Source organism: Massilia sp. BSC265, from assembly GCF_000740675.1.
Lineage (GTDB): Bacteria > Pseudomonadota > Gammaproteobacteria > Burkholderiales > Burkholderiaceae_D > Telluria.
In genome coordinates, this window is sequence record NZ_JPXI01000031.1 from 169,298 (window position 1) to 226,968 (window position 57,671).

Annotated in this window: 49 protein-coding genes (2 of these 49 running past the window's edge); 32 read left to right on the forward strand and 17 right to left on the reverse strand. The window is 65.4% G+C overall.

Going from position 1 to position 57,671, the window contains the following annotated elements:
- Together MA09_RS11460 and MA09_RS11465 are read right to left on the reverse strand one after the other, a co-directional pair.
- Positions 1 to 455, reverse strand: the 5' portion of a protein-coding gene (locus tag MA09_RS11460) for an alpha/beta hydrolase (RefSeq protein WP_152594627.1). The gene continues 529 nt to the left of window position 1, outside the view; 455 of the gene's 984 nt are visible here — the first part of the coding sequence; the start codon lies at positions 453 to 455; the stop codon falls past the left edge of the window.
- A 143-nt stretch (positions 456 to 598) separates the two neighbouring features.
- Entirely contained in the window at positions 599 to 1,138 is a 540-nt protein-coding gene (locus MA09_RS11465; RefSeq protein ID WP_036248363.1) for a DUF2231 domain-containing protein, read from the reverse strand.
- Positions 1,139 to 1,274: 136 nt separating this feature from the next.
- Here MA09_RS11465 and MA09_RS11470 point away from each other — a divergent pair, with 136 nt between their 5' ends.
- The 4 genes from MA09_RS11470 (at position 1,275) to pcp (ending at position 3,955) form a co-directional block, all read left to right on the forward strand.
- The gene (locus tag MA09_RS11470; protein ID WP_036248364.1) at positions 1,275 to 1,577 is read left to right on the forward strand and encodes a YciI-like protein; all 303 of its coding nucleotides are present in this window, start codon (positions 1,275 to 1,277) and stop codon (positions 1,575 to 1,577) included.
- A 67-nt stretch (positions 1,578 to 1,644) separates the two neighbouring features.
- Positions 1,645 to 2,361 (forward strand): DUF969 domain-containing protein, encoded by a 717-nt coding sequence (locus tag MA09_RS11475; protein WP_036248598.1) that lies wholly within the window; start codon positions 1,645 to 1,647, stop codon positions 2,359 to 2,361.
- The gene (locus MA09_RS11480; RefSeq protein ID WP_036248365.1) at positions 2,358 to 3,311 is read left to right on the forward strand and encodes a DUF979 domain-containing protein; all 954 of its coding nucleotides are present in this window, start codon (positions 2,358 to 2,360) and stop codon (positions 3,309 to 3,311) included. The genes MA09_RS11475 and MA09_RS11480 overlap by 4 nt, the downstream gene beginning before the upstream one ends.
- Positions 3,311 to 3,955 carry a pyroglutamyl-peptidase I gene (gene pcp, locus MA09_RS11485; protein ID WP_036248601.1) on the forward strand — a complete coding sequence of 215 codons (645 nt, stop codon included), beginning with the start codon at positions 3,311 to 3,313 and terminating at the stop codon, positions 3,953 to 3,955. Before MA09_RS11480 ends, pcp begins: the two co-directional genes overlap by 1 nt.
- Before the next feature lie 61 nt (positions 3,956 to 4,016).
- Here pcp and MA09_RS11490 read toward each other — a convergent pair whose 3' ends face one another.
- Positions 4,017 to 4,421, reverse strand: a complete 405-nt coding sequence (locus MA09_RS11490; protein WP_229440672.1) for a hypothetical protein — start codon at positions 4,419 to 4,421, stop codon at positions 4,017 to 4,019.
- Between the two features lie 205 nt (positions 4,422 to 4,626).
- Between MA09_RS11490 and MA09_RS11495 the strand changes: the two genes are divergently transcribed.
- On the forward strand, positions 4,627 to 4,836 hold the full coding sequence (locus MA09_RS11495) for a hypothetical protein (protein WP_036248366.1): 210 nt from the start codon (positions 4,627 to 4,629) through the stop codon (positions 4,834 to 4,836).
- Between the two features lie 5 nt (positions 4,837 to 4,841).
- Here the strand turns inward: MA09_RS11495 and MA09_RS11500 are convergent, their stop codons facing one another.
- The 3 genes from MA09_RS11500 to MA09_RS11510 are packed head-to-tail and all read right to left on the reverse strand — an operon-like array spanning position 4,842 to position 7,826.
- On the reverse strand, positions 4,842 to 5,765 hold the full coding sequence (locus MA09_RS11500) for a LysR family transcriptional regulator (RefSeq protein WP_036248369.1): 924 nt from the start codon (positions 5,763 to 5,765) through the stop codon (positions 4,842 to 4,844).
- A gap of 13 nt (positions 5,766 to 5,778) precedes the next feature.
- Positions 5,779 to 6,699, reverse strand: coding sequence for a pseudouridine-5'-phosphate glycosidase (locus MA09_RS11505; RefSeq protein ID WP_036248370.1), 921 nt, complete (start codon positions 6,697 to 6,699; stop codon positions 5,779 to 5,781).
- 2 nt (positions 6,700 to 6,701) lie between these two features.
- Positions 6,702 to 7,826, reverse strand: coding sequence for a carbohydrate kinase (locus tag MA09_RS11510; RefSeq protein WP_051933382.1), 1,125 nt, complete (start codon positions 7,824 to 7,826; stop codon positions 6,702 to 6,704).
- 298 nt (positions 7,827 to 8,124) lie between these two features.
- On the opposite strand from MA09_RS11510, the gene xapA reads away from it, so the two are divergent.
- The 10 genes from xapA to MA09_RS11550 all read left to right on the forward strand — a co-directional run bounded on the left by xapA (position 8,125) and on the right by MA09_RS11550 (position 21,573).
- Positions 8,125 to 8,970 (forward strand): xanthosine phosphorylase, encoded by an 846-nt coding sequence (gene xapA, locus MA09_RS11515; protein WP_036248371.1) that lies wholly within the window; start codon positions 8,125 to 8,127, stop codon positions 8,968 to 8,970.
- Positions 8,971 to 8,988: 18 nt separating this feature from the next.
- Positions 8,989 to 10,182, forward strand: coding sequence for a phosphopentomutase (locus MA09_RS11520; protein ID WP_036248372.1), 1,194 nt, complete (start codon positions 8,989 to 8,991; stop codon positions 10,180 to 10,182).
- Positions 10,179 to 11,135 carry a deoxyribose-phosphate aldolase gene (gene deoC / locus MA09_RS11525; protein WP_036248374.1) on the forward strand — a complete coding sequence of 319 codons (957 nt, stop codon included), beginning with the start codon at positions 10,179 to 10,181 and terminating at the stop codon, positions 11,133 to 11,135. The genes MA09_RS11520 and deoC overlap by 4 nt, the downstream gene beginning before the upstream one ends.
- Before the next feature lie 18 nt (positions 11,136 to 11,153).
- On the forward strand, positions 11,154 to 13,532 hold the full coding sequence (locus MA09_RS11530) for an aldehyde dehydrogenase family protein (protein WP_373887843.1): 2,379 nt from the start codon (positions 11,154 to 11,156) through the stop codon (positions 13,530 to 13,532).
- A gap of 129 nt (positions 13,533 to 13,661) precedes the next feature.
- Positions 13,662 to 14,984 carry a thymidine phosphorylase gene (gene deoA / locus MA09_RS11535; protein WP_036248382.1) on the forward strand — a complete coding sequence of 441 codons (1,323 nt, stop codon included), beginning with the start codon at positions 13,662 to 13,664 and terminating at the stop codon, positions 14,982 to 14,984.
- A 10-nt stretch (positions 14,985 to 14,994) separates the two neighbouring features.
- Positions 14,995 to 15,399: a cytidine deaminase gene (locus MA09_RS11540; RefSeq protein ID WP_036248385.1), complete on the forward strand. Its 405-nt coding sequence runs from the start codon at positions 14,995 to 14,997 to the stop codon at positions 15,397 to 15,399.
- A 157-nt stretch (positions 15,400 to 15,556) separates the two neighbouring features.
- Positions 15,557 to 18,463, forward strand: a complete 2,907-nt coding sequence (locus MA09_RS11545) for a type VI secretion system Vgr family protein (protein ID WP_036248607.1) — start codon at positions 15,557 to 15,559, stop codon at positions 18,461 to 18,463.
- Positions 18,464 to 18,581: 118 nt separating this feature from the next.
- A complete protein-coding gene (locus MA09_RS24585; protein WP_152594628.1) occupies positions 18,582 to 19,964 on the forward strand; it encodes a hypothetical protein in 1,383 nt (460 codons plus the stop codon).
- Positions 19,942 to 20,751, forward strand: a complete 810-nt coding sequence (locus tag MA09_RS24590; protein WP_152594629.1) for a hypothetical protein — start codon at positions 19,942 to 19,944, stop codon at positions 20,749 to 20,751. Before MA09_RS24585 ends, MA09_RS24590 begins: the two co-directional genes overlap by 23 nt.
- Positions 20,752 to 20,880: 129 nt before the next feature.
- The gene (locus MA09_RS11550) at positions 20,881 to 21,573 is read left to right on the forward strand and encodes a DUF2076 family protein (RefSeq protein WP_036248388.1); all 693 of its coding nucleotides are present in this window, start codon (positions 20,881 to 20,883) and stop codon (positions 21,571 to 21,573) included.
- Between the two features lie 25 nt (positions 21,574 to 21,598).
- On the opposite strand, the gene MA09_RS11555 is transcribed toward MA09_RS11550, so the two are convergent.
- The 6 genes from MA09_RS11555 to MA09_RS11580 form a co-directional block, all read right to left on the reverse strand.
- The gene (locus MA09_RS11555) at positions 21,599 to 22,369 is read right to left on the reverse strand and encodes a LytTR family DNA-binding domain-containing protein (RefSeq protein ID WP_036248390.1); all 771 of its coding nucleotides are present in this window, start codon (positions 22,367 to 22,369) and stop codon (positions 21,599 to 21,601) included.
- On the reverse strand, positions 22,369 to 23,256 hold the full coding sequence (locus MA09_RS11560) for a sensor histidine kinase (protein ID WP_036248392.1): 888 nt from the start codon (positions 23,254 to 23,256) through the stop codon (positions 22,369 to 22,371). Before MA09_RS11560 ends, MA09_RS11555 begins: the two co-directional genes overlap by 1 nt.
- Positions 23,257 to 23,259: 3 nt before the next feature.
- The gene (locus MA09_RS11565; protein WP_229440674.1) at positions 23,260 to 23,511 is read right to left on the reverse strand and encodes a hypothetical protein; all 252 of its coding nucleotides are present in this window, start codon (positions 23,509 to 23,511) and stop codon (positions 23,260 to 23,262) included.
- A gap of 128 nt (positions 23,512 to 23,639) precedes the next feature.
- Complete coding sequence (locus tag MA09_RS11570) at positions 23,640 to 24,218, reverse strand: GNAT family N-acetyltransferase (protein ID WP_036248397.1); 579 nt, start codon at positions 24,216 to 24,218, stop codon at positions 23,640 to 23,642.
- Between the two features lie 39 nt (positions 24,219 to 24,257).
- Positions 24,258 to 24,902 (reverse strand): TetR/AcrR family transcriptional regulator, encoded by a 645-nt coding sequence (locus tag MA09_RS11575; RefSeq protein WP_036248399.1) that lies wholly within the window; start codon positions 24,900 to 24,902, stop codon positions 24,258 to 24,260.
- Between the two features lie 7 nt (positions 24,903 to 24,909).
- The gene (locus tag MA09_RS11580) at positions 24,910 to 26,361 is read right to left on the reverse strand and encodes a PLP-dependent aminotransferase family protein (RefSeq protein ID WP_051933383.1); all 1,452 of its coding nucleotides are present in this window, start codon (positions 26,359 to 26,361) and stop codon (positions 24,910 to 24,912) included.
- A gap of 231 nt (positions 26,362 to 26,592) precedes the next feature.
- Between MA09_RS11580 and MA09_RS11585 the strand changes: the two genes are divergently transcribed.
- The 8 genes from MA09_RS11585 to MA09_RS11620 all read left to right on the forward strand — a co-directional run bounded on the left by MA09_RS11585 (position 26,593) and on the right by MA09_RS11620 (position 37,049).
- Positions 26,593 to 27,909 (forward strand): aspartate aminotransferase family protein, encoded by a 1,317-nt coding sequence (locus MA09_RS11585; RefSeq protein WP_036248402.1) that lies wholly within the window; start codon positions 26,593 to 26,595, stop codon positions 27,907 to 27,909.
- A 4-nt stretch (positions 27,910 to 27,913) separates the two neighbouring features.
- Positions 27,914 to 29,407: a CoA-acylating methylmalonate-semialdehyde dehydrogenase gene (locus tag MA09_RS11590; protein WP_036248404.1), complete on the forward strand. Its 1,494-nt coding sequence runs from the start codon at positions 27,914 to 27,916 to the stop codon at positions 29,405 to 29,407.
- A gap of 78 nt (positions 29,408 to 29,485) precedes the next feature.
- The gene (locus MA09_RS11595; protein ID WP_036248613.1) at positions 29,486 to 30,874 is read left to right on the forward strand and encodes an NAD(P)-dependent oxidoreductase; all 1,389 of its coding nucleotides are present in this window, start codon (positions 29,486 to 29,488) and stop codon (positions 30,872 to 30,874) included.
- A complete protein-coding gene (gene preA / locus MA09_RS11600; RefSeq protein WP_036248405.1) occupies positions 30,862 to 32,139 on the forward strand; it encodes an NAD-dependent dihydropyrimidine dehydrogenase subunit PreA in 1,278 nt (425 codons plus the stop codon). The genes MA09_RS11595 and preA overlap by 13 nt, the downstream gene beginning before the upstream one ends.
- 180 nt (positions 32,140 to 32,319) lie before the next feature.
- On the forward strand, positions 32,320 to 33,834 hold the full coding sequence (locus MA09_RS11605; RefSeq protein ID WP_036248407.1) for an NCS1 family nucleobase:cation symporter-1: 1,515 nt from the start codon (positions 32,320 to 32,322) through the stop codon (positions 33,832 to 33,834).
- A 10-nt stretch (positions 33,835 to 33,844) separates the two neighbouring features.
- The gene (gene hydA, locus MA09_RS11610) at positions 33,845 to 35,236 is read left to right on the forward strand and encodes a dihydropyrimidinase (RefSeq protein ID WP_036248410.1); all 1,392 of its coding nucleotides are present in this window, start codon (positions 33,845 to 33,847) and stop codon (positions 35,234 to 35,236) included.
- A gap of 16 nt (positions 35,237 to 35,252) precedes the next feature.
- Positions 35,253 to 36,491, forward strand: a complete 1,239-nt coding sequence (locus MA09_RS11615) for a Zn-dependent hydrolase (protein ID WP_036248414.1) — start codon at positions 35,253 to 35,255, stop codon at positions 36,489 to 36,491.
- A 66-nt stretch (positions 36,492 to 36,557) separates the two neighbouring features.
- Positions 36,558 to 37,049 (forward strand): MgtC/SapB family protein, encoded by a 492-nt coding sequence (locus tag MA09_RS11620; protein WP_036248417.1) that lies wholly within the window; start codon positions 36,558 to 36,560, stop codon positions 37,047 to 37,049.
- 24 nt (positions 37,050 to 37,073) lie between these two features.
- Here MA09_RS11620 and MA09_RS11625 read toward each other — a convergent pair whose 3' ends face one another.
- Entirely contained in the window at positions 37,074 to 38,831 is a 1,758-nt protein-coding gene (locus MA09_RS11625) for an allantoate amidohydrolase (RefSeq protein WP_036248419.1), read from the reverse strand.
- A gap of 86 nt (positions 38,832 to 38,917) precedes the next feature.
- Complete coding sequence (locus MA09_RS11630; protein WP_036248422.1) at positions 38,918 to 39,856, reverse strand: LysR family transcriptional regulator; 939 nt, start codon at positions 39,854 to 39,856, stop codon at positions 38,918 to 38,920.
- A gap of 109 nt (positions 39,857 to 39,965) precedes the next feature.
- Here MA09_RS11630 and MA09_RS11635 point away from each other — a divergent pair, with 109 nt between their 5' ends.
- Entirely contained in the window at positions 39,966 to 41,201 is a 1,236-nt protein-coding gene (locus tag MA09_RS11635; protein WP_036248424.1) for a urate hydroxylase PuuD, read from the forward strand.
- On the forward strand, positions 41,201 to 42,436 hold the full coding sequence (locus MA09_RS11640) for a M20/M25/M40 family metallo-hydrolase (protein WP_036248427.1): 1,236 nt from the start codon (positions 41,201 to 41,203) through the stop codon (positions 42,434 to 42,436). The genes MA09_RS11635 and MA09_RS11640 overlap by 1 nt, the downstream gene beginning before the upstream one ends.
- A gap of 321 nt (positions 42,437 to 42,757) precedes the next feature.
- Here the strand turns inward: MA09_RS11640 and MA09_RS11645 are convergent, their stop codons facing one another.
- Positions 42,758 to 45,124: a prolyl oligopeptidase family serine peptidase gene (locus tag MA09_RS11645; protein ID WP_036248430.1), complete on the reverse strand. Its 2,367-nt coding sequence runs from the start codon at positions 45,122 to 45,124 to the stop codon at positions 42,758 to 42,760.
- Between the two features lie 629 nt (positions 45,125 to 45,753).
- On the opposite strand from MA09_RS11645, the gene MA09_RS11650 reads away from it, so the two are divergent.
- The 7 genes from MA09_RS11650 (at position 45,754) to MA09_RS11680 (ending at position 56,017) form a co-directional block, all read left to right on the forward strand.
- Entirely contained in the window at positions 45,754 to 46,410 is a 657-nt protein-coding gene (locus MA09_RS11650) for an ANTAR domain-containing response regulator (protein WP_051933384.1), read from the forward strand.
- Positions 46,411 to 46,435: 25 nt separating this feature from the next.
- Positions 46,436 to 47,623, forward strand: a complete 1,188-nt coding sequence (locus MA09_RS11655; RefSeq protein ID WP_036248433.1) for a CmpA/NrtA family ABC transporter substrate-binding protein — start codon at positions 46,436 to 46,438, stop codon at positions 47,621 to 47,623.
- 280 nt (positions 47,624 to 47,903) lie between these two features.
- Positions 47,904 to 49,217 (forward strand): MFS transporter, encoded by a 1,314-nt coding sequence (locus MA09_RS11660; protein ID WP_036248435.1) that lies wholly within the window; start codon positions 47,904 to 47,906, stop codon positions 49,215 to 49,217.
- A gap of 11 nt (positions 49,218 to 49,228) precedes the next feature.
- Entirely contained in the window at positions 49,229 to 51,763 is a 2,535-nt protein-coding gene (nirB, locus tag MA09_RS11665) for a nitrite reductase large subunit NirB (RefSeq protein WP_036248437.1), read from the forward strand.
- A gap of 20 nt (positions 51,764 to 51,783) precedes the next feature.
- Positions 51,784 to 52,131, forward strand: a complete 348-nt coding sequence (gene nirD / locus MA09_RS11670; protein ID WP_036248439.1) for a nitrite reductase small subunit NirD — start codon at positions 51,784 to 51,786, stop codon at positions 52,129 to 52,131.
- Positions 52,116 to 53,339, forward strand: coding sequence for an NAD(P)/FAD-dependent oxidoreductase (locus MA09_RS11675; RefSeq protein WP_051933385.1), 1,224 nt, complete (start codon positions 52,116 to 52,118; stop codon positions 53,337 to 53,339). Before nirD ends, MA09_RS11675 begins: the two co-directional genes overlap by 16 nt.
- The gene (locus tag MA09_RS11680; protein ID WP_036248442.1) at positions 53,339 to 56,017 is read left to right on the forward strand and encodes a nitrate reductase; all 2,679 of its coding nucleotides are present in this window, start codon (positions 53,339 to 53,341) and stop codon (positions 56,015 to 56,017) included. Before MA09_RS11675 ends, MA09_RS11680 begins: the two co-directional genes overlap by 1 nt.
- On the opposite strand, the gene MA09_RS11685 is transcribed toward MA09_RS11680, so the two are convergent.
- Positions 56,014 to 56,730: a dienelactone hydrolase family protein gene (locus MA09_RS11685; protein WP_036248445.1), complete on the reverse strand. Its 717-nt coding sequence runs from the start codon at positions 56,728 to 56,730 to the stop codon at positions 56,014 to 56,016. The two genes, MA09_RS11680 and MA09_RS11685, sit on opposite strands and share 4 nt — an antisense overlap.
- Before the next feature lie 138 nt (positions 56,731 to 56,868).
- Positions 56,869 to 57,671: the 3' portion of a methyl-accepting chemotaxis protein gene (locus tag MA09_RS11690; RefSeq protein WP_036248448.1), read on the reverse strand. 793 nt of this gene lie beyond the right edge of the window; only the last 803 of its 1,596 coding nucleotides appear in the window; its start codon lies off the right edge, out of view; the stop codon is at positions 56,869 to 56,871.

Below are 57,671 nucleotides of genomic sequence, written 5' to 3' on the forward strand. Positions count from 1 at the left end.
AGGGCGATGCGCGCCGCATCGACCTGGCCGAGTTCGGCGAGCCAGTCGAACAGGGTGCAGCCATCGTCGATCATGTGGATTTCGGCCGGCACGCCATGGGACAGGCCGTAGCCGCGGTAGTTCATGGCCAGTACGGTCATGCCGGGGAACAGCTTGCCGGCATCGCGCGCCACCCAGGACACTTCCTCGGAGCGGCCGCCGAAGTACATCACCGCGGGACGCGGGCCGGGAACGAGGGGAGTGAGCAGCCAGCCGCAGAGGCGGGTGCCGTCCTTGGCGCGCAGGACGACGGGGCGGGTGCGGTGCCCGGTGCTGCGCGGGCTTTCGACTTCCGGCGTGATGCAGGGATTGAACACGAGGCGGCGCTGGTTGGCCGCCACGGCGGCGGTCAGGGTCAGCCACAAAAAGCTGGCAAATCCCGTGATACCCGCCGCCATTTTCTTTGAAGTGTCCATGGGTCCAGTCTACGCCTGCCGCAGGAATTTGTTCTGTGCGGCACTTAGCTAAGTGGACAGGAGTATGGATGAGTAACGAAACAGTTGGGTTATTACAACAGGAAGGGGAGCGATGAAGACAGGGGCCATGGAGGCCCCTGTCTTCATTCCGGTGCGTGGCGGGTCGACGGACCGGCAGCGACGTACTGTTCGACGTCGGTCGCCGTGTGGTCGATGCGCACGTCTTCCTGGTTGGCGTGGACGCCCGCTTCGACGTGCTGGCCGGAGGCGCCGGCCTGCTCGCCGCCCATGCGCTTGCCCAGGTATTCCGAGGCCAGCACGCCGGCGGCCGACAGGGCCGTCAAGGCCAGCGAGCCGCCGCGGGCGTGCGTACCCTGCCTGCGCAGGACCAGGTTGGCGGCGCCCACGAGCAGGGCAGCGCCCGTAAGGGCTGCGTGCACCTGGCCCTCTCGCTTGGCCTCGTCCTGCGGCTTGTCGGCCACGTAGTCGGCCACGCCGGCCACGCCGGCCGCGAGGCCGCCGACAATGCCTGCCCCCATGCTCAGGTAGGAGGCCTTGGCGTAGTCTTCGTCGCCGGTGGCGCTGTGCATGGCGTCGAGGATGAAACCGAAGGGAATGAGGACGGCCGGCGCCGCACCCAGGATCGAGTGCAGGGGTTGGCCGGCAATGGTGATCTTGTTCATGGCGTGCTCCTGGCGTTGGTTGCTGTCGGGTCAAGTGTGGCATAGGGTGGGGGAGGGGAACGCACGGTTGGGAATGTTTGGATGTTCTAGTAAGATCAATCATTCCGGCATTCGCCACCTGACAACGGAGACCCGCGTGCACTACCTGCTCATGTATGACCTCGCCCCCGACTACCTCGAACGCCGCGGCGAATTTCGCGACGAACACCTGAAGCTGGCCTGGGAGGCGCAGCAGCGCGGCGAGCTGGTGATCGCGGGCGCGCTGGCCGAGCCCGCCGACCACGCGGTCCTGATGTTCAGCTGCGATACGCCCGAACCGGCCCAGATGTTCGCCGCCAAGGATCCCTACGTCACCCATGGCCTGGTACGGGCCTTCCACGTGCGTCAGTGGAATACCGTGGTCGGCGACGACGCCTTCAACCCGGTCCGCCCCAGCTAATTACGCACGGCAATTCGCGCTGAACATCAGGTAAGATTGCCCGGCTTTCAACTGAGCCGGAGTGTTCATGCAAACTGCCGTCAACCTGTGGCCGCTGCTCGGCGTCGCCGTCATCGTCGCCGGATTCCTGTTGCGCGCCCATCCCGTGCTGGTGGTGGCGGCTGCTTGCGGCGTCACCGGCATTGCCGCCGCGATGCCGGTCGAGGCCATCCTCGCCTCGCTCGGCGCCGCCTTCGTCAAGACGCGCAACCTGCCGCTGATCCTGCTGCTGCCGCTGGCCGCCATCGGCCTGCTGGAGCGTGCCGGCCTGCGCGAGCGCGCCCAGGCAGCGATCGCCAGGGTGCGCTCGGCCACGGCGGGACGCCTTTTGATCGTCTACCTGTTTGCCCGTGAAACCTCGGCCGCCGCCGGCCTGACCAGCCTGGGCGGCCAGGCCTCGATGGTGCGCCCGCTGGTGGCGCCGATGGCCGAAGCAGCGGCCGAAACGCAGTTCGGCACTCTGCCCGAGGCGCTGCGCCACCGCATCCGCGCCATGTCCGCCGCCACCGACAACGTCGGCCTGTTCTTTGGCGAAGACATCTTCGTCGCCTTCGGCGCCATCGTCCTGATGCAGACCATCCTGAACGCCGAGGGCATCGCGGTCGACCCGCTGCACATGGCGCTGTGGGGCATCCCGACCGCCATCACCGCCTTCATCATCCACGCCTGGAACCTGCGTCGGCTCGATGCGCGGATCCGGCGCGAGATGACGCATGAAGCGCACCGGGAGATGACCCGGGCATGATCGCGCTCGAACACTTCTACGTCCTGGTCGGCCTGCTGTTCGTGGCCGTGGCCATGATGAACCTGCGCGACCGCAGCAACCCGCGGCGCCTCACCACTGCCTTGTTCTGGGGGCTGTACGCCTTGCTCTACCTGGCGGGCGAACGGCTGCCCCCTGCTTTTGTGGGCGCCCTGATGATCCTGATGGCGCTGGTGGCCGGCTTCAAGGGCGTCACCGCCGGCAAGCCGGACCTGCTGCCGGAGGAACAGCGCCGCGCCAGTAGCCAGCGGCTCGGCAACCGGCTGTTCATCCCGGCCCTGGTCCTGCCGCTGGTGACCATGCTCGGCGCAACAGTGTTTTCGAGCGTGCAGGTGGGCAGCCTGCCGCTGCTGGACCCGAAGCACCTGACCCTGGTGAGTCTCGGCGTCGCCGCGCTGGTGGCGCTGGGCGCGGCATGCTGGCTGACGCGCTCCACGCCCCTGCAGGGGGTGCGCGAGGCACGCCGCCTGGTCGACGCCATGAGCTGGGCCGTCGTGCTGCCGCACATGCTCGCCGTGCTCGGCCTGCTGTTCACCGAGGCCGGCGTGGGCAAGGCGGTCGCGCACGTGACGACCGCCTACATCGACATGGATTCGCGCTTCATCGCGGTAGCCGTGTTCTGCATCGGCATGGCCCTGTTCACCATCGTGATGGGCAACGGCTTTGCCGCCTTCCCCGTGATGGCGGGCGGCGTCGGCATCCCGGTGCTGGTCGGCGTGTACGGCGCCAATCCGGCCGTGATGGCGGCGATCGGCATGTTCAGCGCCTATTGCGGTACATTGATGACGCCGATGGCGGCGAACTTCAACATCGTGCCGGCCGCGCTGCTCGACCTGCCCGACAAGAACGCCGTGATCCGGGCGCAGATCCCGACCGCGCTGCCGCTCCTGGTAGCGAATATCTTCCTCTTGTACTTCCTGATGAACCAATGATCAAGACTGTCCTGCTCACCGGTTTCGAACCGTTCAACAAGGCGACCATCAACCCGGCCTGGGAGGCCGTGCGCGCGCTGGATGGGTGGAGCGGCGCCGGCTTTCGGGTCGAGGTGCGCCAGCTGCCCTGCGTCTTCGGTGAGGTCAACCGCGTCCTGGAAGCGCTGGTGGACGAACTGCATCCGGATATCGCGATCGCCGTCGGCCAGGCCGGCGGGCGTGCGGAGATCTCGGTGGAGCGGGTGGCGATCAACGTCGACGACGCCTCCATCCTCGACAATGCCGGCCAGCAGCCGGTCGACCGTCCGATCCGCGCAGACGGGCCGGCAGCCTATTTCAGCACGCTGCCGATCAAGGCGACGGTGGCAGCGATGCGCGGGAAGGGCTTGACTGCCGGCGTGTCGCAGACCGCAGGCACCTTCGTGTGCAACCACGTGTTCTACGGGCTGATGCACCACACCGCCGGCAAGCCGGTGAAGGCAGGCTTCATCCACGTGCCCTTCCTGCCCGAGCAGGCGCAAGAACGGCCGGACGACCCGCCGTCGATGGCCCTGGACGACATCATCCTGGGCATCATGACGGCAGTCGAAACGGCCGTGAACGTGGAACGCGACGAGGCGCACGTGGGCGGGGCGACTCACTAAGCCGCCCGCCGACATGCGCCTGGCCCGGGACGACCGCCGTCCCGGGATCGACTGCAAGGGATTAGCGCTTTTCCTGCAGCTTTTCGCCAGCACGCTCCAGGGCGGCGCCGGTCTTGTCGCCCACCTTGTCCGAAGCCTGCTTGACTTCGGCAGCGGCTTCCTTGGTTTCCTGCTTCACTTCGGCGCCGGCTTCGCGCACGTTCTGGCCGGCCTTGTCGGCGGCCTGCTCGATGTTCTCGCCGGCGCGGTCGGCGGCGGCGTCCACACGCTCGGCAGCGTTTTCGGTGGCGTTCTCCACACGCTGGGCGGCTTCCTTGCTTTCTTCAGCAACGTTGGCGGCGGCGTTGTCGACGGCTGCGCCGGCTTCCTGCGCCGGGCCCATGTTCGGGTTGTCGTCCTTCTTGCAGCCGGTGGCCATCACGGCGACGGCCAGCATCATGGCGGTAATGGTTGCGGTGGTTTTCATGGTGTGCTCCTTGTAAAAGGGTTCAAGTTATTCATCTTTTGACAAGAGTTTGCACCAATGGCTTGTTGAGAACGGTGCGCGAAGTAACGCAGAATAAAGAAAAACTTGCCCTTCAAACAAAATTAATCGAGCAGGGTGTTGTAATCAGTTTCGTTAAATAGCGATTGCCTTGGAGTGCGTGCTTGGAGGATGTTAGGATCAGTCAATGGACCGACGAACTGATTACAAGACCGCACTGCTCATCGATTCCGCCATCCACGAGGCGGCCAGCGAAGGGCGCCCGCGTGCCGCCACCGAACTCGCCAAGCTCGGCGTACCGATGGAAATCACGATGCGCGTGCTGACCCGCCCGACCGACCGCCGCCACCAGATCGCCTCGCTCAGCACCGTGGCGGTCGAGATCAAGCGCCAGTAAGCCTCTCAGGCGGCGCCGGCGCCTTCGCTCGCCTGTTCCGGGGACAGGATGTTCAGGAAGGCGCGCACCACCGGGGCATCGCCCTCCACCGGATAAGTAATATAAAGATTGGCCGAAGGCGGATTGCTCCGGATCGGCAGGAAGCGCACGCCCGGCCAGCCGATGCGGCTGGTGGTCCGGGGCAGCAGCGCCACGCCCAGGCCCGCGCCCACCATCGCCAGCAGGGTCTGCGGCTCGGCGGCTTCCTGGAAGATGGTCGGCTGGAAGCCGGCGTTGACGCAGCACTGGATCAGGTAACGCGGCTCGGCCGACTGGTCCAGATGCAGGGTCAGCATCGGCTCGCTCGCAATGTCGATCAGTTCGATCGCCTCGTTCTGCGCCAGCGGGTGCCTCTCGTTGATCGCCACGCACACGTGCTCGCGGAAGCACAGGTCCTGGCGCAGGCCGGCCTGCTTCAGCACGTCCCCCTCGATGCGCGGCTCGCGCCAGAAGCCGACGTCGATCTGCCTGGCGCGCAACGCTTCCCACTGGTCGTTCGGCCCCAGCTCGTGGATGGTCCAGGTCACGCGCGGGTACTGGCTCTGGAACTGTTCCAGCAGGCTCGGGATCGGCCCCCACATCGCGGAGCCGACGATGCCCACGCGCAGGCGGCCCACTTCGCCGCGGTCGATCTGGCGGATGGTGTCGATCGTCATGCGCATCTTGGCCAGCAGCTCGGCCGCTTCCACCATCAGTGCCTTGCCCGCCACCGTCAGCTCGAAGCTGCGCGTGGTGCGGGTGAACAGGCGCACCCCGAGTTCGCTCTCGAGCTTCATGATCTGCTGGCTCAGCGGCGGCTGCGAGATGTGCAGGCGTTCTGCCGCGCGCGAGAAGCTTTTCTCTTCGGCCACGGCCAGGAAGTAGCGCAGCTGTTTCAGGTCGATCGACATGGCCGGTTCCGGTTCAAGCCTCGAGCCCAGAATTCAGCGCAATCGCCAGGCGTGCACCGACCAGGGCGTTGTGCTTGACCAGGGCGATGTTCGTCGCCAGGCTGCGTCCGCCCGTCAGTTCCTTGATGCGCGCCAGCAGGAAGGGCGTGACGGCCTTGCCCTTGACGCCCTGCGACTGCGCTTCGCCCAGCGCCTGGCGGATGATGGTGTCGATTTCCTCGGTCGGCATGGCGGATTCGCCCGGGACCGGATTGCTGACGACGACGCCGCCCGCCAGGCCGAGCTGCCACTTGGTGCGGATGAAGGCCGCCTGTTCTTCCGGCGTGTCGAGCTGGAAGTCGGCCTTGAAGCCGCTCTCGCGCGTGAAGAAGGCCGGGAAACCCGGCTGGCCGACGCTCACCACCGGCACGCCGTGGGTCTCGAGGTATTCCAGGGTGAGGCCGATGTCGAGGATGGACTTCACGCCGGCGCAAACCACGGCCACGCTGGTCTGGCTCAGCTCCTGCAGGTCGGCCGAGATGTCGAAGCTGGTTTCGGCGCCGCGGTGCACGCCGCCGATGCCGCCGGTGACGAACACCTCGATGCCGGCCAGCTGCGCGCAGATCATGGTGGCGGCCACGGTAGTGGCCCCGAGGCGCTTCTGCGCCAGCACGTAGGCCAGGTCGCGGCGGCTGACTTTCATGGCGTCCGGCGAGGAACCGAGCAATTCCAGTTGATCTTCGGAGAGGCCGACGCAGATTTTTCCATCGATGATGGCAATGGTGGCCGGCACGGCGCCGGCGTCGCGGATCACCGCTTCGACTTCGCGTGCGGTCTGCACGTTCTGCGGGTAGGGCATGCCGTGCGAGATGATGGTCGACTCGAGCGCGACGACGGGTTTGCCGGCAGCGCGCGCGGCCGCCACTTCGGGCGAGAACAGCAGGAAGGATTGCATGGTCAGTCCAATACAGATTCGTTGAGGGGGACACCCGGAGGGGTGTCCAGGTGGCCCGGTTCGAGCGTCGGGCAGACGGTCTGCTCGCACTCGATGGTCATGGCGGACAACTGCAGGCCGCGGCGGCAGGCCAGGCCCAGGTCAGCCTCGCCGCTGTGCAGCGACCAGCAGACGGCGGCGGCAAAGGCGTCGCCGGCACCGGTAACGTCGACGACCTCGACCGGCGGCGCATCGAGGCGCATCACGCCAGCAGGGGAGGTGTACATGACGCCGCGCGCTCCGCGCGTGACGATCACGTCCTGCACGCCCTGGCGCTGCACCTCCAGGCAGGCGGCGCCGAGCGCGGCGTCGCTGTCGAGTTCGCGCTCGAGGAGCACCGCCAGCTCGCCTTCGTTCAGGATCAAGAGGCGCAGGCCGAGCAGGTTCGCCGGCAGGCGCGCCATCTTCGGCTCGGACACGGCCACCAGCACCAGGGAGACCCCATCGCGTACCGCGTCGTCGAGCAGGGCGGCGATGGTGTCGTAGGGGAGGTTCAGGTCGGCCACGACCAGCGCTGCGCTGGCGCGCTGCTGCTGGCGGGTGGCCAGGAAGCCAGGAGTCAGGCGGTCGTTGAGGGCCATGTCGGCCAGCGCCACCACCATCTCGCCATCCTGGTCCAGCACCGCGGTATAGGTGCCGCTGCTGAGGCCGTCGAGGCGCAGCGCGCCGCGCGTGTCGATGCCGGCATCCTCGGCGTGGGCGAGCAGGGCGCGGCCGGAAGCGTCGTTGCCGACTGCCGTGATCAGGGCCACCGGCGCACCCAGGCGCGCCAGGTTCTCGGCGATGTTGCGGGCCACGCCGCCGAAGGATTCGTCCTGGCTGGCCGGGTTCGAGGTACCGAGCACGAGCTTGTTGGCGCTGCGCAGCTTGCGGTCGAGGTTGGCGGCGCCGATGCACAGGATCGGGCGCTGGTCGGGGAGCACATAGGCACGCCCCAGGATGCGCCGCTCGCGCACCAGGGTGGCAATGTAATTGGCCACGGCCGAGCGCGACAGCCCGAGTTGGGTGGCAAGGTCCTGCTGCGAAATGAAGGGATTCGCGCGGATCAGCTCGTACAACTGTTCTTTTTTTCTAGGCAGTTCGGTCACGGCGGCTTGGCTTTATAATTTTCTCTAAACAAATGTTTATCGATACTAGATAAATGTTTTGCAAGTGTCAAAACAATCTTTGACTTTGTATCGAGGGTTGTATCTGCATGTCAACAGTACACCAGTCCATTTATTTTTTAAACCAATAAATCGGCAAGAAAAATGGTATTTGCCATACATATCGGCCCTCATGCATAGTTATAATGTTCCGGCTAATGATGCGCCTTGTTCAGTGAGCATAAGCAACAACGGTGCCAGCCTCCTCCTACCTCTCCCGAATCCGCACACAAGGACTACCATGTTCAGCAATACCCCATTTGAAGCAGCAGAAGTCATCAAGGCCCGCAAACCCGGTTTCGCACCGCGCGCCGCACTGATCCTGGGTTCGGGACTGGGCGTGCTGGCCGAGCAGATGACGGATGCGGTCTCGATCAGCTATGCCGACCTGCCGGGCTTCCCGATCAGCACCGTGCACGGCCACGCGGGCGAACTGGTGCTGGGTTTTCTTTCCGGCGTGCCGGTCGTGTGCATGAAGGGCCGCGGCCACTTCTACGAAGGCTACGGCGCGGCCGTGATGACCTCCGCCGTGCGCACTTTCAAGCTGATCGGCTGCGAGATGCTGCTGGTGACCAATGCCGCCGGTTCGCTGCGTCCCGAAGTGGATGCGGGCAGCGTCGTGGTCCTGAACGACCACATCAACCTGCTGCCGGGCAGCCCGATGGCCGGCCCGAACGACGAGCGCTTCGGCCCGCGCTTCTTCAGCATGGCCAACGCCTACGACGCCGACCTGCGCGCCCTGATCAAGGAAACCGCGGCCAGCAAGGGCATCACCCTGCACGAAGGCGTCTACCTGGCCTGCCCGGGTCCGAACTTCGAGACCGCCGCCGAAATCCGCGCCTTCAAGGCACTCGGCGCCGACGTGGTCGGCATGTCGGTGGTGCCGGAAGTGATCTCCGCCCGCCACTGCGGCCTGAAGGTCGCCGGCATCTCGGCCATCACCAACCTCGCCGAAGGCCTGACCCCGTTCCCGCTGTCGCACGAGCAGACCCTGAAGTACGCCGCCATCGCGGCCAAGGATCTGGTCACCCTGATCCATTCCTTCATCGAGCGCCTGGGCGCCACCCCGCGCAGCGAAGCCAACTAATCACTAGCGAGCGATTCCATGTCACGCGCATTCATCCTCCTGCTTGACTCGTTCGGCCTGGGCGCCTTGCCCGACGCCGACAAGTACGGCGACGCAGGCGCCAACACCTTCGGCCACATCGCCAAGTGGGCGGCCAACGAGGGCAAGCCGATGTCGCTGCCCAATCTGGAACGCCTCGGCCTGGCCGCCGCCGCCCACAAGGCCAGCGGCGAATGGGCCGCCGGCTTCAGCCAGCGCGACGGCTTCACGGGCGCCTGGGGCGTCGCGCGCGAGCAGTCGACCGGCAAGGACACGCAGAGCGGCCACTGGGAGATCGCCGGCGTGCCGGTGCTGTTCGACTGGGGCTACTTCCCGAAGACCGTGCCGTCCTTCCCGCAAGAGCTGACCGACAAGCTGCAAGAGCTGACCGGCGTGCCGGGCTGGCTCGGCAACTGCCATGCTTCGGGCACCACCATCATCGACGAGCTGGGCGACGAGCACGTCGCCAGCGGCAAACCGATCCTCTACACCTCGGCCGACTCGGTGCTGCAGATCGCCGCGCACGAGGAGCACTTCGGCCTCGAGCGCCTGTACCAAGTCTGCGAAGCGGCCTATGAACTGGTCAAGCCCTACAACATCGGCCGCGTGATCGCGCGCCCCTTCCTGGGCGCGAACGGCAAGTACAAGCGCACCGGCAATCGCCACGACTACGCCGTGCCGCCGACCGCGCCGACGCTGCTGGATCACGTCAAGGATGCAGGCGGCGAGGTCATCGCACTGGGCAAGATCAGCGACATCTTCGCGGCCCAGGGCGTGACCCAGCTGATCAAGGGCGCCGACAACATGGCCTTGTTCGATCGCCTGGTCGAAGTCGCCGACACCGCGCCAGGTAAATCGCTCACCTTCGTGAACTTCGTCGACTTCGACATGCACTTCGGCCACCGCCGCGACGTCGCCGGCTATGCGAACGCACTGCACGAGCTGGACGCGCGCCTGCCGGAATTCATGGCCAAACTGAAGGATGGCGACCTGGTCGTCATCACCGCCGACCACGGCTGCGACCCGACCGCGCCGGGCTCGGACCACACCCGCGAGCACATCCCGATGATCTTCTTCGGCCCGAACGTCGCTCCGCAGGAACTGCCGGTAGCTCCCACCTTCTCGGATATCGGCGCAACGCTCGCCAAGCACCTTGGCGTCAAACCACTTTCGAACGGAACCGCACTGCTATGACCCAGCCCCTGGACTTCAAACGTAACACCGCCGTCGGCCTCGACCTCGGGCTGGTCAAGCATGTCAAGGTGAACCGCAACGCGGCCGACCGCCGCGCCGCCAGCCTGGCGAACCGCCGCACCGTGAAGAAGGAATACCAGGCCGCCTGGCTGGTACGCGCCATCGAATGCATGGACCTGACCACCCTGGGCGGCGACGACACCCCGGGCCGCGTCGAGCGCCTGTGCATGAAGGCGATGCGTCCGCTGCGCGCCGACCTGATGCAGGCACTGGGCCTCGAAACCCTGACTACGGGCGCCGTCTGCGTGTACCACGAGATGATCCAGCCTGCGGTGAAAGTGCTGCAGGGCCGCCTGCCGATCGCCGCGGTCTCGACCGCCTTCCCGGCCGGCCTGTCGAGCCTGGAAACCAAGCTGCGCGAAATCGAACTGTCGGTGGCCGCGGGCGCGACCGAGATCGACATCGTGATCACCCGCCAGCACGTCCTGACCGGCAACTGGCAGGCGCTGTACGACGAAATGGTGGCCTACCGCCAGGCTTGCGGCGAAGCGCACGTGAAGGCGATCCTCGCCACCGGCGACATCGTCACCCTCGACAACGTGGCCAAGGCCTCGATGGTCTGCATGATGGCCGGCGCCGACTTCATCAAGACCTCGACCGGCAAGGAAGGCGTCAACGCCACCATCCCGGTGTCGCTGGTGATGACCCGCGCGATCCGCGACTACTACGAGCAGACCGGCTTCCAGGTCGGCTACAAGCCGGCCGGGGGCGTGTCCACCGCCAAGGCCGCGCTGCAGTACCTGACCGTGATGAAGGAAGAACTCGGCAACGACTGGCTGCAGCCGCACCTGTTCCGCATCGGCGCATCGAGCCTGATGACCGACATCGAACGCCAGCTCGAACACTACGTGACCGGCAACTACTCGGCCGCCCATCGCCACGCGCAACCATAAAACAGCAACGGATTCGTCATGCCAACTATTAAAGAGATTCTTCAGACTATGGATTACGGCCCCGCACCAGAAAGCACCAAGGAAGCAAATGCGTGGCTGGACCAGCATGGACGCCGTTTTGGCCTGTTCATCGATGGTGCGTGGACGGAAGCCGCTACGACCTTCGCCACCAACAACCCGGCCGACGCCAGCGAACTGGCGCAGGTGACCCAGGCGACCGCGGACGACGTGGAACGCGCCGTGCAGGCCGCGCGCCGCGCCCAGCCGGGCTGGGTGGCCCTGGGCGGCCATGGCCGCGCCAAGATCATGTATGCGCTGGCACGCCTGCTGCAAAAGCATTCGCGCCTGTTCGCGGTGCTCGAGACCCTGGACAACGGCAAGACCATCCGCGAAACCCGCGATGCCGACCTGCCGCTGGCCGCGCGCCACTTCTACCACCACGCAGGCTGGGCCGCGCTGCAGTCCGAAGAATTCGCCGACTACCGCGCCGTGGGCGTGGTCGGCCAGATCGTGCCGTGGAACTTCCCGCTCTTGATGCTGGCATGGAAGATCGCTCCTGCCATGGCCGCCGGTAACACCATCGTGTTCAAGCCGGCCGAGTTCACTCCCTTGACCGCCTTGCTGTTCGCCGAAATCTGCCAGCAGGCGGGCGTGCCGGCAGGTGTCGTCAACATCCTCACCGGCGACGGCGCCGTGGGCGAAGCGATCGTGAATCACCCGGGCATCGACAAGCTGGCCTTTACCGGCTCGACCGAAGTCGGCCGCATCATCCGTAAAGCCACCGCCGGTACCGGCAAGAAGCTGTCGCTGGAACTGGGCGGGAAGTCGCCCTTCATCGTGTTCGACGACGCCGACCTCGACGCGGCCGTGGAAGGCCTGGTCGATTCGATCTGGTTCAACCAGGGCCAGGTCTGCTGCGCCGGTTCGCGCCTCCTGGTGCAGGAATCGGTCTACGAGCGCTTCATCGCCAAGGTGAAAGCACGCATGCAGAACCTGCGCGTGGGTTCGCCGCTCGACAAATCGAACGACATCGGCGCGCTGGTCGACCCGATCCAGCAACAGCGCATCCACGCGCTGGTGGAATCGGCACGCACGGAAGGTTGCGAAGTCTGGCAGCCGGCCTGCGAAGCACCTGGCGCGGGCTCGTGGTACCTGCCGACCCTGATCCTGGGGGCCTCGACCTCCGCCGCCGTGGCGCAAGCCGAGATCTTCGGCCCGGTGCTGGTGGCGATGAGCTTCCGCACCCCGAGCGAAGCGGTGCAGCTGGCGAACAACACCGTGTACGGCCTGGCTGCCTGCGTGTGGTCGGAATCGATCTCGCTGGCGCTGGACGTGGCGCCGCAGATCAAGGCCGGCGTGGTGTGGATCAACACCGCCAACCAGTTCGACGCAGCCTGCGGCTTCGGCGGATACAAGGAATCGGGCTTCGGCCGCGAAGGCGGCAAGGAAGGCATGTACGAGTACCTGACCCCGCTGGCGGAAGATGCACGCCCGGCCGCGCCGGTCGTTGCCGAAAAAGGTCGCGTCAAGCCGTCGGAAGAGGGCAGCCCGTTCGCCGTCGACCGCACCGCCAAGTTGTACATCGGCGGCAAGCAGGCCCGCCCGGACGGCGCCTACAGCCGCGCGATCAACGGCGCCAACGGCGCCTTCCTGGCCGACGTGGGCGAAGGCAACCGCAAGGACATCCGCAACGCCGTGGAAGCGGCGCACAAGGCTTCCGGCTGGTCCAAGGCCACCGCGCACAACCGCGCCCAGGTGCTGTACTACATCGCCGAGAACCTGGCAATCCGCGCCGACGAATTCGCCCAGCGCATCGCCGCGCAGACCGGTTCGAAAGACGCGGCACGCGAGGTGCAGGCCTCGATCGAGCGCCTGTTCTACTGGGCCGCATGGTGCGACAAGTACGACGGCCAGGCGCACCAGCCGCCGATGCACGGCATCACCGTGGCGCTGAACGAGCCGGTCGGCGTGATCGGCATCATCTGCCCGAACGAGAACCCGCTGCTGGGCTTCATCTCGCTGGTCGCTCCCGCACTTGCCATGGGCAACCGCGTGGTGGCGGTGCCGTCGGAGGCGCATCCGCTGTCGGCAACCGACCTGTACCAGGTGCTGGACACTTCGGACCTGCCGGGCGGCGCGCTGAACATCGTCACCGGATCAAGCTCGGAACTGGCGCGCACGCTGGCCTCGCACGCGGACGTGGATGCCGTGTGGCGTCACGACGGTTCGGCGGAAGGTTGCGCGGAAGTGGAGCGCCTGTCGGCGGACTCGCTCAAGCGCACCTGGGTCGGCGGCGCCAAGGGCCGTGACTGGTTCGATGCGAAGCAGGCGTGCGGCCGGACCGTGCTGCAGCATGCCTCCCAAGTGAAGAACGTTTGGATTCCTTACGGCGTCTAAAGCATTGTTTGCGTCGATGGACGCAGTTGTAGGGTGGGCGGCTTTGCCGCCCACGCGGTGAGGCACACGCCAACTATCACCGCGTGGGCGGGAGACCCGCCCACCCTACGTTATAGAAAAGGGTAATTTATGTTCCTCCCCCAAGAAATCGTCCGCAAGAAGCGTGACGGCGGCATCCTGAGCGCCGAAGAGATCCAGTTCTTCGTACGCGGCATCCCGGACGGGAGCACCACCGAAGGCCAGATCGCTGCCCTGGCGATGGCCGTCTACTTCAACGACATGAGCATGGACGAACGCGTCGCCTTCACGCTGGCGATGCGCGATTCCGGACTCGTGATGGAATGGAGATCGCTGGACTTGCCGGGCCCGGTGGTCGACAAGCACTCGACCGGCGGCGTCGGCGACGTGGTCTCGCTCATGCTGGGCCCCATGATCGCAGCCTGCGGCGGCTTCGTCCCGATGATCTCGGGCCGCGGCCTGGGGCACACCGGCGGCACCCTGGATAAATTCGATTCGATCCCCGGCTACAGCACCGTGCCGGATCCGGAAAAATTCCGCCAGGTCGTCAAGGACGTGGGCGTGGCCATCATCGGCCAGACCGCCCAGCTGGCGCCGGCCGACAAGCGCTTCTACAGCATCCGCGACACCACGGCGACCGTGGAATCGGTGGCCATGATCACCGGCTCGATCCTGTCGAAGAAGCTGGCTGCCGGCCTGGACGCGCTGGTGATGGACGTGAAGGTCGGCAGCGGCGCCTTCATGCCGACCTACGAGAAATCGGTGGAGCTGGCCGAGAGCATCGTCACGGTCGGCAACGGCGCGGGCACCCGCACCTCGGCGATCCTGACCGGCATGAACGAGTCGCTCTGCCACGCCGCCGGCAATGCCGTCGAAGTACGCGTCGCGATCGATTACCTGACCGGCAAGTCGCGCCCGGCGCGCCTGCACGAAGTGACCATGGCGCTGTGCGCCGAGATGCTGGTCATTTCGGGCATCGCCGCCGGCGAAGGCGAGGCCCGCGCCAAGCTGCAGGCCGCGCTGGATTCCGGCGAAGCGGCCGAGCGTTTCGCACGCATGGTCACCGCGCTGGGCGGCCCGGCCGACCTGATGGACAAGCCGGATGCGCACCTGGAAGCCGCGCCTGTCATCGTGCCGGCACCTAGTCTGCAGGCAGGCTATGCCACCTCGGTCGACACCCGCGGCCTCGGCCTGGCAGTGGTGGCGCTGGGCGGCGGCCGCGTGCGTCCGCAGGATGCGATCGACTTCGCCGTCGGCCTGACCAACCTGGTGGAGCTGGGCGACGCGATCGCGGTCGGCCAGCCGCTGGCGATGGTCCATGCCCGCACTCAGCAGGCCGCCGAGCAGGCGGTGCGCCAGGTGCAGGCTGCTTACCAGATCGGCGCCGGGAAGCCGGCCGCCGAGCCGATGATCTACCGTACCATCCGTCCTTGAAAGTCGCACGATGAAATACGCGAAACTGATCGATGAGGCCCGCGCCGCGCGCGAGCTGGCCTACACGCCGTACTCGAAGTTCCAGGTCGGCGCCGCGCTGGAATGCAAGGACGGCCGCATCTTCCGCGGCTGTAACGTGGAAAACGCCTCCTACGGCCTGTGCAACTGCGCCGAGCGCACCGCCTTCTTCAGCGCCATCGCGCACGGCTACAAGCCGGGCGATTTCACGGCCCTGGCCGTGATCGGCCAGACCGAGGGGCCGATTGCCCCCTGCGGCGCCTGCCGCCAGGTGATCCTGGAGCTGGGCGGCAAAGCGCTGCCGGTGGTACTGACCAATCTGAAGGGCGATGTGTTCGAGACCACGGCGGGCGAGCAGCTGCCGAACGCCTTTGTCGGCGGGGACCTGAACAAGTAAGCTGGATCGCTTGGCAAGAAGCGCTGTACGCGACAAACGCGGCAGCGCTTTTCTTTTGCTTGTCAGAAAGCAAGCAGGCTGAGCTTCCTCAAGAGCAATACGGCAATCCGGGCGTGTAATCGCTGGAATCGCCTTGTATGCGCGCATGGAGGAAGCAATGTCCGAGCACGTCCAGATTGCCAGTCTTCTCGCAACCTTCGGCAGGTTCACGCAGGATAGCCGCTTGCTCAGGCTGACGACACCGCTGGGCAGCGATCTGCTGGCGGAGTGCATGCGCGGCGAAGAAGGCATCAGCAGGGGCTTTTGCTTCACCCTCGATGCGCTCTGTACCGAAGTCGACCTTCCCCTCACATCGCTGGTCGGCCAGCCGGTGCTGCTTCAGCTGCTGACCGCGTCCAGTCTTGATGCGCTCCGGCCATTCCACGGCTACGTGACGTCGATGGAAATGAGCGGCGCCAATGGCGGCTTCGTCCGCTACACCTTGAGGCTGGAACCCTGGACCAGCTTTCTCTCCCTGGGCCGCGACAGCCGCATCTTCCAGGATATGTCGGTTTTCGACATCGTCGACGTGGTCTTCGGCAGTTATGGCGGACGGGCCAGGCTTGCGCCGGCATGGCGCCTCGAGATCGCCGACCGCAGCAGCTATCCCAAGCGCAGCCTGACGACCCAATACCAGGAGAGCGACCTGGCGTTCGTGGAGCGTTTGATGATTGAAGAGGGCCTGTTCTACTTCTTCGAGCACAGCGGCGACCCGGACAGCCCCTCGCTGGGGAGCCACACGATGGTGATCGCCGACCATAACGGCGCCTTCCAGCCGAACCAGCAGCCGCAGGTTGACTTCACGCGGCCGGGCGCGGTCATGAAGGCCGACAGCATCGACCGCTGGCGCACCGAATCACGCCTGCTGACCAACGGGATCGAGCTGGGAAGCTGGGATTACCGCACCGTGCGCCAACGCCGGGTGTCGACATCGGGCCAAGCGGCCCAAGGTGAGCTCCTGGTCAGCCGCGATGCGCCGGGAGTGTATGCGTGGGAGACGCGCGAGCAGGGCGAGCGGCTGGTGGAGAACCAGATTCAAGCCTGCGAAGCGGCGCGCCAGATCCACATCGCTGCGGGGACCGTGCGGACCTTCACGCCCGGCACGCGCTTCACGCTGCACGGACATGCCAGGTTCGACGACGCGTCCGACGATGACGCGCGCAGCTTCGTCATCACGGGGGCGACGCACCTGATGCATAACAACCTGACGGCTGACATGCTCGAGACCGTCGACAAGCTGCTGGGGCAGGGGCCGGTTACCAGGATGGGCGTGCACGAATCCGAACCCAGGGTTTCACGGCAGCTTGCCGGGGACCGCCTGCTGTACCGTAATCGCATCGAAGCCATTCTCGCCAGCGTCCCGTACCGGGCAACGGGACAGGAGGGGCACGGACGCGTCCTCCATCCGCGGCCGACCGTGCGAGGCCAGCAGACCGCGATCGTGGTCGGCCCGCCGGGTGCGGTAGTCCACACCGACAGGGATCATCGCATCAAGGTGCAGTTCCACTGGCAGCGCGGCGCGATGAGCCATAGCCGCGCCTTGCATCCTTCCCCGAACGGCCACACCGGCGCGCCCGGCGACGACACGGCCGGGACCTGGGTGCGGGTCGCGACACCGATGGCCGGCGCCAACTGGGGCAGCAACATGCTGCCGCGCGTGGGGCAGGAGGTGCTGGTGGATTTCATCGAGGGCGACATCGACCGGCCGGTAGTCATCGGCGCCCTGTACAACGGTCGAGGACAGCCTGATGCCCAGCATAACCAGGCGGCACATGGGCCTGGGGCGATGACGGGCAATGCACCGGCCTGGTTTCCCGGCGAGGCTGGGGGACATGGACACGCGGCTGTGCTGTCGGGCTTCAAGTCGCAGGCCATGGGCGACAGCCAGTCGGGCTGCGGGGCGTACAGCCAGCTGGTGTTCGACGACAGTCCGGGGCAGGCGCGGACGTCCTTGCAGTGCCATATGAAAGCACATGAAGGCACGGCGGAGCTGAACCTGGGGCATCTCGTTCACCAGAGCGATAACGCGCGGCTGCAGACGGTGGGGTTCGGGGCGGAGCTGAAGACCCTGCACAGTCTGGCGATGCGGGCGGGGCAGGGGATGTTGCTATCCGCCGATGCACGTCCAGGGGCAAGCGGCAGTCAGCTGGATTCACGCGAGGCGGTGTCGCAGATCGAGGACAGCCATCGTCTGCAGGTCGACGTGGCCAATTTGGCGCAAAAGCATAGCGCCAAGCTGGAAGGCGAGCCTGCGCCGGACGAGCTTGCGGCAGTGAAGCAGATGCGGCATAGCGCTGAGGTGATCGCTGCTGCCGATGAGGGGGCTGTTGCGTATAGCGAGCCGCAACTGCAGCTGTCGAGTCCGGCGGGGATTGCCGTGACCACGCCGGCGGATGCCGTGCTTTCGGCGGGCACCACGAGCAGCATCGTTGCGGGGCAGGACATCAATGTCGTTGCCCAGGGTAACGCGTCCACGCTGGTCGCGAAGGGCATCAGCCTGTTCACTTACGGGAAGGCGACCAATAAAGAAAAGCCGAATCAGGAAGTGGGGATCAAGCTGCATGCGGCCAGCGGGAAGCTGAGCAGTCAGAGTCAGTCGGGGCCGACCAGGCTGACGGCGGACAAGAAGATCACCGTGGCTAGCGTGACCAAGTCGGTGTCGATTTCGGCGCCGAAGAAGCATGTATTGCTGACGGCGCAGGGGGCTTACATCAAGCTGGAAGGGGGGAATATCGAAGTGCATGCTCCGGGGAATGTGGATTTCAAAGCAAGCAAGAAAGAGTTAGCTGGGCCAGTTAGTGTCTCGAGCCCCGAGCTTGCCATGAAGGTCTCCGAACTTAATTTGAAACGCGATCTCGAGATCGAATACGTAGACGCGGATGGCAATATCCTGACAGATGAGCTGATTGCTTTGCGATTCACATCGGGAGCCGAGAAAACTGCCGTGCTGGACGGGAGTGGGAAGGCAATCATCAAAAACGCTCCGCTTGGACCGTTTGGCGCAAAACAGCCACGGCGTAAGTGAAGACTAATCGGGCGAATATGAACACTTATGGGCTATTGAGTCCAGCCCGTGCCATAAGTTCGCATGTCTTCTTTCGATCAATTCAAGTTGTGAAACATTGTTTGTAGAGGTGGGCACTATGGCAACGCTTCCAAAAGGTTCCCTGAGTAAAACGCAAACTGTTTGCATCGATTTGCCTGGTGAAAGTATCCAATGTTGGCGAACGACTGATAAAGTCCAAGTTGTTCTTAAGAAGCATCGCGACATAATATTTGATTTGAGACTTGCTGAAAATAGAAGCTATACCGTAGAGTCGACAGGTTCTGATTTTTATAACGCAAATAGTAAAAAGCTTATTGCCGGTGCTGGTCGGCAGCGCGTCCTATTTAAAGATGGTGAGCGTTTGCATCTCTGGATAGCGCGTGACTTTAGGGGAGAACTTCTTTTAAAGTCTGCCGGTAAACTGATGATGAAATTAGAGCCGTCGAAGCTTGACGCCCATCAGTATCCTAGTGATCCAAGAACGAAACCGGTTCCCATTGTCGTAGCGATCGGCGTACCTTCGCAAGCTTCGCCTTTGCAACCCTACAAGATCCAGAGAGCGAGCACATCTTATCCAAATGTTCTTCCAGTACAGCCTGCGTCAGCTCCACTAGATGAAGAATGCGCTATTGTGTGTGTAGTCGATGGGGATATAAAAGGAATACCCGCAGATATATGGAGAAAATTGAAAAACGGTGGCGGCAACTCTGGCCTTATTGATTTAGATCCTAATGACATTGCTACACAAAACTGGTTGCTGGTGCAACTTGCGAATGCAGCGGCTTATGTAGGAAACAACTGGAATTGGCTCCGTTCCAGCATAGATGGAAATGCCCGTTCCGGTTTTAAGTTGGTGAAGGCGGAGATCCATTATGTGCGGGGGAAGGCAAGATACTATTTTTCCGGTTATAGTAATTCAAACAAAGTCTTCGGTCCTGGCGGATTCGGTGCCGGGCATGATCGAATTCTACAAATTTTTTCTGGCGCAGGAAAAATAAATAGTGCTGCCAAATCAGCAGTTAGCGGAGTCGCTGGAAGTTTACGAGGCATTGGACTCGTTGCATTTATCTTTGGAAATGCAGCTAGTTTCGCGGAGTGGAAAAACGATTTATCAAAAGATGGCTACGATCTCTCAGCCACTTTACTTATGAATCTAATAAAGACCATTGTCGTTGCGGCACTAACTGCAGCGATTGTTGCGATAATAATTGCTGTCGTCATGTTTATGTTGGGGCTGAGTGTATCGACAGTAGCAGTTGGGGCACTCACTCTTACAGTAGGTATCGGTATTGCTTACGTTGTCGACGCTGCCGACAAAAAAATAGGTTGTATGGTTGGAGGAGATGACCACAATGATGGTTTATCGGGAATCATGGCAAAGCAAATGAGAAAAAATGTCGAGGAAAATTGGACTTTTTTACGAGAAAAAAAATTCTGGGATTACAAGGAGGAATGGCTTGAGAGATCTCGATTCAATTAATCCAACGTTCATGCGGCCGTCCGGTTTTTCAAGGATTGGAGGCTTGGGTGCGCTGCTTCTAACGCTACTTAGCATTCCCTTTGCGAGTGGCCCAGTTCCAGATATTCCTCTGGAAAGAAATCCAATCGTATCAGTACTTGTTGTTATGTTAATCACCTCGATTGGGCTCCTTGTTGCGCCATTTTTGTCAAAATGGGACTGGCGGACGAAATATTTCGGGACTTCCGTGCTATGCATTGTAAGCTTCATATTATTTACACTGATTCCATGCATTGTCCTTTTTGTGTACGGCACCGCTCCGCTTATCATTGATGCGATGGTATTCAGCATATATGCAATATGTTACTTTTTTTGGTGTAGGAAATTTTTCGCTATTTATCGCGAAATTTACGATAGTGCTGAACTGCGGGAAATACTTTATCAAGAAGACTTAGATGCCATTTACTATTCTCAGCGCGGTGACAAATATTTGCTAGAGAAGATATATAGGTTCTCCCAAGTGCCGCGAGATCGATATTTTGTTTGCTCTATAGTTCTAGCCTGTCTATTGATTCCTTCAATGGAGCGGCTAAAAGAATTGTTGGGAATTCCGTTCCATCATATATTTCTGATTGTAGGAGCGTTTCCTGTCAGCTTGATGTTCGCGGGATTGGCCGTTCGTAGCTACTTGATATTCTATAAATATCCCGCGGAGCTTAAAAAGGCAACAGGGAAAGAAGTATATGTTGACTTGGTAAGTAATTGCCAAAAGTTAGGGAAAAATTTTACTAAGACGCCAAGAAGGTAAAGCAAGAATTTCAATAAACTATTCTAAGGTCAGTTTAATAGTTGCAATTGAATAAGGATGAAAGCGCCCTTGAAATTATAAATTTGAACACAACATGCAGCTTGACCAAATTTCGATGAGGAGTATTCCATGAGCCCATCCGATACCCAACAGCTGCATGATTTCCTCGCCCAACTCGTCCAGGCCCGCGGCATCCAGAAAGACCCCGAAGCCGACGCGCTCATCCGACGTGCAGTCGAGCAGCAACCCGATGCCGCCTACCTGCTGGTCCAGCGCGCGCTGTTGATGGACCAGGCCCTGGACAGCGCCCGCGCCCAGATTGCGTCGTTGGAAAACCAGTTACAGCAACAGCAGCAATACCAACAGCCACAACGCCACAGCGGCGGCTTTCTCGACCCCTTTTCATGGGGCAGCCGCAGGCATGTCAGCCACCCGCATTCCCACCACATGCACTACCAGCATGCAGGCTACGGTTCGATAGGGCGCGGCATAGGGGGCTTCCTGGGCGGAAGCCGCGGTGGCGGCCTGCTCGGCTCGATCGCAGCCACTGCAGCCGGCGTCGCAGCCGGCAGCTTCCTCTTCCACGGCCTGGACAACCTGTTCCACGATCATGACGGTCATGGCGGCGCCCACCTGTTGGGAGGTGAAAACCTGACTGCTGCCGACCTGGGAGGAGGCGACCTGTCGGGCAGCGCGCTGGCCGACCAGGCCGGCCTGAACGACATCGGCACCGGCGACAGCCTGCTCGGCGACGAAAGCGGCCTGGACGGCAACGGCGGCTTCTTCGACGGCGACGGTTCGGACGACGGCCTGTTCGGCTAAAGCTGAAGCCCTCGCCAGGAAAACGTCACATCTGCTGGAACAGATGCCCGTGATTGCGGCTCACTTCCAGCTCGCCCGGGAAGTTGCGCAGCCGGACCATCTGCCGCCCACGCAGGTCGCGGAACACTTCGGCGATCGCATCCACGCGGACCAGAGTCGAGCGGTGGATGCGCCAGAACTCGTCCGGGTCCAGCTCGTCCGCCAGTTCCTTGAGCGTCTTGCGGATGAGCAGCTGGGCGGTTGCCGTCTGCACGCAGGTGTACTTGTCGTCGGCCTGGAAGAACAGGACTTCGCGCGTGCTGACCATGCGCAGGCTGCCGCCCACCTGCGCCTGGATCCACTTCAGGTAGTTCGGCTTGGCCGCGCCACCCTGCTTGAGCAGCGTGCCAAGTTCGGCCAGCTGCGCGCCGATGTCCTGCGGCGCGCGGGTGAGCCGCGCGCGCAGCCGCTCGCAGGTGGTTTGCAGCCTCGAGGGCGTTACCGGTTTCAGGAGATAGTCGATCGCCCCCTGCTCGAAGGCATCGAGGGCATACTGGTCGTAGGCGGTGGCGAACACGATGTGGCAGCGGTTGTAGAGCTGGCGGGCCGCGTCGATGCCGCCCATGCCGGGCATGCGGATGTCGAGGAAGGCGATATCGGGCTGATGCTGCTCAGCCAGGTCGAGGGCTTCCGCGCCGTTGGCGGCTTCGGCCACGATGCGCAGCTCGGGCCACGCCTCCGCCAGGCGCATGCGCAACTGGTCGCGCATCGGCCCTTCGTCATCCGCAATCAGCGCGGTCGGGGCGCCAGGGCTCATCAGTCGAACTCCGTCATGCGGTAGGGCAGGCGGATCGACGCGCAGGCACCGCCGCCCGGTGGCATTTCGATCACCAGCTCGGCATCCTTCCCGTACAGCAGGGCCAGGCGCTCGCGGATGTTGGCGAGCCCCACGCCTTCGTCGGCGTGCACGTTGATGCCGACGCCATCGTCGCACACGTCCACGTGCAGGGTGGCCACTTCGACATGGGCGCGCACCGTGATGGTGCCGCCGGCCACCTTCGGCTCCAGGCCGTGCTTGATCGAGTTCTCGATCAGGGTTTGCAGCATCATCGGCGGGAAGGGCGCGCTGCCGAGGAAATCGGGTACTTCGAAGCGCACTTGCAGGCGCTCCTTCATGCGTGCCTGCATGATCGCCAGGTAGGCACGCGACAGCTCGACCTGCTTGCCCAGGGTGCCGCCGCCGGAACGCATCTGCGGCAGCGAGGAGCGCAGGTATTCGATCAGGTGCGCATGCACGCGTGCCGCTTCCTTCGGGTCGGTCTCGATCAGCTGGCCGATCAGCGCCAGCGTGTTGAACAGGAAGTGCGGCTCGACCTGGGCCTGCAGCGTCGCCATCTGGGCTTCCATCAGGCGGCGCTCCAGGGTAGCGACATTGGCCTTGTCGGCGGCTTCGCGTGCGGTCAGCTCGGCGCGGCGCTTGCCGCCGGCCAGCACCTTGACGCCGAACGAGATCAGGATGAACCACACCGCCGGTTCGGTCAGCTGGAACGAGATGCCGAACACGAAGACCAGGAACCAGGTCACGTACAGCTTGCGCCACTCGACCAGGGCCAGCCAGTCGAAGAAGCTCCACCACAGGGTGCTGGCTTCGCTGACGGCTTCGCGCACGAAGTCGAGTGCGCGGTTGATCGGGGTGGCCATCATGCTTTACTCCACGATCTGGGCCGGACGGCGGCCGAACAGGGCCGTCGCGACAAGCTTCAGGAGCAGGAAAGCGATGAACAGGGTGAGCGCCAGCGGCACGATGCTCAGGATCAGCGCCAGCCCGATCGACACCGCCAGCAGCGACGGCCAGGACAGGGACGCCAGGGTGCGGGCGCCCGAACGCATGGCACGGTTGGCCTTGCGGGCGATGTCTTTCATGTCGGTCACGAACGTATCAAAACGGGAGGGTTTCATGCGAGGTCCTTCGGTTGAGTTGATGGCGCCACTGTAGGCCCTGAAGGGGCGGCGCGCCATGGTCATCCGATGAACGGTCGAAATCCCGGGTTTGACGGTAGCGTCGGCGGATAAGCGGAGCGGCCGTATTACTTTCGGGAGAGCGGTACGCGGCGGCGCCCATCCCAATAGCTGCGCAGCAGCCCGTAGTTGACCGTGTCGGCCATCTGGCCGTGCACGAACCAGCGCTCCGGCATGTAGCCTTCCTTGCGGAAGCCGAGGCGCTCCAGCACGCCGGCCGAGGCTGTATTGCGCGGATCGATATCGGCCTCGACGCGGTTGAGCCGCAATTCATGGAAGCCATAGTCGAGCGCCACCTCCAGCGCTTCGGTGGCGTAACCCTTGCCCCAGTGCGCGCTGCCGAGCGCATAGCCCAGCTCGCAACGGCGGTTCTGCGGGAAGAAGTGGTGCAGGTTGACGGTACCGATCAGGGCGCCTGTTTCCGCGAGTTCGATACCGAAGCGTACCTCGGATTGGTCACGGTAGCCCTCGAGTGCGCGCGCAATGGCACTTTGCGCGAAGGTGATCGAGGTCCAGGGTTCGGCGCTCCAGTAGCGCACCACCGCCGGGTCGGAGAACACGGCGAACAGGTCGGCGGCGTCGGTCATCGTCATGGGACGCAGGGTGAGCCGCTCGGTCGTGAGGATGGACGTGGGATAGCTCGACATGGCCGAAATGATAACAGTTTCGTTAGGATATATCCTACCTCAGGCGGTAGAGGCCACAGCCCGCACCACCATGTCGCCGATCAGGCGCTCGGCGTCCTCGAAATCGGCGCCGGTGAGTTCCGGCTTGTCCAGCACCAGCGCCATCTGGGCAGAGAAGTCGGCGTAGGACTGCGTCATGGCCCACAGCGCGAACAACAGATGGGTGGCGTCCACGCAGGCGATGCGGCCGTCCGCCATCCAGCGCTCGAACACCTCGATGTCGCGCCGCAGCAGGGGCACCACGCGGGCGCGGATCTGTTCGCCGTAGAATTTGGCGCCACCGATGACTTCCATCGCATACACGCGCGAGGCCCAGGGCTGTTCGCGCGAGAAGCGCAGCTTGGCGCCGACGTAGGCGCGCAGCACGTCGGCGGGCTCGCCGGCGGCATCGGCCAAATGGGCCATGCGCTCCAGCCAGTCGTCGAGCACGTCGTCGAGCACGCGCCCGTACAGGCTGTTCTTGGTCGGGAAATAGTAGAGCAGGTTCTGCTTCGAGATGCCGGTCCGCTCCGCGACCGCAGCGATGGTCGTGCCATCGAAGCCGCACTCGGCGAACAGGCGGGTGGCGGCGGCGAGGATCGCGCCTTCCAGCTTGTCGCGCCGCCTGGCGCCGTCGCGCACTGGTTCCTTGACGTGTATGTCCATGCTGTCCTCAGCGCCGAGTGTGCAGAAAATCGTGCAGAAAGCCGCGCAGGAAGTCGAGCAGCTGCGGGTTGGTCGCGTAGGCGGCATTGAAGCGGAACCAGATGCCCTGCGGTTCCCGTTGCGTGAAGAATTCGCCGGGCGCGAGCAGGATGCCTGCCCTCAAGGCAGCGTCGGCGATACTGCGCCCGTTTCTTGTCGCGGTCGGCGCATCCGCCCAGCCCGCGCTGACGAACATGCCGCCGCGCGGCCGCGCCAGCGGGCGCAGTCCGAGGCCCCCCAAGGCCTCCAGGGTGCGTTCGCGCGCATTCTCGAGCTGGCCGGTCAAGCGCTCGACCATGCGGCGGTAGCCGCGCGTGCCGGTCGCGTGGAAGACCGCGCGCTCGTTGATCTCGGAGGTCGTCAGCCCCGCCACCATCTTCACGCGCAGCAGTTCGGGAACCAGCGAATGCGAGGCGCACAGCGAGCCCACGCGCAGCACCGGGGACAGCGTCTTGGAAAAGCTGCCGACCCGGATCACGCGGCGCAGCCCGTCCATGGCCGCCAGCGAGGCGTCGCCGGGCGCGGCCAGCTCGCGGTAGATGTCGTCTTCCACCAGCCAGAAATCGAACTGCTCGGCCAGCGCCAGCAGCCGGTGCGCCTGGGCCTGCGACAGCGAGGTGCCGAGCGGATTCTGGAGCACCGTGTTGACGAACATGAGCTTGGGATGCAGCAGTGCGGCCTGGCGCGCCAGCTCGATCATATCGAGGCCGGCCTCGCCGCGTGGAATGCCGACCGGGATGCAGCCATGGTGGCGCACCAGCGAGAGCAGGTTGCTGTAGCCGGGGTCTTCCACCAGCACCACGTCGCCGGGCCGCGTGAGCGTGCGCAGCACCAGGTCGAAGGCATGGGTGGCGCCGTTGGTGAGCAGGATCTGATCGGGTTCGACGGAGAACAGCTCGCCCGACAAGGTAGAAGCCAGGTGCTGGCGCAGCGAAGGAAAGCCGAGCGGGTGGCCGTAGCCGCGCAGGCGGCTGGCCGGGATCTTCATTGCATGGCGGACGGCGTCCAGGATGGTATTTTCGCCATACCACTCGGGCGGTAGCCAGCCGGCGCCGACGGGCAGGGCTTCGGCCCGGCCGCTGTACAGGTCCGGAGCGAGGGCGTCGATTTCGGATTGCAGGCTGGGCTGGCTTGATACCGGCGCGGAAGGCACCTGCGGCAGGCTGCGCGCGACGAAGAAACCGGACCCGCGGCGCGAGGAAAGCAAGCCCAGCTGTTGCAGCCGCTCATAGGCCTCGACCACCGTGAATGTGCTGACGCCATTGCACTTTGCGAATTGTCTAACCGATGGCATTTTCGTACCGGCACCGAGCTGGCGCTCGCTTACCATCGCCGAGATAGTCCCGACGATCTGGTCGACCAGACTGCCGCGCCCCTTCCGGTCGATGGCGAGCAGCGGCCATGCCGCACCAGGTGCCATACTGGCGGTGCCACGCGTGGCTGTCGATTGCAAGGTTTCAGAAGGAATAACCTCTGTCACAACAGCTTCTTCCATCGCCACCACTCCATTCACTGTACAGGTCGCGTTGCCTGTACGGTTGGTCGGTTTTACCCTTGGTGTATCTGTGCCGGTGTTGCCTTGCTGACTATTATTGATCAATATTTTGCCAACTGGTAAAAATTTTTCGCCGTCATGGCGGGGGAGAGACGCATGAACGAGTCCAGGCCCAAGTCGATGTCCGCATTCTGGATGCCTTTCACCAATAACCGCGACTTCAAGGCCAGCCCGCGCCTGCTGGTCTCAAGCGAAGGGATGTACTACAAGGATGTGGACGGCAATAGCGTGCTCGACGGCACCGCCGGCCTCTGGTGCGTGCCCTGCGGGCATGCCCAGCCGCGCATCACCCAGGCCGTCAGTGAGATGGTCGGCCAGCTCGACTTCGCCCCCACCTTCCAGATGGGTCACCCGGCCGCCTTCGACTTAGCGGAACAATTGATGGACTACACCGGCCACAAGTTCGGCCACGTGTTCTATACCAACTCCGGCTCGGAGGCGGTGGACACCGCCCTGAAGATCGCGCTGGCCTACCACAAGGCGCGCGGGGAGGGCGGGCGCACCCGCCTGATCGGCCGCGAGCGCGGCTACCACGGTGTCGGCTTCGGCGGCCTGTCGGTGGGCGGCATCGGCAACAACCGCAAGAGCTTCGGCCCATTGCTGCCGGGCGTCGACCACCTGCCGCATACGCACAACCTGCTGAAGAACGCGTTCTCGCGCGGCGAGCCGGACTTCGGCGCCGAGCTGGCCGACGAACTGGAACGCCTGGTCACGCTGCACGATGCCTCGACCATCGCCGCCGTCATCATCGAGCCGGTGTCCGGCTCCACCGGCGTGCTGGTGCCGCCCAAGGGTTACCTGAAGCGCCTGCGCGAGATCTGCGACAAGCACGGCATCCTGCTGATCTTCGACGAAGTCATCACCGGCTTCGGCCGCCTGTGCACGCCTTTCGCGAGCGACTATTTCGGCGTCGAGCCGGACATGATGACCACGGCCAAGGGCCTGACCAACGGCGTGGTGCCGATGGGCGCCGTGTTCTCCAAGCGCTTCATCCACAATGCCTTCATGGAAGCGCCGGCGGGCATCGAACTGTTCCATGGCTATACCTACTCGGGCCACCCGCTGGCCTGCGCGGCTGCGCTCGCCACGCTCGAGGTCTTCCGCGAGCAGGCGATCATCGAGAACGCCAGGAGCTTGCAGCCCTACTTCGAGGATGCCTTGCACTCGCTGCGCGGCCTGCCGCACATGATCGACCTGCGCTCGATCGGCCTGGTGGCCGGCATCGAGCTCGAATCCATCGCCGGCAAGCCGGGTGCGCGCGCCTACGGCGCCTTCAAGAAGGCTTTCGCGGACGGCATCCTGATTCGCGTAACGGGCGACATCATCGCGCTGTCGCCGCCGCTCGTTTTGAGCAAGCAGCATATCGACGAGCTGTTCGGCAAGCTCGCCAACGTACTCAAACACCTGGACTAAGCATATGAACCTGATTTCTCACTTCATCAACGGCCAGCAGGCGCACGCGGAAGGCACGCGCCAGGCCGACGTCTACAACCCGGCGCGCGGCGAGCCCTGCGCGCGGGTGGCGCTGGCCGAGCCGCGCGACGTCGACGCCGCAGTCTGCGCCGCACTCGCCGCCTTCCCGGCCTGGGCCGCCACGCCGCCGCTGGCACGTGCGCGCATCCTGTTCAAGTACCTGCAGTTGTGCCAGCAGCATACCGACGACTTCGCCGCCATGGTCGTGCGCGAGCACGGCAAGACCTTCGCGGATGCACAAGGGGAGGTCGCGCGCGGCATCGAGGTGGTCGAGTTTGCGGTCGGCATCCCGCAGATGCTCAAGGGCGAGTTCACCGACCAGATCGCGCGCGGCATCGACGCCTGGTCGATGCGCCAGCCGCTGGGCGTCGTGGCCGGCATCACGCCCTTCAACTTCCCGGTGATGGTGCCGATGTGGATGTTTCCGGTCGCGCTCGCGTGCGGCAATACCTTCGTGCTGAAGCCTTCCGAGCGCGACCCGTCGCCTTCGCTGCTGCATGCACAGTTGCTGAAGGAAGCCGGCCTGCCGGACGGTGTGTTCAACGTGGTGCAGGGGGACAAGGTGGCGGTCGATGCGCTGCTCGAGCACCCCGACGTGCAAGCCATCAGCTTCGTCGGCTCGACCCCGATCGCCGAGTACATCTATGCCAAGGGATCGGCTTCCGGCAAGCGCGTCCAAGCCCTGGGCGGCGCCAAGAACCACATGGTGGTGATGCCCGACGCCGACATGGAGATGGCGGTCGATGCCCTCATCGGCGCGGCCTATGGCTCGGCCGGCGAGCGTTGCATGGCGATCTCGGTGGCGGTGGCCATCGGCGAGGCCGGCGACGAGCTGGTCGCCGCCCTGGCCGAGCGTACCGCCAAGCTCAAGGTCAACGACGGCATGGCCGAGGGCGCCGAAATGGGCCCGGTCGTCACCGCGGCGGCCAAGGAAAGAATCGAGCGCCTGATCGGCCAGGGCGTGGAGCAGGGTGCCAGCCTGGTGGTCGACGGGCGCGGCTATCGCGTGGACGGTTGCCCGAACGGCTTCTTCGTGGGCGGCACCCTGTTCGATCACGTCACCCCCGACATGACGATCTACAAGGAAGAGATCTTCGGCCCGGTGCTGTGCGTGGTGCGCCTGCCGGACGTGGGCCGCGCCGTGGAGCTCATCAACGCCAACGAATACGGCAACGGCGTGGCCATCTTCACCCGCGACGGCGGCGTGGCGCGCGAGTTCGTGCGCCAGATCGAGGTCGGCATGGTGGGCGTGAACGTGCCGCTGCCGGTGCCGATGGCCTTCAACAGCTTCGGCGGCTGGAAGCGCAGCCTGTTCGGCGACCACCATGCCTACGGGCCGGAAGGGGTGCGCTTCTATACCCGGCACAAGGCGGTGATGGAGCGCTGGCCGAATACTGCAAGCAGCGGGCCGCAGTTCGCCTTCCCGCAGATGAAGTAGAGATGAAGTAGCAGTGGTCAGTGCCCGGCCAAGGTCGGGCTGCAGCATGTCGCCGACTTATAAAAAGAAGGGATGCACATGATCGAATCACTCCAGCACCTGCCGCCCGCGGCAGGGTCGAATGGCGAGCTCGCCTCGCAGTTCACCGACCTGGCCCCGCCGTTGACGGCGCGCCAGGCCGCCGTCGAGGCGGCGCGCTGCCTGTACTGCTACGACGCGCCCTGCATGAATGCCTGCCCGACCGGCATCGATGTCGCCAGCTTCATCAAGAACATCCATGACGGGAACGTCGACGGCGCAGCCCATGGCATCCTGAAAGCCAACATCTTCGGCGGCAGCTGCGCCAGGGTGTGCCCCACCGAGATCCTGTGCGAAGACGCCTGCGTGCGCAACAACCCGGCTGAACGCGAGCCGGTGCGCATCGGCCTGCTGCAGCGCTACGCGATCGACAATGCGCGCTTCAACGGCCATCCTTTCCAGCGCGCCCCCTCTACCGGCAAAGTGATTGCCGTGGTCGGCGCCGGACCCGCAGGCCTGTCCTGTGCCCATCGCCTCGCCATGCTGGGCAACGACGTGGTCGTGTACGAAGCCCGCCCGAAAGCCGGCGGCCTGAACGAGTACGGCATCGCCAGGTACAAGCTGCCGGGCGACTTCGCACAGCAGGAGGTCAACTTCCTGCTGTCGATCGGCGGCATCCACATCGAATACGGCCGCCGGCTCGGCGAGAACCTGAGCCTGGCCGAGCTGCACACCCGCTACGACGCGGTCTTTCTCGGCATCGGCCTGGGCACCAGCCGGGCGCTCGGCCTGACCGGCGAGGATGCGCCGGGCCTGATGGCCGCCATCGACTACATCGCCGCGCTGCGCCAGGCCAGCGATCTGTCCCTGCTTCCGGTGCCGCGCCGCGCGGTGGTCGTCGGCGCCGGCAACACGGCCATCGACATGGCGGTGCAGATCAGGCGCCTCGGCGCCGAGGACGTCACCCTGGTCTACCGCCGCGGTCTGGAATCGATGAGCGCGACCGGCCACGAGATCGAGATCGCCAAGGCGAATTTCGTCCGCATCCGCACCTGGGCGGCGCCGCTCGAGGTGCTGCTGGACGAGGCCGGCCGGGTGTCGGGCATGCGCTTCGAGCAGACCCGCATGGAAGAGGGACGGCTGGTGCGGACGGGAGGCTTCCTCGAGATCGCGGCCGATGCCGTGTTCAAGGCCATCGGCCAGAGCATGGGCGAGGAAAGTTTCAACGAACCCCTTGCTCGTGAACTCTCCCGCGAGGGCGACCGCATCTGGATCGACAACCGCTTCCGTACCGCCCTGCCGGGCATCTACGCGGGCGGCGACTGCGTCGCGCCGGGACAGGACCTGACGGTGCAGGCGGTCCAGCACGGCAAGCTGGCCGCTTTGGCCATCCACGAAGACATCCAGGCGCACATTGGCACCCATATGGAGGCAGCATGGCCGACCTGAGCATCGATTTCTGCGGCATCAAGAGCCCGAACCCGTTCTGGCTGGCCTCTGCGCCGCCGACCGACAAGGCCTACAACGTGGTACGCGCTTTCGAAGCAGGGTGGGGCGGCGTGGTGTGGAAGACCCTGGGCGAAGACCCGCCGGCGGTCAACGTCTCCTCGCGCTACTCGGCCCACTACGGCAAGAACCGCGAGGTGATCGGCTTCAACAACATCGAGCTGATCACCGACCGCAGCCTGGAGATCAACCTGCAGGAGATCACCCAGGTCAAGAAGGACTGGCCGGACCGCGCCCTGATCGTGTCCCTGATGCTGCCCTGCGAGGAAGCGCCCTGGGCGGCGATCCTGCCGCTGGTCGAAGCCACCGGCGCCGATGGCATCGAACTGAACTTCGGCTGCCCCCATGGCATGCCCGAACGCGGCATGGGCGCCGCGGTGGGCCAGGTGCCGGACTACGTACAGATGGTCACCGCCTGGTGCAAGAAGCACACGCGCCTGCCGGTGATCGTCAAGCTGACTCCGAACATCACCGATGTGCGTCATCCGGCCCGGGCTGCGCTGGCGGGCGGCGCCGATGCGGTGTCCTTGATTAATACGGTCAATTCGATCACCCACCTGGATCTCGACCGCATGGTGGCCTACCCCGTAGTCGGCGGAGCCAGCACCCATGGCGGCTATTGCGGCTCGGCGGTCAAGCCGATCGCCCTGAACATGGTGGCCGAGATCGCACGTGACCCGCAGACCGCTGGCTTGCCGATTTCGGGCATCGGCGGCATCGGCAACTGGCGCGATGCGGCCGAGTTCATTGCGCTGGGCGCCGGCAGCGTACAGGTGTGCACGGCCGCGATGCTGCACGGCTTCCGCATCGTCGAAGAGATGAAGGACGGCCTGTCGCGCTGGATGGACAGCAAGGGCTACCCCAACATCGCCGCCTTCTCGCGCAAGGCGGTGCAGAACACCACCGACTGGAAGTACCTGGACATGAACTACCGGGTGATCGCCCGGATCGACCAGGACAAGTGCATCAAGTGCGGCAAGTGCTACGTTGCCTGCGAAGATACCTCGCACCAGGCGATCGCGCGTGCCGTGGACGATGCGGGCACGCGCCGCTACGAGGTGAAGGAGGCCGAATGCGTCGGCTGCAACCTGTGCGAGATCACCTGTCCGGTGGAAGCCTGCATCACCATGGTGCCGCAGGAGACCGGCAAGCCCTACATGAACTGGACCCAGGATCCGCGCAATCCACGTGCCGAAGTTGTCGCGTAGGGTGGTCGGCTCTGCCGACCGCGCGTTCAACGTACCGCTGTGAGCCACCGCGCCGGCCCGGAGACGTAATCTGAACGCGCGGCCGGCCAAGCCGGCCACCCTACAAAAGCTCGTACCGACGTACTTACGATTGCGCTACACTCGGCTGCATGACCTGCAACCGACGAGGAGAGTCCCCCCGTGACCACGCAACACCAAACACCACCGAGCACAAGCCCCGAACTCTGGAACCACGACCTGGCCCCGACCACGGCCGCGCAGCGCACCTGGCGCTGGTATCACTTCGCGGCGCTGTGGGTCGGCATGGTGATCAGCATCCCCGCCTACATGCTGGCGTCCAGCCTGATCGAAGCCGGGATGTCGGCCTGGCAGGCGGTGCTCACGGTGTTCCTCGCCAACGTGATCGTCCTGGTGCCGATGCTCCTGATCGGCCATGCCGGCACCAAGTACGGCATTCCCTACGCGGTCCTGGCGCGCGCCTCCTTCGGCACCCGCGGCGCACGCCTCCCCGCGCTGATGCGCGCGATCGTCGCCTGCGGCTGGTACGGCATCCAGACCTGGTTCGGCGGCAGCATGATCTACACGCTGCTCGGCGTGCTCCTCGGAGGGGGGGCCAATTCGCCGATCGGCGGCGAGAACATCCCGGGCCTGGGCATCAACCTCGGCCAGCTGGCCTGCTTCCTGGGCTTCTGGGCAATCCAGATGTACTTCATCGTGCACGGCATGGAATCGATCAGGAAGCTCGAGACCTATACCGCGCCGCTGAAGATCGCGATCTGCTTCCTGTTGCTCTGGTGGGTGTACGACAAGGTGGGCGGCTTCGGCCCGCTGCTCGGCCAGCCCTCCGCTTTCGTCGAGGGCGGACCGAAGGCCGGCCTGTTCTGGGCGGTGTTCTGGCCCTCCTTGACGGCGATGATCGGCTACTGGGCCACGCTGGCGCTGAACATCCCCGACTTCACCCGCTTCGCCAAGACCCAGCGCGACCAGGTGGTCGGCCAGACGCTCGGCCTGCCGCTGCCGATGGGCCTGCTCGCGGCGCTGGCGGTGACCGTCACCTCGGCCACCATCGTCCTGTACGGCAAGGCCTTGTGGGACCCGGTCGACGTGGCCAGCCGCATGACCGGCATCGCCGTGCTGATCGCGCTGCTGATCTTGATGATCGATACCGCCAGCGTCAACCTGGCGGCCAACCTGGTGGGCCCGGCCTACGATTTCTCGGCGCTGTCGCCAAAGCGCATCTCCTACCGCATCGGCGGCTACATCACCGCCGGCATCGCGCTGGCCATGATGCCGTGGAAGATACTCGAGACCACACAGAACTACATCTTCATCTGGCTGACCGGCTACTCGGCCCTGCTCGGCCCGATCGCCGGCATCATGATGGTCGACTACTACCTTGTGCGAAGGACCAAGCTCGACGTCGACCAGCTGTACCGCGAGGGCGGAGCCTATTCATACAAGGGCGGCTGGAACATCGCCGCCATCGTGGCCTTTGCCGCCGGGGTGCTGCCCAACCTGCCGGGCTTCCTGAACGCGGCGCTGCCGAACGCCTTCCCGGACGTGGGCGACGCCTTCAAGACCATCTATACCCACGCCTGGTTCGTCGGCGTGGTGATCGCCGCCATCGTGTATGGACTGATGATGAAGGGCCGCACCGTGCCGGCGCTGGAGACCGCAAAGAACTATCCAACCTGAAGGGAGTGTCATGACTACGTTGATCCGTGGCGGTACCGTCGTGAACGCCGACCGTGCGTTCCGCGCCGATGTGCTGTGTGTGGGAGACAGGATTGCGGCAGTGGGCGAGAACCTCGAGGCGCCTGCAGGGGCCGCGATCGTCGACGCCGGTGGCCAGTTCGTGATGCCGGGCGGGATCGACACCCATACCCATATGCAGCTGCCCTTCATGGGCACCGTCACGGCCGACGACTTCTTCACCGGCACCGCGGCCGGCCTCGCGGGCGGCACGACCACCATCATGGACTTCGTGATCCCCAATCCGAAGCAGTCACTGCTCGAGGCCTTCCACACCTGGCGCGGCTGGGCCGGGAAATCCGCCGGCGACTACACCTTCCACGTGGCCGTCACCTGGTGGGACCCATCGGTGCACGAAGAGATGGGCGTGCTGGTGCGCGAGCACGGCGTCAACAGCTTCAAGCACTTCATGGCCTACAAGAACGCGATCATGGCCGACGACGAAACGCTGGTGAAGAGCTTCCGCCGTGCCCTCGAACTCGGTGCGATCCCGACCGTCCACGCCGAGAATGGCGAGCTGGTGTACCAGTTACAGCAGGAACTGCTCAGGAAGGGCATCCGCGGCGCCGAGGCCCACCCGCTCTCGCGCCCGCCGGAAGTGGAAGCCGAAGCCGCCAACCGGGCCATCGCGATCGCCAACGTACTCGGCACCCCGGTCTACATCGTGCACGTCTCCTGCGCCGAATCGCTGGAGGCGATCGCACGCGCCCGTGCCAGGGGACAGCGCGTGTATGGCGAAGCCCTGGCCGGCCACCTCGTCATCGACGACAGCGTGTACCGCCATCCCGACCCCGACTTCGCGCGCGCTCACGTCATGAGCCCGCCGTTTCGCAGCAGCCACCACCAGCAGGCGCTGTGGCAGGGCCTGCAGGGCGGGAACCTGCACACCACGGCCACCGACCACTGCACCTTCTGCGCCGAGCAGAAGGCGGCCGGCAAGGACGATTTCACCAGGATCCCGAACGGCTGCGGCGGGGTGGAAGAGCGCATGGCCGTGGTGTGGGACGCCGGCGTGAACACGGGGCTGCTCACGCCCTCTGAATTCGTGCGCGTCACGTCCACCAACGCAGCCCAGATCTTCAACATGTACCCGCGCAAGGGCGTGATTGGCGTCGGCGCCGACGCCGACATCGTGGTCTGGGACCCGAGCGGCACGCGCACCATCTCGGCCCAGACCCAGCATTCGAAAGGCGGCTTCAACGTCTTCGAAGGGCGCACGGTGCGCGGCATCCCGACGCATACGGTCGCTGCCGGCAAGCTGGTGTTCGAGCGCGGCACCCTGCGTGCCGAGGCCGGCGCCGGGCGCTACATCGAGCGTCCCGCCTTCACTGCCACCGTGGCCTGAGCCGGAGGAGACCGACATGAACGAACTGCGCATCAATGGGGATCGCCTGTGGAAGTCGCTGATGGATCTGGCCGCGATCGGCGCCACGGAAAAGGGCGGCGTCAAGCGCCTGGCCCTGACCGACCTCGACCGCCAGGGCCGCGACCTGGTCGTGCGCTGGGGACGCGAGGCCGGCCTGGAAGTCACGGTCGACCAGATCGGCAACGTGTTCATGCGACGCGAAGGGCGCAACCCGTCGCTGTTCCCGATCGTCACCGGCAGCCACGTCGACACCCAGCCGACCGGCGGCAAGTTCGACGGCAACTACGGCGTGCTGGCGGGGCTGGAAGTGGTGCGCACCCTGAACGAGCGAAACATCCAGACCGAGGCGCCGATCGAGGTCGCGTTCTGGACCAACGAGGAAGGCTCGCGCTTCGTGCCCGTCATGATGGGTTCGGGCGTGTTCTGCGGGGCCTTCAGCCTGGAGACGGCCTATGCGGCCCGCGACCTGGAGGGTCGTACCGTCCTCGAGGAGCTGGAACGGATCGGCTACCTGGGCGACCAAGTGCCGGGCAAGCACCCGATCGGCGCCTATTTCGAGACCCACATCGAGCAGGGACCGGTGCTGGAAGACGCCGGCAAGGTGATCGGTGTGGTGCCGGCGGTGATGGGCCTGTCGTGGTACGACTGCACGGTCACCGGCATGGAGGCGCATGCGGGCCCGACCCCGATGGGACTACGGTGCGATGCGCTGCAGGTGGCCACCGGCATCATGCAGGAAGTCGTCCAGATCGCGAACCGCTACCCGCCCTATGGACGCGGGACGGTCGGCATGGTGCAGGTGTTCCCGAACAGCCGCAATGTGATCCCCGGCCAGGTCAAGTTCAGCATCGACCTGCGCAACGTGAACGACGCGCTGCTTGACACGATGCACGAGGAGATGCTCGCCTTCGTCGCCGCGACGCGCAAGGAAAGCGGCCTGGCCATCGAGGTCGAGCGCGTGTCCTACTACCCGCCATGCCCCTTCCATCCCGATTGCGTGAACGCCGTGCGCGCCGCCACCGAGAAGCTGGGCTATTCGACCATGGACGTGGTCTCCGGGGCCGGCCACGACGCCATCTACGCCGCTCGCGTGGTGCCCTCCGGCATGATCTTCGTGCCCTGCAAGGACGGCATCAGCCACAACGAAATCGAGGACGCCCAGCCGGCCCACCTGGAAGCCGGCTGCAACGTGCTGCTGCACGCGATGCTGGAACGTGCGGGTGTGGTGGCTTGAGCTCAGCCGGACGCCGCCATTCGTGTTTAACTGGCATCATTCCCGAATGTGTTCGGGAGGAGCAGGATGGATTGGTTGGAACGGAGCTGGCTGACGATACAGCATGAATTTTCGGACCTCGGCAACGTCGAAGACATCACACGCATCGTGGTGCGCCTGCTGGTGGCGGTCGTGCTGGGCGGGATGCTCGGTTACGAGCGCGAGTCGGTCGGCGCCTCGGCCGGCCTGCGCACCCATATGCTGGTGTCGCTCGGCGCCGCGCTGTTCGTGCTGATTCCGCTGCAGGCGGGCATGGAGATCGGTGACCTGTCACGCGTCCTGCAGGGTATCACCGCGGGCATCGGCTTCATTGGCGCCGGGGCCATCCTCAAGCATTCCGACAAGGACGACGTCAGAGGCGTCACCACGGCCGCCAGCGTGTGGCTGACCGCCGCCGTCGGCATCGCTGCCGGCATGGGGCGTGAAGCGACTGCCGTGCTCAGCGCCCTGTTCGCGCTGATCATCCTGGCGATCCTGCGGATCACGCCAAGCAACGGCCAGAGCAACATCAAGGAGTAAGCGGCCGCTTACCGAGCCTGCGGCTCAGGGGGCCGTTTCGTCCAGGCTTCTGAGGAAGGTGAGCAGCACCTCGCCCGCCACCTCGGCGTCGTCCGCCGTCATGGTCTCGAGCGGATTGTGGCTGATGCCGCCGTTGCCGCAGCGGGTGAACAGCATCGCCACCTCTGTGATGTTCGCTATTTCCATCGCATCGTGCCCGGCGCCGGACAGCAGGTCGAAGCGCGGCAGACCGGCAGCCTCGATGGCCGCACCCAGCCGCTCCATCAGGCGCGGCGAGCAGGGGGCGGCGTCCGCCTCCACCAGCTTCCACAGCTTTTCCTCGATGCCTCGCCGCGCGCAGATCTGCTTGACTCCGGCCAGGATGTCGTCCACGGCGGCCAGGCGTTCTTCGTCCGTCGCCGCGCGGATGTCGAGCGACAGCCGGCACCGGCCCGGGATCACGTTGACCGAGCCGGACGGCACCTCGAGCTGGCCGACGGTGCCGACCAGGGAGCCGCGTCCGCTGCAGCGCCCTTCGACCAGCAGCACGATCTCGGCGGCGGCCGCGGCGGCATCGCGGCGCATGCCCATCGGCGTGGTGCCCGCATGGCTGGCCACGCCCGTGAGTTCGACCAGGTAGCGCGAGCTGCCGGCGATGGCCGTCACCACGCCGACCGGCAGGCCGCGCTCCAGCAGCACCGGTCCCTGCTCGATGTGGACCTCGACAAAGCCCAGCAGCGATGCCGGGTCGCGCGCGCTGGCAGGGATTGCCGCGGAATCGTGGCCGGCCGCGCCCAATGCCTCGCGCATGCTCACACCCTCGCTGTCCTGCTGGTCGAGCAGGAGCGGGTCGAAGCGTCCCGTGATGGCGCTGCTGCCCAGGAAAGTGCTGCGAAAGCGCACGCCTTCCTCCTCGGCGAAACCGACGACCTCGAGGTGGAAGGGCAGGCGCTCGCCGCGAAGGTAGAGGTGCCGGACCAGGGCAACGGGCAGCAGGATGCCGAGCCGGCCATCGTACTTGCCGCCGTTGCGCACGGTGTCGTAGTGCGATCCGGTCATGAGTGTCTTTGCCTCCGGCTGGGCCGCCGCATAGCGTCCGACCACGTTGCCGACCGCGTCGATGTGCGCGTCCATGCCGGCCTCGATCATCCAGTCGCGCAGCTGGCTTGCGGTGCGCCCGTGCGCCGGGGTCATGTAGGCGCAGGTGAGGCCGTCGAGGCTGTCGCTGATTGCACCCAAGGTCTCGGCCCAGTCCATCACCTGCGTTCCGAAGAGGTGTACTACCCGCAGCAGTTCGTTCAGGCGGATCTCGGCGATGCGGTGCACCTGGCGCAGGCACTCGCGCAGCTCGTCGCCGCGCGTGTTCTTCAGGCGCCGCGCGAAGGTCTCGATGATGGCGGCGCGGGTGAGGCCACGTCCCGTCGGACCCTTTACCGCCAAAATGAAGGGAAAGCCGAACTTCTCCTTGTATTGGGCGTTCAGCTCGTGCAGTACGGCGTACTCCTCCGGACTGCAGCGGTTCAGGCCGGAGGCCGCCTGCTCGCCGGTCGATTCCGCCGTCAGCTCGCCCGCGATCGCCGCATTGCCGGCCAATTCGGGGTGGGCGCGCAGCAGCGCCAGCTGTTCGTCTTCGCTTGCCTGCGTGACGCCTGCCTGCAAGGCCTGCTTGAGGGCGGCGATGCTGGCGAAGGGCCGCAGGCCGGCGGCGCGCTCCGCGATCCAGGGAGAGTGTTCGTAGATGCCGCGCAGCGCATCGACGAAGGCGGCCGGTGGGCAGGTGTTCAGGTCCGACAGGGTAGTCATGGTTCGCATCGCCTCATGGGAGTCAATGATGATAAATCCTGCAAGCCCTTCGGCTTATACGTCCGTTCCCATAAATGGTATTGCGCTTACTTGGCAACCAGGGCGCGCGCCGCGGCACTGACCTGGTCGCGCAGCCATTTGTGCTCGGACGACTGGTGCACGCGCTGGTGCCACAGCTGGTAGAAGCGCATCGGCGGAAACTTGATCGGCACCGTGAAGCTCTTCAGCGGCAGCGTGCGTTCGTAGAAGCGGATGAACTGGCGCCCGGTGGTGAGCACCAGGTCGCTCTGGGTCAGCATGTAGGGAATCACGCCGAAGTAGGGCGACTCGACCGCCACCTTGCGCTGCATGCCGAGGCGGTCGAGGTGGGCGTCGATCACGCCGTGGTAGCCGGGCAGCATCTGCGAGGGCGCCACGTGCGGCAGCGACAGGTAGTCCTCGACCGTCATCGCATCAACCGCGGTGCGCTTGGCGTAGGGGCTGTCGGCGCGCATGGTGCAGATGATCGGGTCTTCGAACAGCTTCGATATGTGCAGGTGCGCGGGCGGCTCGTCCCAGTTGGCGATCACCAGGTCCATCTCGCCGTCGGACAGCATGCGCAGGGAGTCCAGGCCCGGCCCCAGGCTGTGGATCACCACCTTGCTGTTGGGCGAGCCGCGCCGCAGGGACGCCACCACGCCCGGCAGGAACTGGGTATCGAGGTAGTCCGGGGCCGCGATGTGGAAGGTGCGCGCCGCATCGATCGGCACGAAGGGCGACTTGCGCACGAACAGGCTCTCGGCTTCGTCGAGGATGCGCTTGGCCGGCTTGAGCAGGCTTTCGCCGTGCTGGGTCGGCACCATGCCGCGCGCGCCGCGCACCAGGAGCGGATCGCCGGTCAGCTCGCGCAGCTTGCGCAGCGAGGCCGAGATCGAGGGCTGCGGCTGGTTCAGCTTGAGGGCGACGCGCGAGACGTTCTTCTCCTGCAGCAGCAGGTAGAGGATGCGGATCAGGTGCAGGTCTAGGTGCTGGGGGAGGCTGGACATTGGCTTGTCTGCGCGTATATCAATTCACTTATGTCGAATATACGCTAGATTTCATGTTGCTCAAATTGAAATCAGGCTATTGTCGAGGGATACTCACCAAGGAAGCCCCATGGACGTATTTGGATACCTGGGCCCATATGCCCTGGAGTGGTTCAACCTGTTGGTGCGCTGGCTGCACATCATCACGGGCATCGCCTGGATCGGCGCCTCCTTCTACTTCGTCTGGCTCGACAACACGATCCGTCCGCCAGCGCCGGGCTCCGACCTGGCGAGGAAGGGCGTCGCCGGCGAGCTGTGGGCGGTACATGGCGGCGGCTTCTACAACCCGCAGAAGTACCTGGTGGCGCCCGCCGAGCTGCCCAAGGAACTCCACTGGTTCAAGTGGGAAGCCTATTCCACCTGGATCTCCGGCTTCGCGCTGCTCGTCATCGTCTACTACCTGAACGCCCAGGCCATGATGGTCGATCGCAGCGTGGCCGACCTGACCAGCTGGCAGGCGGTCGGCATCGGCCTGGCCAGCCTGGTGATCGGCTGGGTCGTCTACGACCTGCTGTGCCGCTCGCCGCTGGGCAAGCACGACCTGGCCTTCGGCGTCACGATCTTCGCCTTTCTTGTCGCCAGCAGCTATGTGCTCACGCAGCTGCTCAGCGGCCGCGCCGCCTACCTGCACGTGGGCGCCATGATCGGCACCATGATGGTGGCGAACGTGGCGATGCTGATCATTCCCGGCCAGCGCAAGATGGTCAATGCCATGATGGCCGGCTTGACGCCCGACCCCATCCACGGCATCAAGGCCAAGCAGCGCAGCGTCCACAACAACTACTTCACGCTGCCGGTGCTGTTCATCATGATCAGCAACCACTACGCGATGACCTACCGCCACGAATACTCCTGGGCGGTGCTGGGCGTGATCATGGCGGCGGGCGTCCTGATCCGCCACTTCTTTAACCTGCGCCACAAGGGACGCGTGGAATGGAAGTACCCGGCGGCGGGCGTGGCCTTGCTCGCGGTGCTGGCCTTTGCGATCGCGCCGAAACCGCCGGTGCAGGCGAAAGCGGCGGCGGGAAGGGATGACGCCGCACGTTTCGCCCAGGTCCGCACCATCATCGACCAGCGCTGCGTGTCCTGCCACGCGCAGCAGCCGTCGCAGCCGGGCTTCGCTACCGCGCCGGCCGGGATCATGCTGCACACCCCCGAACTCGTCAGCCAGCATGCGATGGCCGTCTACCAGCAGACCGTGCAGACCAAGGCGATGCCGCTGGCGAACCTCACCAACATGACCGATGCCGAACGGGCACAGGTGGCTGCCTGGTTCGAAGCCGGCGCCAAGACAGGAGCGAACTAATGGACCAGCAGATCGGGGAACGGCTGCTCGCGTGGATCGACGAGCATTTTGACGAACAGGTCGGCTTCCTGCAGCAGGTCATCCGCATCCCGACCGACACGCCGCCGGGCAACAACGCGCCGCATGCGGAAGCGGTGGCCGACATGCTCGCGCAGTACGGCTGGAGGGCAGAGAAGCACGCGGTGCCGGAGCAAGCGGTGCGCGACTACGGCATGGAGAGCATCACCAACCTGATCGTGCGCCGCCCCTACGGCGCGGGCGGCCCGACACTGGCGCTCAACGCCCATGGCGACGTGGTGCCGCCGGGCGAGGGCTGGAGCAAGCCGCCCTACGGCGCCGAACTCCATGACGGTGCCATCTACGGCCGCGCCGCGGCGGTATCGAAGAGCGACTTCGCCACCTATGTGTTCGCCGTGCGCGCGCTGGAAGCGCTGGGCGTGCCGCTCAAGGGCACGCTCGAGCTGCATTTCACCTACGACGAGGAATTCGGCGGCCTGCTCGGTCCGGGCTGGCTGCTGGCGCAGGAGCTGACCCGCCCGGACTATGTGATCGCGGCCGGCTTCAGCTACAACATCGTCACGGCCCACAATGCCTGCCTGCAGCTGGAGATCACGGTGCACGGCAAGGCCGGCCACGGCGCGATGCCGGAGACGGCGGTGGATGCGCTGCAGGCCGCCACGCGCATCCTGACCGCGATCTACGGCCAGCTGCCGGAACTGAAGAAGATCAAGTCGAAAGTCCCGGGCATCGATTCGCCCACCATGCTGGTCGGCCGCATCGATGGCGGCACCAATACCAATGTGGTGCCGGGCAAGGTGGTCATGAAGATGGACCGGCGCATGATTCCGGAAGAAGACCCGGTGGCGGTGGAGGCGCAGGTACGCGCGCTGATCGAAGGGGCGGTGGCCGGCATGCCCGGCATCCGGCTCGAGATCCGCCGCCTGCTGCTGTCGCATGCGCTGCGTCCCTTGCCCGGTTCCGAGAAGCTGGTGGCGAGCCTGCAGCGCCACGGCCGCGCCATCCTGGGCGAAGAAGTCACGGCCCAGGGCACGCCGCTGTATGCGGACGCGCGCCTGTATGGCGAGCGCGGCATCCCGGCGGTGCTGTACGGCGCCGGCCCGCGCACGGTGCAGGAGTCGAATGCCAAGAAGGCCGACGAGCATGTGCAGCTGGACGACCTGCGCAAGGCCACCAAGGTGGTGGCGCTCACGCTGCTCGACTTCCTGGCCGCTTGATGAAACCGTAGGGTGGGCGGGGTAATTTCGGGCAATGCCCGGAATTACAAACGCCCACGCTGTGATAGTTTGCAGCGAGATCATCCGGCGCAATCAAGGAGCCTGTAGCAATCACCGCGTGGGCGGACAAGCCGCCCACCCTACGAAAGCTAAAAAGGCGCCTTGCGGCTAATGCCTGTCACTTAAGAGGCGCCGCTCATCCGTAGCGTGGGCGGGTCTCCCGCCCACGCGGTCAAATCACAGTACTGCAGCCCGTACGATTTTTCGTATCTCAACTATCACCGCTACCAAAACAAAAAAGGCGCCTTGCGGCGCCTTTGCTTACTGCTTGAGCGTGCGCTCGAACAGCTGGTAGATACGGCGGTACTGGTCGTACCAGGCTTCCGGCTGGACGTAGGCATGGCGTTCCAGCGGGTAGCTGGCCAGTTCCCAGTTGTCCTTCTTCAGCTCGATCAGGCGCTGGGCCATGCGCACCGAGTCCTGGTAGAACACGTTGTCGTCGACCATGCCGTGCGCGATCAGCAGGTGGCCCTGCAGCTTCTCGGCGTACTCGATCGGCGACGAGATCTTGTAGGCCTGCGGGTCGATGTCCGGCGTGTTCAGGATGTTGGCGGTGTACTCGTGGTTGTAGGTCACCCAGTCGGTCACCGGACGCAGCGCGGCGCCCGACTTGAAGGTTTCCGGTGCGCGCATCAGGGCCATGAAGGTCATGAAGCCGCCGTAGCTGCCGCCGTACACGCCGACGTTCTTGGCGTCACCCTGGTGCTGCGCCACCATGTAGTTCACGCCGTCGATGTAGTCCACCAGTTCCGGATGGCCCATCTGGCGGTAGATCGCGGTACGCCACTTGCTGCCGTAGCCCTTCGAGGCGCGGTAGTCCATGTCGAGCACGACGTAGCCCTTCTGGACCAGCAGGTTGTGGAACATCTGCTCGCGGAAGTAGTTCGGGTAGCGCTTGCTCACGTTCTGCAGGTAGCCGGCGCCGTGCACGAACATCACGACCGGGTACTTCTTGCCCGGCTCCAGCTGGGCCGGGCGGTACAGCTTGGCCCAGACCGGGTCGCCGCCGGCGCTCGAGGGCACCGCCACGTACTGCGGCTCGACCCACTGGCGCGCCTTGAACTCGGCAGTGCGGGTATCGGTCAGCTTGGTCGCCGCGCCGCCGGTCACCGGCACCGTGGCCAGCTGGATCGGGGTGTAGCTGCTCGACCAGTGCACCAGCAGCTTCTTCTCGTCGGGCGACAGGCGGAAGCGCTCGACGCCGTCGAGGTTCGTCACTTCGCGGATCGCGCCGTTCTTGGCGTCGACGGCGCAGACTTCGTAGTCGCCCGGCGTGGCGCGGTTGCACATCACATAGGCCATGCTGCCGTCGTGCGACCAGCGCACGTCCGAGGCTTCCCATTTGCCCGAGGTGAGGGCGCGTGGGGCGCCACCGTCGGCCGGCTGGGTATACAGGTGCGAGTAGCCGCTTTCCTCGGACAAGTACCACAGCGTGCGGTTGTCCGGCAGCCAGCCGAATTCGTTGTTGTCGTAGTTGACCCAGGCCTGGTCGGTCAGGCGGTGCAGCGGCTTGAGCTTGGCTGCCTGCAGGTCGACGGTGGCGATCCAGCGGTCCTTGTTGTCCACCGCGCGCAGCATGACGGCGACGTTGGCGCCGTTGGCCGACCATTCGATCGCGTCGGCGCCGTCGATGATGCGTACCGCGCGGTTGCCCTTCAGCGGCTCCTTCTTGGCGGCGGCGCGCAGCTCGGCCAGCGGGTCGACGTTCACGCCCGGCAGCACGTCGAAGGACAGGTCCTGCACCTTGTTGGTGCGCAGGTCGACCAGCTTCAGTGCATGGGGCGCCGGCATGTTGCGGCCGACGCGGGTGCGCTGGTCGTCGAATTCCTCGTAGCCGGACTCGGTCACGTAGCGCGGCATCTTGCCGACGCGGCCCTTGTCGCCGTTCTTCGGCGCGGTGACGACGAGCAGCCAGCGGCCATCGGGCGACAGGACGCTGCTCTCGATCGCGACCTTGTCGCCCAGGTAGACCGGGCTAGGGGGCAGCGTCGGGTCGACGCGGCGCTGCTCGTTCATGCGCTCGCGCAGCGCGTCGCGCTCGTCCTTCTGGCGCTTGAGGTGGGCGATCAGGCGCAGCTGCTGGTCGCGCAGCGGGTCCTCCTCGTTCACCGCCGGGTCCTTGGCGGCGCGCGGCAGCGCGACCGGACCGACCACGCGGGTGGCGCGGTCCCAGCCGTACCAGTCGGTGCCGATGCGGTAGTAGACGGTGCGTTCGTCGTGCGAATACTGCAGCGCGTCCAGCTTGCTGGCGCCGCGCGTGATCTGCACCAGGGCGCCGCTCTTCAGGTCGCGCTCGAACAGGTCGCCGTTACGCAGCATCAGCGCGCGGGTCTGGGCCGGGTTGTAGATGACGTCGGCGCCATCGATTTTCGCGGCCTCGACGTCGCTCACCAGCTTCGGCTTGCCGCCCTGGCTGACCTGCCAGGTGTCGCGGATCGGCGAGCCGCTACGCTTCTGCTTATAGAACACCTGCTTGCTGTCCCAGCTCCACCAGGCGTTTTCCACCGGCGTGCCGATCCAGTCGGGGTGGGCCATGGCCTGGTCGAGGGTAATGGGCGTGGATGCCGCCGCCGGCAGCGCCGGCAAGGTCAGGAGCGCTGCGAAGATCGTGAGTGCTGGTGTACGCATCGTGTCGTGTGTGCTGAGTGAAAGGGGATTAGCTTTCTTGCTAGAAAATGCGACTTGCATTCTAGCTCAGCATTTCACGGTGCGGGGAATGCGGAGAACGAGCCTGCTAAAAAAGAAAGCGCCGGCGTACGTACATACGTACAGCCGGCGCAACCATATAAATACTGCTGTTGCGTCGCAGCGTGTCAGGCCGCCTTGTCCGGGCGCTTCGCCGGACGCAGGAACAGGGCCAGGCGGACGACCAGCGCCGTCAGGGCGCAGACGCTCAGGACGGTGTCGAGCATGTCCATGTTCAGCCCCGCACTGCCGGAGCCCAGCCGCCGTGCGCGGCATAGAGTTCGATCGAGAAGCTGCGCACTGCGGCGAGGGCGCTGGCGAAGAAGCGGCGGGTTGCGGCCATGGTGGAATCTCCTGGTAAATACTGCGATGTTGCGTTGCAGTATAAAGAGGAGCGGTCCATAAATAAACTTTAGATTCGTGATCCCATCGATACGCTTCATGAATAATTGATGAATCAGCTGGACGGCTGATATTTATACTGCGAATGTCTCTTCGTCGCCACTGTGAATGGCTGAGGTAGCGAAACGGGGAAACGCGAGGCTGGACCGCTTCTTGCATGTGGTACCGGCATGAAATCGACAGGCTGTATTCCTCCTCATCCGTCACCTCATCTGCGGATCGTCGTCGTCAATCCCGCCACGCCACCGGGCGCGGAACGCGACGCGGCGCTCGCCGAGCAGGCCCGCCGCAGCGCCGCGCTGCGCATCGGGCTGCTCGAATCGGGCTACGACCTGATTGCTTCGCTCCCCGCCGACGTGTTCCTGCCCGAGCGCATCGCCCAGCTGCAGCCCGACATGATCATCGTCGACAGCGAGTCGGACGCGCGTGACGTGCTCGAACACATCGTGATCGCCACCCGCGACGCGCGCCGTCCCATCGTGCTGTTTACCGAAGACGACGCGCCCGCCAGCATGGACGCCGCCCTGGAAGCGGGCGTGTCGGCCTACATCGTGGCCGGCCTGCAGGCCGAACGCGTCAAGCCGGTGCTCGACGTGGCGCTGGCGCGCTTCCGGCGCGAGCAGAAACTGCTCGACGAGCTGCAGGGCACGCGCCAGAAGCTGGCCGAACGCAAGATCGTCGACCGGGCCAAGGGCCTCCTGATGACGCGCTACCAGCTCACCGAGGACCAGGCTTACCAGCGCCTGCGCAGCATGGCCATGAACAAGAACCTGAAGCTGGCGGAGATCGCGCAGCGGCTCATCGACGTGGAAGACCTGCTCGGCTGATACCGGCAGGGGAAACAGGGACACTATGGCAGGCATCGAGAAGGGAAGCGGCGCATGGGTCGCCGGCTCCGACAAACCGGAACGAACAGCGGTCCGGATCGGCTACATGCCGCTGGCGGACTGCGCGCCGGTGGTCATGGCATCCGTGCTCGGCTTCGACGAGAAGTACGGCGTCAAATTCGAACTGAGCCGCGAGCTGTCCTGGACCGGCATGCGCGACCGGCTGGTGGGCGGCGACCTCGACGCGGCCCACGTCCTGGTCGGCCTGCTTTACGGCCTGCAGATGGGCATCGGCACGCGCGCCCGCCGGATGGCGGTCCTGATGAACCTGAACCGCAACGGCCAGGGCATCACGCTGTCGCGCGCCCTGACCGCCAGGGCGCACGATGCTGCAGCGCTGGCGCGGCTGGTCCGCGCCGGCGAACTGCGGCCCACCTTCGGGCACACCTTCCCGACCGGGAACCACGCGATGTTCCTGTATTACTGGCTGGCCGCGGCAGGCATCGATCCTCTCGAGGACTGCAAGGTGGTCACCGTGCCGCCGGTCCAGATGGCGGCGGGCCTCGCGGCCGGCCACATGGACGGCTTCTGCGTGGGCGAACCCTGGGGCCAGCGGGCGGTGCGCGATGGCGTCGGCGCCCTGGCCGTGTCGAGCGAGGAGATCTGGCCCGATCATCCGGGCAAGGCGCTGGGCACCAGCGCCGATTTCGCAGCAAGCCATCCGAACACCTGCCGCGCCATGATCGCCGCGCTGCTGGACACGGCGCGCTGGCTGGACGCCTCGCGCACTAGCCGCGAGGCCGCGGCCGAGGTGCTGGCCAGCCCTGCTTACGTGAATGCGGGCAGGGAGCTGCTGCAGGTCTGCCTGGCCGGCCGCGCTGGAAGCAGAACCTGCAGCCGGACCGGCAGCGGCGGCTGGCGCGGCCTCAACGGCCTGCGCTTCTTCGACGACGGCGAAGCCAGCTTCCCCTGGCTGTCGGACGGCATGTGGTTCCTTACCCAGCAGCGCCGCTGGGGCCTGCTGCGTGCCGATCCGGCCTATGCCGCCATCGCGCGCGAGGTGAACCGCATCGACCTGTACCGCGACGCTGCGGCCATGGCGGGCGTCGCCGTTCCCGACAGCCCCATGCGCAGGTCGACCCTGCTCGACGGTCGCGTGTGGGACGGCAGGGACCCGGCCAGCTTCGCCGCATCATTGCGGCGCGCTGCCTGAATCGGTGCGCCGAGGTGATCCAACCCGTGCATCATTTGCGGGCATGTTGCACCGCAATGTAGCGCCCATGTTCCCGCTCCCCCTGCGCCTCCCTCTGATGCGTGCGTGGCACGTCTCTTGCTCATATGTCCTTACAGGATCAATGGCGATCCTCTGCACGCATCTCTTCATTTCGTCGCCGGCCTAACGAGGGGCCGGCAAGCAAAGGACAACGGCGTCCGCAGCTCGCTGCTACGACAGCAGGAGCGCGGACGCCGTTTTGTTTTCTCAAGGAAGAAACATGGCCAACAAAGCAGACAGCATCAAGCTCTTCTCGTTCGATACGGCGCCGATGCGCGCCTTCCACCTGACCTGGGTGGCCTTCTTCATCTGCTTCTTCGCCTGGTTCGCCTGCGCACCGCTCATGCCGGTGATCAAGGGCGAATTCGGTTTGTCGATGGAGCAGATCGCCAACATCAACATCGCGGCCGTCGCCATCACGATCTTCGTGCGGCTGCTCATCGGCCCCATGTGCGACCGCTTCGGCCCGCGCAAGACCTATACGGGACTGCTGCTGCTCGGATCGATCCCGGTGCTGGGCGTGGCCATGGCGCAAAGCTACGAAAGCTTCCTGCTGTTCCGTCTCGGGATCGGCGCGGTCGGCGCCAGCTTCGTCATCACCCAGTACCACACCTCGGTGATGTTCGGCCCGAAGGTGGTGGGCACCGCCAACGCGGCCGCCGCAGGCTGGGGCAACAGCGGTGGCGGCGCCGCCCAGGCCGTGATGCCGCTGATGCTCACCGCCGTCGCCATGCTCGGCGTCTCGCAGGCCCTGAGCTGGCGCGTGGCGCTGGTGGTGCCGGGCCTGATGATGATCGCGATGGCCTTCTTCTACTGGCGCTATACCCAGGACTGCCCGTCCGGCAACTTCGACGAGATGCGTGCGCGCGGCGAAGCGCTCCCGGGCGGCAAGGGCGGCTGGGCGAGCTTCCGCGACGCCTGCCGCAACCACCGCGCCTGGCTGCTGTTCGTCACCTACGGCGCCTGCTTCGGCATCGAGATCTTCATCCACAACATCGCCGCCGTGTACTACGTGGAGCACTTCGGTTTGTCCCTGGGCGCCGCCGGGCTGGCCGCCGGCAGCTTCGGCCTGCTGGCGCTGTTCGCCCGGGCACTGGGCGGCTGGCTGTCCGACCGCAGCGCAAGCAGCACCCGTGGCGGCAACCTGAACAGCCGCGTCACCGTGCTGTTCGTCCTGATGATCGGCGAGGGCCTCGGCCTGCTGTGGTTCGCCCAGGCCGAGGGCGTGGTCTATGCCGTGATCGCCATGCTGTGCTTCGGCCTGTTCACCCACATGGCCTGCGGCGCCACCTATGCGCTGGTGCCTTTCGTGGCGCCGAAGGCGCTGGGGGGCGTGGCCGGCATCGTCGGCGCCGGCGGCAACGTCGGCGCGGTGGCGGCCGGCTTCCTCATGAAGGGCACGGGCGACATCTCCCAGACCCTGACCATCCTCAGCGTGCTGGTGCTGGCCTCGAGCCTGTGCGCCATCGCCGCCCGTTTCAGCCTGGCAGCCAGCGAGGCCAGCCCGGCCGCGCCGGCAGTCTCCGCAGCATAAGGAGTAGAAGAATGCATATCGTCGTCGTCGGCCACGGCATGGTGGGCCACAAATTCGTCGAAACCCTCGCAGCCAGCGGGGACCCGAACCTGCGCGTGACTATCCTTGGGGAAGAACCGCGTCCCGCCTACGACCGGGTCCACCTGTCCGAATTCTTCGCCGGGAAAAGCGCCCAGGACCTGTCGCTGGTGGCGCCCGGCTTTTTCGATAACGAGCAACTGTGCCTGCGTCTCGGCACCCGCGTGGTCGGTATCGACCGCGAGGCACGCCAGGTCATGCTCGCAGACGGGGAAGCGCTCAGCTATGACAAGCTGGTGCTGGCAACCGGTTCCACTCCTTTCGTGCCGCCGGTGCCCGGCGCGGACCGCAAGGACTGCTTCGTCTACCGCACCATCGAAGACCTGGAAGCGATGAGCGAGTGCGGCGCGCGTTCGCGTACCGGTGTGGTCGTGGGTGGCGGCCTGCTCGGCCTGGAGTGCGCCAAGGCGCTGCGCGACCTCGGCCTGCAGACCCATGTGGTCGAATTCGCGCCGCGCCTGATGGCGGTGCAGGTCGACGATCACGGTGCGCGCGTGCTGCGCAACAAGATCGAAGAACTGGGCGTGCAGGTGCACACCCAGAAGAATACGCTTGCCATCGTCGACGGCGAAGCGGGCACCCACCGCATGCAGTTCGCGGACGGCAGCATTCTCGATGCCGACATGATCGTGTTCTCGGCCGGCATCCGTCCGCGCGACGAGCTGGCCCGCCATGGCGGCCTGGCGCTCGGCCAGCGCGGCGGCATCGTCATCGACGACCGCTGCTTGAGCTCCGACCCGCACATCTATGCCATCGGCGAATGCGCATGTTGGGCCGGCCAGATGTTCGGCCTGGTGGCGCCGGGCTACGACATGGCGCGCACCGCGGCCAAGCACATCCTCGGCCTGGACGCGGCGTTCAGTGGCGCCGACATGAGCACCAAGCTGAAGCTGATGGGCGTGGACGTGGCCAGCATCGGCGACGCCCATGGCGCGACGAATGGCGCCCGCAGCTACCAGTTCCTGGACGAGCGCAAGCAGGTCTACCGCAAGATCGTCACCTCCGATTGCGGCAAATACCTGCTCGGCGCCGTGCTGGTGGGCGATGCCGCTTCGTATGGCGAGCTGCTGCAAATGATGCTGAACCGGATGGAACTGCCGGCCTCGCCCGAAGTCCTGATCTTGCCCCAGCTGGAGGGCGCGGCGCGTCCGGCCCTGGGCGTGGCGGCCCTCCCGGCCGGCGCCCAGATCTGCTCCTGCAACGACGTCTCCAAAGGCGCGCTGTGCGAAGCGGTAGCGGGCGGCGCCGCTACCGTCGGTGCGCTGAAGAGCTGTACGAAAGCCGGCACCGCCTGCGGCGGCTGCGTGCCCCTGATGACCCAGGTGATGAATGCCGAGCTGGCCCGCCTGGGCGTGGAAGTGAAGGATCACCTGTGCGAGCACTTCGCCTGCTCGCGCCAGGAGCTCTACCACATCGTGCGCGTGGAAGGCATCCGCAGCTTCGGCGAGCTGATCGCCCGCCACGGCAAAGGCTTGGGCTGCGACGTCTGCAAGCCGGTGGTGGCCAACATCCTTGCCTCGGCCTGGAACGACTTCGTGCTCAAGCCGGAACACGCCAGTCTGCAGGACTCGAACGACTACTTCCTTGGCAACATCCAGAAGGACGGGACCTATTCGGTGGTGCCGCGCATGCCCGGCGGCGAAGTGACGGCGGACGGCCTGATCGCGGTGGGGCAGGTGGCCAAGAAGTATGGCCTGTACACGAAGATCACCGGCGGCCAGCGTGTCGACCTGTTCGGCGCGCGCCTGGAGCAGCTGCCCAACATCTGGGAAGAACTGATCGCGGCGGGATTCGAATCCGGTCACGCCTACGGCAAGTCGCTGCGCACGGTGAAATCCTGCGTCGGCTCGACCTGGTGCCGCTACGGCGTCGGCGACAGCCTGGCCTTCGCCATCGCGCTCGAGAACCGCTACAAGGGCCTGCGTGCGCCGCACAAGATCAAGTTCGGCGTTTCCGGCTGTACCCGCGAGTGCGCCGAGGCCCAGGGCAAGGATGTCGGCCTGATCGCCACCGAGAAGGGCTGGAATCTCTACGTCTGCGGCAACGGCGGCATGAAGCCGCGCCATGCGGAGCTGATCGCGTCCGGTATCGACGACGCGACCGTCGTTAGACTGGTCGACCGCTTCCTGATGTTCTACGTGCGCACTGCGGGCCGCCTGCAGCGCACCAGCGTGTGGCGCGAGAACCTCGAGGGCGGCCTGGACTACCTGAAGCAGGTCGTGGTCGAGGACAAGCTGGGCATTGCGCTTGAGCTGGAAGCGCAGATGCAGCACGTGGTCGACACCTATGCCTGCGAATGGAAGGAAGCCGTCACCAATCCGGAAGTGCGGCGCCGCTTCCGCCACTTCGTCAACAGCGAGGCGGTCGACAGCAATGTCGTGTTCGTGCCGGAGCGCGGCCAGATTCGCCCGGCCAATCCCGAGGAACGGCGCGGCCGCGTCATCCCGATCGCCGCCAGCGCGGCCTGACCATCATTCAGGAGTAAGCCATGCACCGAGATCTGCAACTGCAAAACTGGACCGCCGTCTGCCTGCTGGACGACATCGTCCCGGACACCGGCGTTTGCGCACTGCTGGACGGCCGCCAGGTGGCGGTGTTCCGCGTCGGCAGCCAGGAACCGCGCGTCTTCGCCATCGATAACTTCGATCCGAACGCGCAGGCCGCCGTGCTGTCGCGCGGCCTGGTCGGCAGCATCGGCGAGCGCATCGTCGTCGCCTCGCCCATCTACAAGCAGCATTTCGACCTCCACAGCGGCGAGTGCCTGGAAGCGCCCGAACACTCGGTGGCCAGCTACCCGGCCCGCGTGGAAGGAGGCAAGGTATGGATCGCACCGTAAAACAGAAGCTGGTCGTCGTCGGCAACGGCATGGCCGGCATGCGCACCGTCGAAGAGCTGCTCAAGCTCGACGCCGCCATGTACGACATCACCGTGTTCGGCGCCGAGCCGCGCGTCAACTACAACCGGATCATGCTCTCGCCGGTGCTGGCAGGCGAGAAGAAGGCCGACGATATCGTCCTGCACACCCGCGAATGGTATGTGGAGAACGGCATCGTACTGCACGCCGGCGACCCGGTGGTGGCGATCGACCGTTCGCGCCGCACCGTGCGTGCCCGCTCGGGCCTGGAAGTGGCCTACGACCGCCTGCTGCTGGCGACCGGTTCCAGCCCCTTCATCGTGCCGGTGCCGGGCGCCCAGCTCGCGGGCGTGGTGGGCTTTCGCGACCTGGACGACGTCGACGTGATGCTGGCCGCTGCCCGGCGCGGCGGCAATGCGGTCGTGATCGGCGGCGGCCTGCTCGGCCTGGAAGCGGCCAACGGCCTGCTGCGCCAGGGCATGGCCGTCACCGTCGTGCACCTGACCGGCAGCCTGATGAACCAGCAGCTCGACCCGCAGGCTGCACTGCTGCTGAAGCTGGCGCTGGAGCGGCGCGGCCTGCGCATCCTGCTCGGCGCGCAGACCCAGGCGATCCTGGGCGAAGGGAAGGTGGAAGCGGTGCGCTTCGCCGACGGCCTCGAAGTGCCCGCCGACCTGGTGGTGATGGCCGCGGGCGTGCGTCCGAACGTGGCGCTGGCGAAGGAAGCAGGCCTGCATGTCGAGCGCGCCATCGTGGTCGACGACACCCTGCAGACCTACGACCCGCGCGTGTATGCCGTGGGCGAGTGCGTCCAGCACCGCAAGGCCACCTTCGGCCTGGTGGCGCCGATCTGGGACCAGGCGCGCGTGTGCGCGGCCCACCTGGCCGGGCTCGGGCACCGCCGCTACGTGCAGCAGGCCACCGCCACCAAGCTGAAGGTGACCGGCATCGACCTGTACTCGGCCGGCGACATCGTCGGCCTGGACGGCAGCGAAGACCTGGTGCTGCGCGACCGCCATGCCGGCGTGTACAAGCGCCTGGTGCTGGCGGGCAGCCGCGTCACCGGGGCGGTGCTGTACGGCGACGTGGCCGACGGTCCCTGGTACTTCGACCTGATCCAACGCGGCACCGACATCTCGTCGATCCGCGACCGGCTGCTGTTCGGCCCCAGCCTGTGCGAGGCCGCCTGATGGGTGCACCATTGATTCCGATCGCTAGTGCGGTCCGCACCACCTGCCCGTACTGCGGCGTTGGCTGCGGCATCAAGGCCACCCCGATGGCGGACGGCGCCCTGATCGAGGGCGACCCGGAGCACATGGCGAGCCGCGGCCGCCTGTGCGTGAAGGGTTCGGCGCTGGGCGAGACGCTCGGCCTGGACGGTCGCCTGCTGGCCCCTGCCATTCGCGAACACGGCAAGCTGCGCAGCGCCAGCTGGGAGGAGGCGATCGGCAAGATCGCCTCCGCGTTCGCTTCCATCATCGCCGAGCACGGCCCGGACGCCGTGGCCATGTACGTCTCCGGCCAGTTGCTCACCGAGGATTACTACGTCGCCAACAAGTTCATGAAAGGCTTTGTGGGCAGCGCCAACATCGACACCAATTCGCGCCTGTGCATGTCGTCCGCCGTGGCGGGGCACAAGCGCGCCTTCGGCGAAGACCTGGTGTCCGGCTGCTACGAAGACTTCGAACTGGCCGACCTGGTCGTGCTGGTCGGCTCCAACACCGCCTGGTGCCACCCGACCCTGTTCCAGCGCATCACCAAGGCGAAGGAGGCGCGCCCAAACCTGCGCATCGTCGCCATCGATCCGCGCCGCACCGCGACCTGCGAACTGGCCGACCTGCACCTGCCGGTCAAGGCCGGCACCGACGTGTGGCTGTTCAACGGCCTGCTCAGCTACCTGGCGCGCAGCGGCGCGGCCGACGACGCTTTCGTTGCCGCCCATACCGCCGGCCTCGACGCTGCCCTGGCCGAAGCCGATGCCTGTGCCGGAATCGAGTTCGTGGCGCGCACCTGCGGCGTCGACCCACGCCTGCTCCTCGAGTTCTACGAAATGTTCGCTGCGACCGGCAAGGTGGTCACCGCCTTCTCGCAGGGCGTCAACCAGTCCTCCAGCGGCACGGACAAGGTCAACAGCATCATCAACTGCCACCTGCTCACCGGCCGGATCGGCAAGCCGGGCATGGGACCGTTCTCGCTGACCGGCCAGCCGAACGCGATGGGCGGCCGTGAAGTGGGCGGCCTGGCCAACATGCTGGCCAGCCATCTCGACCTGGACAAGCCGGCCCACCGCGAAGCCGTGCGCAGCTTCTGGGATGCGCCACGGATTGCCGAGAAGCCGGGCTTGAAAGCGGTCGAGCTGTTCCGCGCCATCGAATCTGGCCAGGTCAAGGCCGTGTGGATCATGGCGACCAATCCGGTGGTGAGCCTGCCCGACGCCGACCAGGTCAAGCGCGCCCTGGCGCGCTGCGGGCTGGTCGTGGTGTCGGACATGAGCGGCGACACCGACACGGCCAGGCTGGGGCACGTGCTGCTGCCGGCTCTGGGCTGGGGCGAGAAGGATGGCACGGTCACCAATTCCGAGCGCTGCATCTCGCGCCAGCGCGGCTTCCTCCCAAGGCCGGGCGAGGCGAGAAGCGACTGGCAGGCAATCTGCCAGGTCGCGCAGCGCATGGGTTTCCGCGGCTTCGATTACGCGGGCGTACACGAAATCTTCGACGAACATGCACGGCTGTCGGTGTGGCGTAATTCGGAAGAGGAGTTGCCGCGCGCATTCCGGATCGACGGCCTGGCCGGCATGGACCGCGCCGCCTACGATGCGCTCGAACCCGTGCAGTGGCCCGTCCTGCGCGGCGGCGAAGGATCGATGCGCCTGTTTGCCGATGCCCGTTTTTCGCATCCCGACGGCAGGGGGCGCTTCGTCGCGACGCCGCCACGGCTGCCTGCCCACGCTACCGACGGCGAATTTCCGCTGGCGCTGAACACCGGCCGGCTGCGCGACCAGTGGCATACCATGACCCGCACCGGCAAGTCGCCGCGCCTGGCCAGCCATTCGCCCGAACCTTTCGTCGACCTGCACCCGCACGACGCCTTGACGAGCGGCGTGCGCGAGGGCGAACTGGCGCGCGTCACAAGCCGCTGGGGCGCGATGGTGGCGCGGGTGGCGCACAGCGGCGGCATCGCGCGCGGCGCCGCCTTCATCCCGATCCACTGGAACGGCCAGACCGCCTCGGATGCGCGCGTCGGCGCCGTGGTCAACCCGGAAGTCGACCCGGTGTCGGGCGAACCGGAATTCAAGCACACCCCGGTGCGCGTCGAACCCTTCGGCGTGGCCTGGCATGGCTTCATCCTGAGCAGGGAGGAGCTGGACCTGGAACGGGTCGCCAACTGGACGCGCATACGCGGGGCAGGTTTCAAGCGCTACGAACTCGGCGGCCGCGAGCCGGTTGCGCCGGACTGGGCACGTACGCTGTTGGGGGCGGACGAGGAAGCGGACTGGATCGAATACGAGGACAAGGCCGAGGGCATGCTGCGCTGCGCCCTGCTGGTCGAAGGCCGCCTGCAGGCATGCCTGTTCGTGTCGCGTCGTCCGGACCTGCCGGCCCGGACCTGGCTGGGCGGCCTGTTTGCGCAGGACGTCCTGTCGGCGAAGGAGCGCGCCACATTGCTGGCCGGGCGTGCCCCGCAGCAGGGAGCGGATCCCGGTCCGACCGTGTGCTCGTGCTTCGGGGTAGGGCGCAACACGATCCGCAAGGCCATCCGCGAGCACGGCCTGGCAGACGCCGCAGCCGTCACCGCCTGCGTACGGGCGGGCGGCAACTGCGGCTCCTGCCTGCCCGAGATTCGCCAACTGCTGGCGGAGCCTTTCTAGACGCTCGGACGCAGGGTGCGCGCGAAGAAAGCGTCGGTGCGGCTGTTGGCGAGTTTCGCGTCGGCGTCGTGGTAGTGGTTGCCGCCGGGACGGGCGAAAGCGTGGTTCCGGCCCGGATAGACGTACAGCTCGACGTTGTCCTTCTGTTCCAGGGCCGAGCGGATCTTCGCCTGCGCTTCCCGGTCGATGAACTCGTCCTCACCGGCCAGGTGGTAGAGCAGGGGCGCGCGGATCCTGTCGGCCTCGTCGAGGTACTGGTCGGTGCCGCCGCCGTAGTAGGCGGCAAAGGCATCGCCGTCAGTGCGGGCCGCGCTCAGGAAGGTCATCAGGCCACCCAGGCAATAGCCGGTGACGCCGACCTTGCCGTTGGACCCCTCCATGCTGCGCGCCTGCTTGATCAGCAGGGCGATGTCGTCCACGCCCTTGTCGCGGTCATAGGCCTTGTACAGGGCAAAGGCCTTGCCCCAGTCGCCCTCGACCGATTCGTCGAGGAAGACGCCGGATTCAGTGCGCCAGAACAGGTCGGGACAGACGGCGATGAAGCCCCTGGCCGCGTAGTCGTCGGCGATGCTGCGGATGCCGGCATTCACGCCGAAGATTTCCTGGATGATGATGACGACGGGCGCAGTGGGAGACTGGCCCGGCGCGGCAGGGCGGGCGACGTAACAGGCGAAACTGCCGTCGGTGGTCTGCACCTGGATTTGTCCGGTCATGAAGATCCTTTCGAAGCCGTGGCGCCCGAATTGTGCGCGGGTGGCGCAGCAGGGACCGCGGGCGGTCCGGTCCTGCGTCCACCATCATAGCGGGTATAGAGCCGGCGCCGCGCCGCCCAAGGTGCTGCCAATGGAATATCAGGCCTGCACGACGCGTACTTCATTCTGGCCCAGTAAGGGACGCGCGGCAACCTGCAGCGCCGCTTGTCGGTCGAGCTTGAACAGGTCGACGGCTTCGGTGAGCTTGACAGCCTGGCTCTGCAGGGATTCGGCCGCGGCCGCCGCTTCCTCCACCAGGGCCGCGTTCTGCTGGGTCACAGCATCCATTTGGCCGATCGCGCCATTTACCTGCTCGATGCCGGACGTCTGCTCCTGGCTGGCGGACGCGATCTCGGCCATGATGTCGGTGACGCGCTGAATCGAACTGACCACCTGTTCCATGGTGGTTCCGGCTTGGTCGACCAGCCTGGTGCCGGCCTCGACCTTGCTGACCGAATCGTCGATGAGGCTTTTGATCTCCTTTGCGGCCGCGGCCGAGCGCTGAGCCAGCGTACGTACTTCGCTTGCGACCACAGCGAAGCCCCGCCCCTGTTCGCCCGCACGTGCCGCCTCCACCGCCGCATTCAGGGCCAGGATATTGGTCTGGAAGGCGATGCTGTCGATAACGCCGATGATGTCGACGATTTTCCTTGAAGACGCATCGATCGAACCCATGGTCTGGACCACCTGCGCGACCACCTGGCCGCCTTGCGAAGCCACGCCCGATGCCGCGATGGACAGCTCGTTGGCCTGGCGCGCATTGTTCGCGTTCTGGCGCACGGTGTCGGTGAGATGTGCCATCGACGCTGCGGTTTCCTCCAGCGAGGCTGCCTGCTGTTCAGTGCGTGCGGACAGGTCAAGGTTGCCGGCGGCAATTTCTGCGGCCGCGAGGTGGATGGATG

Coding starts and splice junctions, on each gene's coding strand:
- MA09_RS11465 (WP_036248363.1), bottom strand. CDS start 1,138: ATGAACAAGATCACCATTGCCGGCCAACCCCTGCACTCGATCCTGGGT.
- MA09_RS11475 (WP_036248598.1), top strand. CDS start 1,645: ATGCAAACTGCCGTCAACCTGTGGCCGCTGCTCGGCGTCGCCGTCATC.
- MA09_RS11480 (WP_036248365.1), top strand. CDS start 2,358: ATGATCGCGCTCGAACACTTCTACGTCCTGGTCGGCCTGCTGTTCGTG.
- MA09_RS11490 (WP_229440672.1), bottom strand. CDS start 4,421: ATGAAAACCACCGCAACCATTACCGCCATGATGCTGGCCGTCGCCGTG.
- MA09_RS11495 (WP_036248366.1), top strand. CDS start 4,627: ATGGACCGACGAACTGATTACAAGACCGCACTGCTCATCGATTCCGCC.
- MA09_RS11500 (WP_036248369.1), bottom strand. CDS start 5,765: ATGTCGATCGACCTGAAACAGCTGCGCTACTTCCTGGCCGTGGCCGAA.
- MA09_RS11505 (WP_036248370.1), bottom strand. CDS start 6,699: ATGCAATCCTTCCTGCTGTTCTCGCCCGAAGTGGCGGCCGCGCGCGCT.
- xapA (WP_036248371.1), top strand. CDS start 8,125: ATGTTCAGCAATACCCCATTTGAAGCAGCAGAAGTCATCAAGGCCCGC.
- MA09_RS11520 (WP_036248372.1), top strand. CDS start 8,989: ATGTCACGCGCATTCATCCTCCTGCTTGACTCGTTCGGCCTGGGCGCC.
- deoC (WP_036248374.1), top strand. CDS start 10,179: ATGACCCAGCCCCTGGACTTCAAACGTAACACCGCCGTCGGCCTCGAC.
- MA09_RS11530 (WP_373887843.1), top strand. CDS start 11,154: ATGCCAACTATTAAAGAGATTCTTCAGACTATGGATTACGGCCCCGCA.
- deoA (WP_036248382.1), top strand. CDS start 13,662: ATGTTCCTCCCCCAAGAAATCGTCCGCAAGAAGCGTGACGGCGGCATC.
- MA09_RS11540 (WP_036248385.1), top strand. CDS start 14,995: ATGAAATACGCGAAACTGATCGATGAGGCCCGCGCCGCGCGCGAGCTG.
- MA09_RS11545 (WP_036248607.1), top strand. CDS start 15,557: ATGTCCGAGCACGTCCAGATTGCCAGTCTTCTCGCAACCTTCGGCAGG.
- MA09_RS24585 (WP_152594628.1), top strand. CDS start 18,582: ATGGCAACGCTTCCAAAAGGTTCCCTGAGTAAAACGCAAACTGTTTGC.
- MA09_RS11550 (WP_036248388.1), top strand. CDS start 20,881: ATGAGCCCATCCGATACCCAACAGCTGCATGATTTCCTCGCCCAACTC.
- MA09_RS11555 (WP_036248390.1), bottom strand. CDS start 22,369: ATGAGCCCTGGCGCCCCGACCGCGCTGATTGCGGATGACGAAGGGCCG.
- MA09_RS11560 (WP_036248392.1), bottom strand. CDS start 23,256: ATGATGGCCACCCCGATCAACCGCGCACTCGACTTCGTGCGCGAAGCC.
- MA09_RS11565 (WP_229440674.1), bottom strand. CDS start 23,511: ATGAAACCCTCCCGTTTTGATACGTTCGTGACCGACATGAAAGACATC.
- MA09_RS11570 (WP_036248397.1), bottom strand. CDS start 24,218: ATGTCGAGCTATCCCACGTCCATCCTCACGACCGAGCGGCTCACCCTG.
- MA09_RS11575 (WP_036248399.1), bottom strand. CDS start 24,902: ATGGACATACACGTCAAGGAACCAGTGCGCGACGGCGCCAGGCGGCGC.
- MA09_RS11580 (WP_051933383.1), bottom strand. CDS start 26,361: ATGGCACCTGGTGCGGCATGGCCGCTGCTCGCCATCGACCGGAAGGGG.
- MA09_RS11585 (WP_036248402.1), top strand. CDS start 26,593: ATGAACGAGTCCAGGCCCAAGTCGATGTCCGCATTCTGGATGCCTTTC.
- MA09_RS11590 (WP_036248404.1), top strand. CDS start 27,914: ATGAACCTGATTTCTCACTTCATCAACGGCCAGCAGGCGCACGCGGAA.
- MA09_RS11595 (WP_036248613.1), top strand. CDS start 29,486: ATGATCGAATCACTCCAGCACCTGCCGCCCGCGGCAGGGTCGAATGGC.
- preA (WP_036248405.1), top strand. CDS start 30,862: ATGGCCGACCTGAGCATCGATTTCTGCGGCATCAAGAGCCCGAACCCG.
- hydA (WP_036248410.1), top strand. CDS start 33,845: ATGACTACGTTGATCCGTGGCGGTACCGTCGTGAACGCCGACCGTGCG.
- MA09_RS11615 (WP_036248414.1), top strand. CDS start 35,253: ATGAACGAACTGCGCATCAATGGGGATCGCCTGTGGAAGTCGCTGATG.
- MA09_RS11620 (WP_036248417.1), top strand. CDS start 36,558: ATGGATTGGTTGGAACGGAGCTGGCTGACGATACAGCATGAATTTTCG.
- MA09_RS11625 (WP_036248419.1), bottom strand. CDS start 38,831: ATGACTACCCTGTCGGACCTGAACACCTGCCCACCGGCCGCCTTCGTC.
- MA09_RS11630 (WP_036248422.1), bottom strand. CDS start 39,856: ATGTCCAGCCTCCCCCAGCACCTAGACCTGCACCTGATCCGCATCCTC.
- MA09_RS11635 (WP_036248424.1), top strand. CDS start 39,966: ATGGACGTATTTGGATACCTGGGCCCATATGCCCTGGAGTGGTTCAAC.
- MA09_RS11640 (WP_036248427.1), top strand. CDS start 41,201: ATGGACCAGCAGATCGGGGAACGGCTGCTCGCGTGGATCGACGAGCAT.
- MA09_RS11645 (WP_036248430.1), bottom strand. CDS start 45,124: ATGCGTACACCAGCACTCACGATCTTCGCAGCGCTCCTGACCTTGCCG.
- MA09_RS11650 (WP_051933384.1), top strand. CDS start 45,754: ATGAAATCGACAGGCTGTATTCCTCCTCATCCGTCACCTCATCTGCGG.
- MA09_RS11655 (WP_036248433.1), top strand. CDS start 46,436: ATGGCAGGCATCGAGAAGGGAAGCGGCGCATGGGTCGCCGGCTCCGAC.
- MA09_RS11660 (WP_036248435.1), top strand. CDS start 47,904: ATGGCCAACAAAGCAGACAGCATCAAGCTCTTCTCGTTCGATACGGCG.
- nirB (WP_036248437.1), top strand. CDS start 49,229: ATGCATATCGTCGTCGTCGGCCACGGCATGGTGGGCCACAAATTCGTC.
- nirD (WP_036248439.1), top strand. CDS start 51,784: ATGCACCGAGATCTGCAACTGCAAAACTGGACCGCCGTCTGCCTGCTG.
- MA09_RS11675 (WP_051933385.1), top strand. CDS start 52,116: ATGGATCGCACCGTAAAACAGAAGCTGGTCGTCGTCGGCAACGGCATG.
- MA09_RS11680 (WP_036248442.1), top strand. CDS start 53,339: ATGGGTGCACCATTGATTCCGATCGCTAGTGCGGTCCGCACCACCTGC.
- MA09_RS11685 (WP_036248445.1), bottom strand. CDS start 56,730: ATGACCGGACAAATCCAGGTGCAGACCACCGACGGCAGTTTCGCCTGT.